The 57,671-nt window shown below is 46.8% G+C and carries 43 protein-coding genes (2 of these 43 running past the window's edge); 28 read left to right on the top strand and 15 right to left on the bottom strand.

Annotation, left to right across the window (positions count from 1 at the left end; genetic code table 11):
• Positions 1–1,229 carry the 3' portion of an MFS transporter gene (locus tag ASG33_RS05655; RefSeq protein WP_056283325.1) on the top strand. It extends 16 nt beyond the left edge of the window, so the window shows 1,229 of its 1,245 coding nt (coding positions 17–1,245); the start codon falls outside the window, past its left edge; the stop codon is at positions 1,227–1,229.
• 229 nt (positions 1,230–1,458) lie between these two features.
• Here ASG33_RS05655 and ASG33_RS05660 read toward each other — a convergent pair whose 3' ends face one another.
• Together ASG33_RS05660 and ASG33_RS05665 are read right to left on the bottom strand one after the other, a co-directional pair.
• On the bottom strand, positions 1,459–3,861 hold the full coding sequence (locus ASG33_RS05660; protein WP_056281237.1) for an ABC transporter permease: 2,403 nt from the start codon (positions 3,859–3,861) through the stop codon (positions 1,459–1,461).
• A gap of 133 nt (positions 3,862–3,994) precedes the next feature.
• Positions 3,995–6,388: an ABC transporter permease gene (locus ASG33_RS05665; RefSeq protein WP_056281239.1), complete on the bottom strand. Its 2,394-nt coding sequence runs from the start codon at positions 6,386–6,388 to the stop codon at positions 3,995–3,997.
• Positions 6,389–6,597: 209 nt separating this feature from the next.
• Here ASG33_RS05665 and ASG33_RS05670 point away from each other — a divergent pair, with 209 nt between their 5' ends.
• On the top strand, positions 6,598–8,082 hold the full coding sequence (locus tag ASG33_RS05670; RefSeq protein ID WP_056281241.1) for a glycine--tRNA ligase: 1,485 nt from the start codon (positions 6,598–6,600) through the stop codon (positions 8,080–8,082).
• A gap of 70 nt (positions 8,083–8,152) precedes the next feature.
• On the opposite strand, the gene ASG33_RS05675 is transcribed toward ASG33_RS05670, so the two are convergent.
• Positions 8,153–8,410, bottom strand: coding sequence for a helix-turn-helix domain-containing protein (locus tag ASG33_RS05675; protein WP_031525871.1), 258 nt, complete (start codon positions 8,408–8,410; stop codon positions 8,153–8,155).
• 703 nt (positions 8,411–9,113) lie between these two features.
• Here ASG33_RS05675 and ASG33_RS05680 point away from each other — a divergent pair.
• From ASG33_RS05680 to ASG33_RS05695, 4 genes are all read left to right on the top strand, one after another.
• The gene (locus ASG33_RS05680) at positions 9,114–9,332 is read left to right on the top strand and encodes a hypothetical protein (RefSeq protein WP_056281243.1); all 219 of its coding nucleotides are present in this window, start codon (positions 9,114–9,116) and stop codon (positions 9,330–9,332) included.
• Positions 9,333–9,417: 85 nt separating this feature from the next.
• On the top strand, positions 9,418–10,632 hold the full coding sequence (locus tag ASG33_RS05685) for an HlyD family secretion protein (protein ID WP_056281245.1): 1,215 nt from the start codon (positions 9,418–9,420) through the stop codon (positions 10,630–10,632).
• 4 nt (positions 10,633–10,636) lie between these two features.
• Complete coding sequence (locus tag ASG33_RS05690; protein WP_229238567.1) at positions 10,637–12,898, top strand: peptidase domain-containing ABC transporter; 2,262 nt, start codon at positions 10,637–10,639, stop codon at positions 12,896–12,898.
• A gap of 99 nt (positions 12,899–12,997) precedes the next feature.
• Positions 12,998–14,470, top strand: a complete 1,473-nt coding sequence (locus ASG33_RS05695) for a nicotinate phosphoribosyltransferase (RefSeq protein WP_056281247.1) — start codon at positions 12,998–13,000, stop codon at positions 14,468–14,470.
• 25 nt (positions 14,471–14,495) lie between these two features.
• On the opposite strand, the gene ASG33_RS05700 is transcribed toward ASG33_RS05695, so the two are convergent.
• The 3 genes from ASG33_RS05700 to ASG33_RS05710 form a co-directional block, all read right to left on the bottom strand.
• Positions 14,496–17,306, bottom strand: coding sequence for a pitrilysin family protein (locus ASG33_RS05700; RefSeq protein ID WP_056281249.1), 2,811 nt, complete (start codon positions 17,304–17,306; stop codon positions 14,496–14,498).
• A gap of 148 nt (positions 17,307–17,454) precedes the next feature.
• Positions 17,455–18,183 (bottom strand): lipocalin family protein, encoded by a 729-nt coding sequence (locus tag ASG33_RS05705; RefSeq protein ID WP_056281252.1) that lies wholly within the window; start codon positions 18,181–18,183, stop codon positions 17,455–17,457.
• 148 nt (positions 18,184–18,331) lie between these two features.
• Entirely contained in the window at positions 18,332–21,304 is a 2,973-nt protein-coding gene (locus tag ASG33_RS05710; protein WP_056281254.1) for a DNA polymerase III subunit alpha, read from the bottom strand.
• A 55-nt stretch (positions 21,305–21,359) separates the two neighbouring features.
• On the opposite strand from ASG33_RS05710, the gene ASG33_RS05715 reads away from it, so the two are divergent.
• Both ASG33_RS05715 and ASG33_RS05720 read left to right on the top strand, forming a co-directional pair.
• Positions 21,360–21,641, top strand: coding sequence for a type II toxin-antitoxin system RelE/ParE family toxin (locus ASG33_RS05715; protein ID WP_056281255.1), 282 nt, complete (start codon positions 21,360–21,362; stop codon positions 21,639–21,641).
• A gap of 9 nt (positions 21,642–21,650) precedes the next feature.
• Entirely contained in the window at positions 21,651–21,950 is a 300-nt protein-coding gene (locus ASG33_RS05720; protein WP_056281257.1) for a HigA family addiction module antitoxin, read from the top strand.
• Between the two features lie 8 nt (positions 21,951–21,958).
• Here ASG33_RS05720 and dinB read toward each other — a convergent pair whose 3' ends face one another.
• Entirely contained in the window at positions 21,959–23,188 is a 1,230-nt protein-coding gene (gene dinB, locus ASG33_RS05725; protein WP_056281260.1) for a DNA polymerase IV, read from the bottom strand.
• 131 nt (positions 23,189–23,319) lie between these two features.
• Here dinB and ASG33_RS05730 point away from each other — a divergent pair, with 131 nt between their 5' ends.
• Positions 23,320–24,081: a LexA family transcriptional regulator gene (locus tag ASG33_RS05730; RefSeq protein ID WP_056281262.1), complete on the top strand. Its 762-nt coding sequence runs from the start codon at positions 23,320–23,322 to the stop codon at positions 24,079–24,081.
• Positions 24,082–24,087: 6 nt separating this feature from the next.
• On the opposite strand, the gene ASG33_RS05735 is transcribed toward ASG33_RS05730, so the two are convergent.
• Positions 24,088–25,869 (bottom strand): ABC transporter ATP-binding protein, encoded by a 1,782-nt coding sequence (locus tag ASG33_RS05735; RefSeq protein WP_056281267.1) that lies wholly within the window; start codon positions 25,867–25,869, stop codon positions 24,088–24,090.
• Between the two features lie 225 nt (positions 25,870–26,094).
• Between ASG33_RS05735 and nusB the strand changes: the two genes are divergently transcribed.
• The 6 genes from nusB (at position 26,095) to coaE (ending at position 29,797) form a co-directional block, all read left to right on the top strand.
• On the top strand, positions 26,095–27,261 hold the full coding sequence (gene nusB / locus ASG33_RS05740; protein WP_056281269.1) for a transcription antitermination factor NusB: 1,167 nt from the start codon (positions 26,095–26,097) through the stop codon (positions 27,259–27,261).
• Positions 27,262–27,355: 94 nt separating this feature from the next.
• On the top strand, positions 27,356–27,658 hold the full coding sequence (locus ASG33_RS05745; RefSeq protein WP_031525854.1) for a YtxH domain-containing protein: 303 nt from the start codon (positions 27,356–27,358) through the stop codon (positions 27,656–27,658).
• 8 nt (positions 27,659–27,666) lie between these two features.
• On the top strand, positions 27,667–28,107 hold the full coding sequence (locus ASG33_RS05750; protein ID WP_056281271.1) for a DUF1573 domain-containing protein: 441 nt from the start codon (positions 27,667–27,669) through the stop codon (positions 28,105–28,107).
• A gap of 62 nt (positions 28,108–28,169) precedes the next feature.
• The gene (gene yajC / locus ASG33_RS05755) at positions 28,170–28,472 is read left to right on the top strand and encodes a preprotein translocase subunit YajC (protein WP_056281273.1); all 303 of its coding nucleotides are present in this window, start codon (positions 28,170–28,172) and stop codon (positions 28,470–28,472) included.
• A 12-nt stretch (positions 28,473–28,484) separates the two neighbouring features.
• Positions 28,485–29,174, top strand: coding sequence for a hypothetical protein (locus tag ASG33_RS05760; RefSeq protein WP_229238568.1), 690 nt, complete (start codon positions 28,485–28,487; stop codon positions 29,172–29,174).
• A gap of 17 nt (positions 29,175–29,191) precedes the next feature.
• On the top strand, positions 29,192–29,797 hold the full coding sequence (coaE, locus tag ASG33_RS05765; RefSeq protein WP_056281275.1) for a dephospho-CoA kinase: 606 nt from the start codon (positions 29,192–29,194) through the stop codon (positions 29,795–29,797).
• Here the strand turns inward: coaE and ASG33_RS05770 are convergent.
• From ASG33_RS05770 to ASG33_RS05780, 4 genes are read right to left on the bottom strand one after another with little or no spacing between them, the layout of a single operon-like run.
• On the bottom strand, positions 29,794–31,551 hold the full coding sequence (locus ASG33_RS05770; protein ID WP_056281278.1) for a DNA polymerase III subunit gamma/tau: 1,758 nt from the start codon (positions 31,549–31,551) through the stop codon (positions 29,794–29,796). The genes coaE and ASG33_RS05770 overlap by 4 nt on opposite strands.
• Before the next feature lie 35 nt (positions 31,552–31,586).
• The gene (locus ASG33_RS05775) at positions 31,587–32,411 is read right to left on the bottom strand and encodes a glycoside hydrolase family 16 protein (protein ID WP_310589177.1); all 825 of its coding nucleotides are present in this window, start codon (positions 32,409–32,411) and stop codon (positions 31,587–31,589) included.
• An 11-nt stretch (positions 32,412–32,422) separates the two neighbouring features.
• Entirely contained in the window at positions 32,423–32,569 is a 147-nt protein-coding gene (locus ASG33_RS25725; RefSeq protein WP_157474584.1) for a hypothetical protein, read from the bottom strand.
• The gene (locus ASG33_RS05780; protein WP_056281281.1) at positions 32,566–33,003 is read right to left on the bottom strand and encodes a DUF6934 family protein; all 438 of its coding nucleotides are present in this window, start codon (positions 33,001–33,003) and stop codon (positions 32,566–32,568) included. The genes ASG33_RS25725 and ASG33_RS05780 overlap by 4 nt, the downstream gene beginning before the upstream one ends.
• A gap of 112 nt (positions 33,004–33,115) precedes the next feature.
• Between ASG33_RS05780 and ASG33_RS05785 the strand changes: the two genes are divergently transcribed.
• The 6 genes from ASG33_RS05785 to ASG33_RS05810 all read left to right on the top strand — a co-directional run bounded on the left by ASG33_RS05785 (position 33,116) and on the right by ASG33_RS05810 (position 42,088).
• Positions 33,116–34,117 (top strand): GSCFA domain-containing protein, encoded by a 1,002-nt coding sequence (locus tag ASG33_RS05785; RefSeq protein WP_056283335.1) that lies wholly within the window; start codon positions 33,116–33,118, stop codon positions 34,115–34,117.
• Between the two features lie 59 nt (positions 34,118–34,176).
• Complete coding sequence (apbC, locus tag ASG33_RS05790) at positions 34,177–35,283, top strand: iron-sulfur cluster carrier protein ApbC (RefSeq protein WP_056281283.1); 1,107 nt, start codon at positions 34,177–34,179, stop codon at positions 35,281–35,283.
• A gap of 69 nt (positions 35,284–35,352) precedes the next feature.
• Positions 35,353–35,610 carry a NifU family protein gene (locus tag ASG33_RS05795; RefSeq protein WP_031525838.1) on the top strand — a complete coding sequence of 86 codons (258 nt, stop codon included), beginning with the start codon at positions 35,353–35,355 and terminating at the stop codon, positions 35,608–35,610.
• A gap of 153 nt (positions 35,611–35,763) precedes the next feature.
• Positions 35,764–37,479: a D-alanine--D-alanine ligase gene (locus tag ASG33_RS05800; RefSeq protein WP_056283338.1), complete on the top strand. Its 1,716-nt coding sequence runs from the start codon at positions 35,764–35,766 to the stop codon at positions 37,477–37,479.
• Between the two features lie 112 nt (positions 37,480–37,591).
• A complete protein-coding gene (locus tag ASG33_RS05805; protein ID WP_056281285.1) occupies positions 37,592–40,294 on the top strand; it encodes an MGH1-like glycoside hydrolase domain-containing protein in 2,703 nt (900 codons plus the stop codon).
• Between the two features lie 30 nt (positions 40,295–40,324).
• Positions 40,325–42,088: a phospho-sugar mutase gene (locus tag ASG33_RS05810; protein ID WP_056281287.1), complete on the top strand. Its 1,764-nt coding sequence runs from the start codon at positions 40,325–40,327 to the stop codon at positions 42,086–42,088.
• Positions 42,089–42,138: 50 nt separating this feature from the next.
• Here the strand turns inward: ASG33_RS05810 and ASG33_RS05815 are convergent, their stop codons facing one another.
• Both ASG33_RS05815 and ASG33_RS05820 read right to left on the bottom strand, forming a co-directional pair.
• On the bottom strand, positions 42,139–42,798 hold the full coding sequence (locus tag ASG33_RS05815; RefSeq protein WP_157474586.1) for a hypothetical protein: 660 nt from the start codon (positions 42,796–42,798) through the stop codon (positions 42,139–42,141).
• The gene (locus tag ASG33_RS05820; RefSeq protein ID WP_056281291.1) at positions 42,795–43,031 is read right to left on the bottom strand and encodes a hypothetical protein; all 237 of its coding nucleotides are present in this window, start codon (positions 43,029–43,031) and stop codon (positions 42,795–42,797) included. The genes ASG33_RS05815 and ASG33_RS05820 overlap by 4 nt, the downstream gene beginning before the upstream one ends.
• A 109-nt stretch (positions 43,032–43,140) precedes the next feature.
• On the opposite strand from ASG33_RS05820, the gene ASG33_RS05825 reads away from it, so the two are divergent.
• The 4 genes from ASG33_RS05825 to ASG33_RS05840 all read left to right on the top strand — a co-directional run bounded on the left by ASG33_RS05825 (position 43,141) and on the right by ASG33_RS05840 (position 49,472).
• Complete coding sequence (locus ASG33_RS05825) at positions 43,141–46,254, top strand: SusC/RagA family TonB-linked outer membrane protein (protein ID WP_056281293.1); 3,114 nt, start codon at positions 43,141–43,143, stop codon at positions 46,252–46,254.
• A 4-nt stretch (positions 46,255–46,258) separates the two neighbouring features.
• Complete coding sequence (locus tag ASG33_RS05830; protein WP_056283342.1) at positions 46,259–47,686, top strand: SusD/RagB family nutrient-binding outer membrane lipoprotein; 1,428 nt, start codon at positions 46,259–46,261, stop codon at positions 47,684–47,686.
• A gap of 60 nt (positions 47,687–47,746) precedes the next feature.
• A complete protein-coding gene (locus tag ASG33_RS05835) occupies positions 47,747–48,190 on the top strand; it encodes a hypothetical protein (protein WP_229238569.1) in 444 nt (147 codons plus the stop codon).
• A gap of 181 nt (positions 48,191–48,371) precedes the next feature.
• Positions 48,372–49,472 carry a carboxypeptidase-like regulatory domain-containing protein gene (locus tag ASG33_RS05840; RefSeq protein WP_056281297.1) on the top strand — a complete coding sequence of 367 codons (1,101 nt, stop codon included), beginning with the start codon at positions 48,372–48,374 and terminating at the stop codon, positions 49,470–49,472.
• Here ASG33_RS05840 and ASG33_RS05845 read toward each other — a convergent pair whose 3' ends face one another.
• Positions 49,473–51,005 (bottom strand): VCBS repeat-containing protein, encoded by a 1,533-nt coding sequence (locus ASG33_RS05845; RefSeq protein ID WP_162242727.1) that lies wholly within the window; start codon positions 51,003–51,005, stop codon positions 49,473–49,475.
• A gap of 232 nt (positions 51,006–51,237) precedes the next feature.
• On the opposite strand from ASG33_RS05845, the gene ASG33_RS05850 reads away from it, so the two are divergent.
• The 3 genes from ASG33_RS05850 to ASG33_RS05860 all read left to right on the top strand — a co-directional run.
• On the top strand, positions 51,238–54,486 hold the full coding sequence (locus ASG33_RS05850) for a TonB-dependent receptor (RefSeq protein WP_056281300.1): 3,249 nt from the start codon (positions 51,238–51,240) through the stop codon (positions 54,484–54,486).
• A gap of 56 nt (positions 54,487–54,542) precedes the next feature.
• Positions 54,543–56,285 (top strand): RagB/SusD family nutrient uptake outer membrane protein, encoded by a 1,743-nt coding sequence (locus tag ASG33_RS05855; RefSeq protein WP_056281302.1) that lies wholly within the window; start codon positions 54,543–54,545, stop codon positions 56,283–56,285.
• Between the two features lie 96 nt (positions 56,286–56,381).
• Positions 56,382–57,671 carry the beginning of a VCBS repeat-containing protein gene (locus ASG33_RS05860; protein ID WP_056281304.1) on the top strand. It continues 2,265 nt past the right edge of the window, so the window shows 1,290 of its 3,555 coding nt (coding positions 1–1,290); its start codon is at positions 56,382–56,384; its stop codon lies off the right edge, out of view.

Consider the following 57,671-nt stretch of genomic DNA (forward strand, 5'->3'; position numbering starts at 1 on the left):
CCCACGATCCTTACGCGGCACTTCGCTATTCTGATTTTCGTTTTTTCATTTCAAACACTTTTCTCTTCTCAGCCACGATCCTCATTCAGGAGGTTATTGTTGGTTATGAATTGTATAAAATGACGCACGATCCGCTGGCATTAGGACTGGTGGGTCTGGCTGAGGTAATCCCGTTTATCATCACGTCACTTTTCGGGGGACATATCGCCGATCAAAAGAACAAGATCACGATTATGCACGTGAGTCTGGTTGTGATTTTACTGGGCTCGGTGATCCTTTATGTTGCTTTTCAGCCGGGAATTTACAATTCTTTAACCCAGGGCGAGCATCTGGCCGTTATCTATTCGGTTTTCGCATTGATCGGTTTTGCAAAAGGCTTTTATTCACCCGCCTCCAATTCTTTAAAACCCTTCCTTGTTCCCCGCACTATCTATCACAATTCATCTACGTGGAGTAGTTCATTCTGGCAGGCGGGATCAATTACGGGACCCGCCATTGCAGGTTTTCTTTACGCATATCTCGGTCTGGCCAACGTATTGCTGATCGTAATTGCCAATTTTGTGATCTGCTGGATTTTGCTGGGTATGATCAAAACGCGGCCCGAGTTTCCGAAGATCACCATACCTATTGTGGAGAGCCTGAAAGAAGGATTCCGCTTTGTTTTCAAAACCAGGATTGTGCTTTACGCGATTTCTCTTGATCTGTTTTCTGTGCTTTTTGGCGGAGTTGTCGCAATCCTGCCTGTTTTCGCGGAGGATATATTGAAAGTCGGGCCAGAGGGATTGGGTTTGCTGCGCGCAGCGCCTTCCATTGGTTCACTGCTGACGATGTTCGCAATGGCTTATTATCCTCCAACCCACAATGCATGGCGGAATATGCTCATTGCGGTAGCTGGTTTTGGAATATTCACGATCGTTTTCGCACTATCGACCAGCTTTTTGCTATCCTGCGCCGCACTTTTCGCGACGGGCGTCTTCGACAGTGTGAGTGTGATTGTTCGGCAAACGATCTTACAGATCTATCCGCCTGATGAAATGCGCGGCCGGGTCGCCGCAGTAAATGGGATGTTTGTAAGCTCCTCCAACGAGCTCGGCGCGTTTGAATCAGGCGTAATGGCGAAAGCTTTCGGGACCGTGCCATCCGTAGTAATCGGCGGCATATTCACGATGGTTGTAGTAACCTGGATCTATTTCCGGTCAAAAGACTTGTTTTCGGTGCGGCTGAGTTGATTGACGATAGCTTTGGTGCAAATGGTTGAAGCAGTTATTGATACTAATTGTCTTAGAGCCTCCATTCCTCCGAAAAGCCCATACTATCAGCTATATTTAGATTTTATGGCTGGTAAATTTAAATGGTGCGTCAGTAATGAAATTCTATTTGAATATTTAAAACACTAGCTTTCCCAAAGCTTGAAGTGGTGAATCTCGAATCCTTCTTGAGACACCTTCGATGATATCGTCACTCCGACCGCAAGCTCTTAACCGGGTTCATTAAGGCCGATTTATAGGTTTGGATGCAGACCAGCAGGATGATAGTTGCAGAGAAAGCAAGCGCTATTACCGAGAACGTGGGCCAGTCTGGCGCGATTCTGTAAGCATAGTTGTTCAGCCAGTTTTTCATTACAAAAAATGCCAGTGGGAATGCTATTGCCGCGCCTGTGAGTGTTACCAGCAGGAATTCCTTCAAGAACAGCATCACTACATTGATCCCCGATGCCCCGAGCACTTTCCTGATTCCGATTTCCCGCGTTCGCCGCGCTACACTTAATGAAACCATGCCGATTATGCCAAGCACAACAATGACCAGCGCCAGCAATGTGGCCAGTTGTGCTGCCCTTTGCAACCGAATCTCCGATTGATAAAGCTTTTGCAGCGTTTGGTCCATGAAAGTATATTCAAAAGGTGCGTCCGGCATCAGCGCAGACCATTTTTGCTGAATTGCCGCCATAGCCGACCCAACATTGCCATTCAACCTGAAACTCAGATACCTGTATGTATTTCCGCCTTTTATGTGGCTAATCGCCAGTGGCTTGATCTGTTGGTGCATGGATTCAAAGTGAAAATCCTGGATAACTCCGGCAATGGTTGCAGGTTGAGGAGAAAAATGGATCCTGACCTGTCTGCCGACAGCATCTTCGGGAGACTTGAACCCCAGCGACTTCACTGCTGAACGGTTGATCACAATGCGGTCTGTCTGAATACCGGCATTTGGCTTCGCAAAGAAATCACCGGCCAGTACTTTGATCCCAAAGGTTGATGCGAATTTTTCATCAGTTGAAAAAAACTGGGTGTGGATCGCCTGTGCGGAGTCCTGTCCTGGCTGGTAAATACCGTATTGAGCGCCCGTGTTCCCGTTTGCTATTTCATAAGATAAACTCACATCCGCTACTTCGGCCATGTTTGCCAGCTCATTTCGGATACCTTCCATTTTAGCCAATCCCTCTGGTGTCCAGTCGCGCGGTACTGCTATTGACACCAATGCATTTTTCTCAAAACCCAGACTTTTGTTGAAGAAATAATCGACCTGCTGGGTGATGATGGCAGCCGCTACAAAAACAAACAATGCGATCGTAAACTGCATGACAAGCAGAGATCTCCGAAAACCCACATGCTCTTTGACAGATTTCAACTTCCCCTTCATCGAATCCACCGACGGGATCGCCGATAATATGAAAGCAGGGTAGGAGCCAGCCAGTAAGCCGATCAGCAATGCACAAAGTACCGGTAAGATTATAACCCAGGGAAAAAGGGAAATGCAGGAGACAAGTTCTTTACCGACAATTTCACCAAAATAGCCCCGTGATAATTCATAAAATCCGATGGATAACAAGCTCGCGAATGCAGCCAGCAGTATGGATTCAGCTAAAAACTGTCCGATGATCTGCGCTTTGATTCCGCCCAATACCTTCCTTACGCCGATTTCCTTCAACCTGGAAGAAGAGCCCGCCACGGAAATGTTGACGAAATTGACAACCGCCATCAGCAGGATAAAAGCCGTTACTGCGGCCAGGATGTAGATCATCTTCTGGACCAGCCCATTGTTGGCCTCGCGATAATAGTCTTTGAGTGGGGTAAGGTATATGTGCAGATTTTCGCGCGCACTGGCAGGTGCATTCGTTTTCAGTATCTGGGAGATGGGTTTTTCAAGTGCTTTCGGTTCAATGCCTTTTTGCAGCTGAATAAACGTTACCATAAATGGAAAATTCCAGTCGCTCTCTGATCCTTTGCGCCCTTCAAGTGAGCTCAGCGGGATGAATATGGAAGATGGATTATTAAGTAAGTGGCTGACTGAGTTGGATTTGAGATCTTTCAAAACAGCTGTTACCTGATACTCCTGCTTGCCTCCGACAAAGTTGTGCAAAGTCAGGTTTTCGCCAACTACATCACTTTTTCCAAAGTATTTAAGTGCTTTTTCTTCGGTAATTACAATGGAATTAGGCTGTTGAAATGCAGTTTTTACATCGCCGTGCAATGCTGGAAAACCGTACATCGAAAGCAGTGTGGTATCTCCTGTTTGTACATCTTCCCGAAAGTGCCTGTCGCCGTGGGACACTGCAACTGTAATGGCATCGTAGCGATAATAGCCGGCTACGAGATTAGGATATTCGTCGCGGAGTGTCTTTCCAAGCGGACCGAATGTAGCAAAGTCGATCCCCATTTCCGGTACCTTCCATTTGCTGCGGACAATGTACTGCTGATCCGCATTCCGGAGATCAGCATTTACCTGCAATTCACCAAGAATGTAACTGCCCACCAGGAAAGTAAACGTAATCCCGACCGCAAGTCCAAAAATGGTCAGAACAGAATAGAATTTACGTTTCAGCAAATTCCGCCAGGCTATCGTAAAGTAGTTGTGCAGCATAATCCCGGTATTTTTATCAGGTATGACAAAAATAGCCGGGATTGCAGGCCGAGATTTTTCTTTAACTTTTTTTAACCAACAAAGAGGACAGAGCAAAGCCGCTAGGTGCTAACAGCCAACCCAACAACCCAATCTACTCCGTCTTCAGACTCTTCACCGGGTTCATCAATGCGGATTTAAATGCCTGGGCACTGACGGTTGCCAGGGCGATCAGAATGGCGACGAGGCCGGCACCTGCGAAGATCCACCAGGAGAGTGGTTCGCGGTATTCGAAGTTTTTAAGCCACTCGCCCATGGCGTAGATCGATACCGGCGTTCCAACCACAATTGCGATCAGAACCAGCTTGACAAAATCTTTGGACAGCAGCAGCACCACACTCTGGATACTCGCACCCAACACTTTGCGGACACCAATTTCCTTCGTTCTCGACTCGGCAGCAAATGCAGCCAGACCAAATAAACCAAGACACGCAATTAAAACCGCCAGCACTGCAAAAGTGAGCATTACGTTTCCCTGGCGCTGTTCAGAAGCATATTGCTGGGCAAAGTTCTCGTCCAGAAAATGAAAGTCCAATGTCGCTTCCGGGTCAAATTCCTTGTAAGCCTGACGCATATAAGCCAATGCTTCTTTGGTCTTTTCAGGCGCAATTCTAACGTAAATATTGTCGCCGTCACCAGGCGCAGGTGCCTGTAAAACCAGCGGTTCGATTTTGTGCTGGAGTGAATAAGTATGGAAATCTGCCACCACGCCTACGATGGTCGCTTCTTTCGTGTTGCCCTCGCCATCTATAAAGTACTTGATCCGCTTACCCACAGGGTTTGTCCAGCCTTGCTTTTTGACCAATGCTTCATTGACCATCGCTGAACCCAGCAGATCAGCCTCAGAATCGGAGTTAAGATTACGGCCAGCTATCAGCTTGATTTCCATTGTCTTGAGAAAATCCCCGTCAACTGCAAACTTCTGAACCATTTGGGTACCCGGGCTCATTTGGCCATTTTCTTTTTCCATAAACATCCCCGCAGATCCCATATAGTTGGTCCCGATTGGGTTACTGGAAGACGCCATACTTTCAATGAACGGACTTTCGGAAAGCTTTTGTTTCACCGCACGGACCTGATTCCTGACTTCATTTTTATCAATGTGAAACACAAGTACCTGGCTTTTGTTAAAGCCCAGGTCTTTATTGTTGACATAGTGCATCTGGCGGTACACCACTGCCGAGCAGGCGATCATTACTACCGTGGCTGCAAACTGAAATACGACCAGCGATTTGCGAAAATAAGCGCTGCTGACCTGACTGCTGATCTGGCCTTTTAATGCATTCACAGGACGAAAAGCAGAAAAGCGAAGTGCGGGATACAAGCCACTTATCAGCCCTACCAGCAGTACAAATGCAATTGCGACCAATGCGCTCATCAGGTCACTGCGGTAGCCGGGTGAAAGCGACTTTTCTGCCAGTTTGTTGAACAGCGGCAGTGATACAATGACCAGAATGAATGCAACCAAACCCGCCAGGATCGTCAAAATCATTGATTCTGTTAAAAATTGCCCGATCAGCTGGCCCCTTTCGGAACCGATAGATTTTCTGACACCCACTTCGCGTATCCGCTTCATTGAGCGGGCGGTGTACAGATTTACATAGTTGATACAGGCGATCAGCAGGATCAATGCGGCGATTGCAGAGAACACGTAAACGGTATTGGCATTTCCATTAGGGCCGATCTCGAAATCCAGGTGCGAGTTCAGGTGAATGGAGGTAAGTGGTTGAAGCTCCATTTGATAGTTCACATTGCCCATCTCTTTTTTCAGGTAGTTCGGGAAAAAGCCTGCCAGCTTTTTCCCGAACTTTTGAACATCGGTACCGTCTTTAAGCAGCAGGTAAGTATACAGTTCAAACTGTTGCCACCCAGTCGAATAGTCTTTCGGTAAAGATCTTAATGCACTGAACCTGAGGTGCGAATTGGTTGGTATATCTTCAATTACTGCCGTTACAACATTGGGATAGTTATTGCTGAACAGTACTGTTTTTCCGACAGCCTGGGAAGCATCCTTGAAAAGCGTCTCTGCCATTGTTTTGGTCAAAACGATTTTTTGCGGCTCCGCCAGTGCGCTTTTTGCATCGCCGTATAAGACAGGAAAGGAAAATACATTGAAAATAGACGGATCGGTAAAGTAAATGTCATTTGCTACGACCTCGTTTTTACCATACTTCATCGCACCGCCGCCTTCCGAGCTAATGCGAACCGTGCCTTCGACTTCGGGGTAATCCGTTTGCAGGGCTGTGGCAAATGGCGCCGAGGTAAGCGGAATGTGGAAGCTGCTTTCGTCCCAGGTAGCCCGCTGTACAACCCGTACAATGCGGTCTGCATTCTTGTGAAAACGGTCGTAGCTCAGTTCATCGGCAACATAAAGCAGCATCAGCCACACTGCTGCCATGCCTATACCAAGTCCGAAAATGTTGAGTCCGCTGAACAGTCTCTGTTTACTGAGGTTGCGAAAACTGATTTTGATATAGTTGAACAGCATGTTGCAAGTAGGTTTGTTTGTATACCTGGTTAAAAACGTATGCCAATTTTGTATATGCATTGATATTCATTGACTTACATCTGATTGTCGCTATATTTTGTCCGGTTTCGAACATTGGGCTTACGTATGTCCGGTCAAAATACCTAATTTTGCCAACTTCCTAGTTTTGGATGCATTAACAGTCTTTTCTCTTTGATTTTTTAACCAGAATGAACCCAACACCCGCTACCTCTTTACAAGATATTGTAGGGCACGCCAAAGAATACGGCTTTGTTTTTCCTTCTTCTGAAATATACGACGGTCTGCAGGCTGTTTACGATTACGGCCAGAACGGCGTCGAACTAAAAAATAACCTGAAAGCCGCATGGTGGAAAGCGATGACGCAGCTGCACGATAATATCGTGGGTATCGACGCGGCTATCTTCATGCACCCGCTTACCTGGAAAGCTTCCGGGCACGTCGACGGGTTTAATGACCCGATGATCGATAACAAGGATTCTAAAAAGAGATACCGTGCTGATCAGTTGCTGGAAGGCAAGGCAGAGCAATATGCTGCCGAGGGTAACGAGGAAAAGTCACAGGCGCTGCTGGAAGAAATGGGGCGGCTGCTGAGCGCCGAAGACCTGAACGGAGTTCGTGAGCTTATCATATCTGAAAATATCAAATGCCCGGTTTCTGGTACTACCAACTGGACGGAAGTTCGCCAGTTCAACCTGATGTTCAGTACGCAGGTGGGCTCGGTAGCGGAAGATTCCAGCCTTATTTACCTTCGCCCGGAGACTGCGCAGGGGATATTCGTGAACTTCCTGAATGTACAGAAAAGCGGTCGGATGAAAATTCCGTTTGGTATCGCGCAGATAGGCAAGGCATTCAGGAATGAGATCGTGGCCCGCCAGTTTACTTTCCGTATGCGGGAATTTGAACAAATGGAAATGCAATTCTTCATCCGCCCTGGCACTGAAATGGCCTGGTACGAATCCTGGAAAGAGGCGCGGATGAAATTCCATAAAGCAATCGGGCTTCCTGCTGAGAAGCTTAAATTCCACGATCACGAAAAGCTGGCGCATTATGCCAATGCTGCAGTTGATATCGAGTTCCAGTTCCCGTTTGGCTTCCGCGAAATCGAAGGTATCCATTCAAGAACAGACTTTGACCTGCGCAACCACCAGGAGCTTTCAAAGAAAAAACAACAGTACTTTGATTCCGACCTGGATGAAAATGGTAAACCTTACGGAAACTACATTCCTTACGTGGTTGAAACTTCCGTTGGTGCTGACCGCTTATTCCTGGCTGCTTTTTGCAATGCTTATACCGTGGAGACAGTAGGAGAGGGAGAGAGCCAAAAAGAGCGGACTTACCTGAAACTGCACCCGGCGCTAGCGCCATTTAAAGTAGCGGTGCTTCCATTGGTGAAGAAGGATGGATTGGCAGAAAAAGCGCAGGCGATCGCTAACTCACTTAAATCTTCATTCAGGACAACTTATGATGATGGAGCGGCGATTGGAAAACGATATACGCGCCAGGATCTCATTGGAACTCCGTTCTGCGTTGCAGTGGATTACCAGACCATGGAGGATGATACCGTTACTATCCGCCATCGTGATTCAATGGAGCAAGAGCGCGTACATATTAGTGAATTGAAAGAGAAAATAGGTTATCAGGTCGCATTAGAGCGGATACTGGAAGCGATCTAAATTTGATTTTCATAGAAAATTGAAAGCGGGCTGACTCTAAATGAGCCAGCCCGCTTCTGTTTGTTGATGGTTACTCTGCGGTGTGCAGGCGCACCAGATCTTCTGCATTCCCTCTGATCAGGTCCACCGAGTCTACTTCAAGAATTTGCGCGATCTGGATCAATCGCTCCAGCGTAATGCGGGTGTAGGCAAGCTCAATTTTACTATAAGCATTTTGAGATATGCCCAACTTCATTGCGAGATATTCCTGTGTGTAATCCCTGTACTCCCTGATTTTCCGGATATTCAGCGCCACGGATCTGATCTTCGCCTCTATCGATTGGTCCATGAAACTTCTTTTTTGTTCGTAAAAATTCAGCTTTACGGATACATACGACCAGCGCCCTGCGAAAAGATCAATAGCCCAAATCCCGTTAAATCATCCGTTTATATACGTTAGGTAATCTTCCAGTCTCTATAACATATATAAATTATTGTAAATACCTGAAATTCAGCCTGTAAGTTTTAAAAGATAGCTTTAAGGAATAAAGCTGAATTTTTTTTGTAAAAAATTTAAACCTGCTCCTGCAAACAGCCAATGCCCTTATGCAGCTTGCTTGAAAGGTACCATCGTTTAAACCACAAATGGGAAGAACAGCAGGGTGGAACTGATTTCACTGAATGTAGACAAATTCGACAATTTACTTCTGCCACTTTTCACCCGAGAACAATACAGCTAAGCAACTGAACCCTGATGTTGCGTAAATCTCGCTTTTATCAAAGTCAAACTCCCATTTACGAGCCACATAGCATTCTGCAAAAAGCGCCTGTTAGATATAATGAACGCGCACAGGATACGACACGAAGAACTTCACAGATCAGTTAGGTTTACACATTTTAGTTGTATTTTATTCAAGTTAGTTGTTTCATTATCAATATGTTAGCTTGATATTGGCACGTATGTTTCAGGATATTCTGCGAACGTGAGTTCAAACAGGGGGAGCTGAAAACCTGAAACAGAGTAGGCTATTTTTCATTTAATTGTATGTATTATGAAATTCCAAGAATTGAATTCCGCAGAAATGAAACAAATCAATGGTGGTCTTTTAGGACTAGGTAGCAGTAGCGATTCTGCATCATCAGGAAGCCTCATCGGATCACTGGGTATCGCATTCAGCAATGAATCGGTAGACGATGATGGTTCATCTGAAAAAACACAGTTCGGCCTAGGTCTTGACCTGGGTGGAATCTTTAACTCTATAACTGAGTAACAAAGTGGATAACATCGAGAAGAGTGGGGGTAGCTAAGCTACCCCCGTTTTTGTTATAAACCAGCCTAAATCGGACTTCACCAACATGGAAAAGGAAATCAATACCGCCCGCAACAAGATTTTCCCTCCCGAAATACTTGAACATACCGCCGACTATCATTTCCACGAGCACAACACAAGGTCGAGCCTCGTTTATCAGCTTTCAATGGCAATTATGATCGTCGCGTTCATTTCGCTCTTTGTTATCACAGTAGATGTAAGTGTAAAAAGTACCGGCATTATCCGCGCCACCGACGATCGCAATGAGATCAAAGCGCTGGTAAGCGGGCGACTGGACTCGGTTTTTGTTTCCGAAAACCAGCGAGTTGTCAAAGGTCAGACACTCCTGAAAATTGAATCTGAGATCCTCAAAGAGCAAAATCAGCTTGTGAAGGCACAAAAGCAAGATTACGACAAGCAGATCGACGACTTAAATGTGCTGCTTCATTTGAGCCGCACCAACAACTGGAGTAAAAAGCCCGGCTTGACTAGCGGGTTGTATAAGCAGGATTTCGCATTGTTCTGGCAAAAGATCACCGATGCAAAAACGACCCTGATGACGGTGGAGAAGGATTTTGCAAGAAATAAAAAGTTGCATGATGTAAAAGCCATTTCGGAAGCAGAGTTTGATCGTGCCCAGCTGCTTTACGCGACGGCAAGCAATAAGATCAAGACCATCATGGAGGAGGAAGAAGCAAGGTGGGAGTCTGAACTTACGCAGTTGCAAATGAAAACGCGTGAGCTGAACTCTCAGGACAAGCAATACCTGCGCGAGAAAGATTTCTATGTGGTAAAAGCGCCGATCAGCGGTACAATCCAGCAGCTCAAAGGTTTGCAGCCAGGAAGTATCGTTTCTTCCAATGAATTTTTGGCAGATATATCACCTGATGAAATGATGGTAGCCGAGATGTACGTGCTGCCGAAAGACATTGGCCTTATACACCCGGGAACCAAAACCCGTTTGCAGGTGGATGCATACGATTACAATCAATGGGGGCTGGTGACAGGGGAGGTAATATCGATTTCAAATGATGTGTATACCAATGGGAAAGAGCCACCATTCTTTAAGGTCCGGTGTAAGCTGGATGCCAATTCCCTCACATTAAAAAACGGGTATGTAGGAAAACTGAAAAAGGGTATGACGCTGCAAGCGCGTTTTCTGGTCACAGAAAGGACACTTTTTCAGCTGCTTTACGACAAAGCCGACGATTGGCTGAATCCAAACCTGATCGCAACAACTGAAACACCACCCCTAAACTAACCTTATGAAATCGAACGGACTTACTACGTTATGGAGCGGCATTCAGGAAGTCGGTAATGCCATTTCCAGGAAAATACCTTTTCTGAACACACGCAGCAGGCTAAAAGATGTCGTGATCAAGCAGCACGATCTTACGGACTGCGGTGCTACCTGCCTTGCTTCTGTATCGGCATTTTACAAACTGGCTATACCGGTTGCTCGCATCCGGCAATATGCTTCCACGGATAAGAAAGGTACCAATGTGCTCGGACTGATTGAAGCCGCTACAAAGCTGGGCTTTGACGCCAAGGGAGTTAGGGCGGAGTTTGACCAACTGCCGCACGTACCCGTGCCTGTGATTGCACACGTGATTATCAAGCAGATACTTCATCATTATGTTGTCGTTTATAATGTTACGTCCACAACGGTGGAAGTAATGGACCCTGCCAGAGGTGAGCTTATACCCATGAGCTACGATGAGTTCAAAAGCATCTGGACCGGCGTTCTGGTATTGCTGCAACCCGGAGATACATTTACCCAGGGCAACGAGAAAATTTCTGTTAAGGAGCGTTTCATGTTCTTGCTGAAACCGCACAGGTCCGTGTTGTTCCAGGTCCTGCTCGGCGCGATCATTTACACGGTGCTGGGCTTGTCCACTTCGATCTTCCTTCAAAAGATTGTAGATAATGTACTTCCGGAAGGTAACCGCAACCTGCTGAACCTGATGGGAGTGATTATGATCGGGATTCTGTTTTTCAGGGTAGTTATCAATCACGCCAAGACGCTCCTCACTATCAAAACCGGACAGCAGATTGACGCGCGCCTGATACTGGGTTATTACAAGCATTTACTCCGGCTTCCGCAACAGTTTTTCGATAACATGCGGGTAGGGGAGATTATCTCGCGGATCAATGATGCGGTGAAGATCAGGGTGTTTATCAATGATGTATTGGTCGGCTTTGCGGTCAATATGTTCATTCTGGTATTCTCATTTGCATTGATGTTCACCTATTACTGGAAGCTTGCGCTCATTCTGCTGGGTGTGGTCCCATTGTACGCGGTGATCTACTATTTCTCCAACAAAATGAATAAGTCTACGCAGCGCAAACTAATGGAAAGCTCGGCGGAATTAGAGGCGCAGCTTGTAGAGTCCATTCATTCCGTAAGTACGATCAAGCGTTTTGGTTTGGAGGATTTTACCAATATGCGCACCGAGACGCGCTTTATCGGAATGTTGAAATCGGTTTATGAATCCAATACCAACTCGCTGTGGATAGGAGATTTCAGCGGCTTTATTTCGAGTGCATTTACCATCATTTTGCTGTGGGCAGGTTCTTTGTTTGTGTTAAACAAAATCATTACACCGGGTGAGCTGCTGTCGTTTTATGCGATTATCGGCTATTTCACCGGGCCTGTTTCAAGTCTGATCGGGATGAACAGGACGATCCAGGACGCCAGTATCGCAGCCGATCGTTTGTTCGAAATCATGGATATCGAGCGTGAATCGATCGAAAATAAAGCGGTACTCACGCCGGATATGATGGGTGATATTCATTTTCGCGATGTTCATTTCCGTTATGGAACCCGCGTCAATGTGTTTGAGGGTTTAAATCTGGTTATACCCAAAAACAAGATCACGGCAGTTGTTGGAGAAAGTGGTTCCGGGAAAACCACTTTGCTCGCGCTTTTGCAAAACATCTACCCGGTTGAAAAAGGGAATATTCTCCTCGGCGGTTTTGATATTAAGTACCTTACCAACGACAGTCTGCGCCAAATGGTAAGTGCTGTGCCGCAGGATGTGCATTTGTTTGCGGGCAATGTGATCAACAATATCGCTGTCGGCGAGTTTGAGCCGGATATGAAAAAAATCGTGTCTATCTGTCAGGAACTGGATATCATGAAGTTTATCGAAAATCTGCCCAATGGCTTTAATACTTACATCGGTGAAAATGGTACGAGCTTATCGGGCGGGCAGCGGCAACGGCTTGCGATTGCACGCGCTTTATACCGCGATCCTGAAATCCTGATCCTTGACGAAGCGACCTCCTCACTGGATTCCAAGTCGGAGCAGCACATTCAGCTTGCAATTCAATCTTTAAGAAAGAAAAACAAAACGATCATCATTATCGCACACCGCCTGAGCACGGTGATGAATGCAGATAAAATCGTGGTTTTGGAGCAGGGAAAGCTGATTGAAGAAGGTAGCCACAAGAAGTTGTTGAGTAAAAAAGGGAAATATTTCGATATGTGGAAGCAGCAATTTCCCATGCTTGAAAGTGTCAACTAATGCGAAAAACTGTATCAAACTGATATTTGAAGAAGAGGCTGGTTAGAAATACCGGCCTTTTTTTTACAAATTGAGCACCTTATATCACCCATACACATTATGATCAATCAGCTATACGACACTTCTCTGAGCCTGCTTACCGACCTTTATCAGCTCACGATGGCTTACGGTTATTGGAAATCGGGCAAGGCCGAGCAGGAAGCAGTTTTCAACTTATACTTTCGAAAACATCCCTTCCAGGGCGGTTTTACGATCAGCTGCGGACTCAATAGTGTAATCGAATATATCAGGGAATACCGGGTAAGCCAGTCCGACCTGGATTATGTCGGTTCCTTAAAAGGAAACGACGGAAACGCATTGTTTGAACCGGGCTTTCTTGAATATCTATCCCAAATGGAGCTGCAATGCAGCATCGATGCTATTCCTGAAGGTACCGTTGTATTTCCAAATGAGCCGTTGATACGCGTGCAGGGACCTATTCTGCAATGTCAGCTACTGGAAACGCCGCTGTTGAACCTGATCAATTTTCAATCTCTTGTTGCTACCAAAGCTGCACGGATGCGGCTCGTGGCCAAGGATGATACCTTACTTGAATTTGGTTTAAGGCGTGCGCAGGGGCCCGACGGTGGGGTAACTGCCAGCCGCGCTGCCTATATCGGCGGCTTTGATGCTACCTCCAATTTGCTCGCTGGCAAGATTTACGACATTCCGGTGAAAGGAACACACGCCCACAGCTGGGTAATGTCCTTCGATTCCGAGCTGGAAGCATTTGAAACCTACTCGCAGCATTTGCCCAACAATGTAACCCTGCTGGTAGATACCTACGACTCGCTTGAAGGTGTACGCAATGCGATCGAGGTTGGTAAAGGGTTGAGAAAGCGCGGCCATGAACTTGGGGCGATAAGGCTGGACTCTGGTGATCTGGCTTATTTAAGTATAGAATCTCGCAAGCTGCTGGACGATGCGGGTTTTGCGCAAACCAGTATCGTTGCCAGCAATGATCTCGACGAGTATATTATGGACAGTCTTAAAATCCAGGGTGCAAAAATCGACATCTGGGGGATTGGTACCAAGCTGGTCACCGCGTACGATCAGCCGGCTTTGGGCGGCGTTTACAAGCTTGCCGCGATCAGGAATAGCAGCGGCGAATGGGACTACAAGCTGAAACTGTCAGAGCAGCTCGTGAAAGTTTCCACGCCGGGCATTCAGCAGGTGCGGCGTTTTCGGGATAGCAAAGGTTTTGTTTCTGATATGATCTTCAATATCGAAAATCCGCTGATAGGAAAATCAACGATGGTTGATCCCTACGATTTTACGAAAAACCGGTCATTTGAAGAGCAGATGCATTTTGAAGATTTGCTGGTGCCCGTTTTTGCAAAAGGCCAGCTCATTTATAGTCAGCCTTCCATTCACGAAACACGGCAGCGGGTAAAGGATCAGCTTGCACATTTTTACAAAGGGATCAAGCGTTTTGTAAATCCGCATACCTACCCGGTCGGGTTAGAAAAGCACCTTTTTGATCTTAAAACAAACATTATCCTGAAATTAAGACAAGGCCAGCCTGCTCAGTAAGTGCGGCAGGCTGGCTTCATCGCTATTATTTCTTCTCAGGCATTAACACCACCTGGATAAAATCGTCATCATTGAAGTACTTACGCGCTGCTTCCTTGGTGCTGGCGACTGTAACTGATTTCAGCAGACGTTCCTGCTGGAAAATTTCGTCCAGATCGTCTCCCAGGAATGTGTTATCGTCAAGGTAGCTGAGCCAGAAGCTGTTTGTTTTAACAGCCGTTTCCGTTTGTCTCCGGGTTTCAGCTACATACTTTTCAATGTCCTTCTGGTCGGCCCCGTTTTCTTTAACCTTCGCAATTTCCTCTTTTGTGCGCTTGACCAGCTTTTCTACATTCTCGGGCGCACATCCGAATCCGACTGTAAACCGGTATCTTCCTTTTGGAAACTTGTCGGTGCTTTCTGAAACACTCACTCCATACACCCCACTTTCTTCCTCGCGCAGCGCCTCGATCAGCTTGATCTGAAGTACCTCCTGCAAAGCTTCTATCTGAATGTTGTTTTCAGGATTGTAGTCGTATTCTCCGCTCGCAACCAGTGTCACGCGGCTTTTTGGCTCCATTCCTTTGTAAACCATCTTCTCTATTTTTCCTTTTGGTGGAAAAATATTCGGGTGATTAAAGTCGTCATTCCTTTCAGTCGAGGGCAGGCTGCCGAGGTACTTTTCAATGTAAGGCTTGATAGAATCCACGCGGAATGCACCTACAAAGGTGAAAACGAAGTCGGAAGCATCAGAAAACCGATCTTTGTAAATGGCTTCTGCACGGTCGAGGTTTACCTTGTCTACACTTTCAGGTTTGAGTGGCTGACGTTTTGGATTATGATTTGTCAAAACCGCATTCAATGAATCCGAATAGACTTTCTCGGGAGTCAGCGTTTTCTGGATATTTTCCAGGTACGCTTTCTGATTTGCCAAAATGCCTTTTACAAGTTCTGCATCTTTGCGCGGTTCCGTGAAATACGCGTAAATAAGCTGTAAAGTAGTCTCCAGGTCTTTCGGGTTCGTTTCACCGCCGATACCCTCGGTAAGCTCACTGATATAGGGTCCGGCGCTGGCCGTTTTTCCTGCTAAAAACTTTTGCAGCTGCGTCTGATTGTAAGGCCCCACGCCGCCTGACTGGATCAGGTAGCTGGTGAAAACGCCCGTCTCCCGCTCCTCAGGAAACAGCGAGTAGCCGCCGCGCGCCGTAGCTTTGATCAGGATTTCGTCATTTTTAAAGTCCGTCGGTTTCAGCAATACCTTCACTCCATTTGAAAGGGTAAGCTCTGTAACGTCCAGCTTATCAAGCTTCTTCTCCGAAGTAACTTTCCCCGCAACGGGCTCTTTACTCAGCAAGGGAGTATCAACAACATCGTCTACATAGGCGGTCACATCCTTTCCGGCATCTTTTAACAATGCCCGGATCTCTGGCTCGGTCGGCAATGCGTCTTTGCTTTTCTCTGCGCCCATTACTACTACTGCCCGGTTTTTGTCGGTAATGTATTTTTTGGCCAACGCATTCACTTCGGCTAGACTTACGCTTTCCAGGTGTTTTTTAACAAACTCAAAATAGGCTGCTGTGCCCATATAAGGCTTTTCCTGCAGAAAGTGGTTGAGGTACTCCTGTACGTGGTTAGCAGATTTGGTCTTGTCACGCTCCTTGTAATACTGTTCGATGCTGTTAAAAAAATCCTTTTTAGCGCGATCCAGCTCAGGCTGCGTAAAGCCAAATTTTTGCACGCGCGCATTCTCTTCGAGCAAGGCGGTTAATGCAGTTTTCATTGACGCCGCATCTTTGGCTAGTGCAACCGAAGTGTAAGAATCGAGGTTGCCCAGGAAATCGCCGTATTCGCTGCCTCCGTAAAGGAAAGGTGGATTAGGCTTCTGAGTTAGCTCCTGCATGCGCTGTCCCATCATGGCATTGTACAGTCCCTGCGCAAAGTTGTTCCGCACATCTTGCAATGTTTTTTCCTTGCTGTTTGGCTGCTTGTAAATCAGCTGGATCAGGTTTTGCGGATATTCCGGGTCAGTAACAATCGCAACCTGCGTAGATCCGTCGAGCGGAATGTCATATTTAGTGCGTTTTTTTGGATTGACCGGCGGCGCAATGGAGCTGAATTTTTGAGTAATGACCGCTTCCACTTTGGCAGGATCAAAGTCACCTACCGCAATCACCGCCATCAGGTCCGGGCGGTACCAGTCTTTGTAAAAAGCTTTGATCGTTTCTGGTTTAAACGACTTCAGAATGCTGTCCTTCCCGATCGGCAGGCGGGCTGCATACCTGGAATTATTGAGGATTACTTTCAGGAATTTATCACGCATTCTCTGCTGCGCGCCCCGGCCCATTCGTGATTCCTCTAATACCACGCCCCGCTCTTTTTCGATTTCCGCCGGGTCGAGCAATGCGCCGTGTGCCCAGTCTTCAAGTACCTGAATGCCCTTTTCAAGCAATCCGGCAGAATCGGTAGGAATGGGCAGCATGTATACCGTTTCGTCAAAACCGGTATATGCATTCAAATCGGCGCCGAACCGCACACCGGTTTTTTGCAGAAAATTGACAAGTTCGTTCTTTGGGAAGTTGGTAGTCCCATTGAAATTCATGTGCTCCATGAAATGGGCAAGTCCCTGCTGCGCATCCGTTTCCAAAACAGACCCGGCCTTTACGGCCAGCCTCAGCTCTGCCCGGTTTTTGGGTTCGCTATTCTTGCGGATATAGTAGGTGATCCCGTTTTTCAGTCTGCCGGTTTTAACGTCCGGATCGAGGGGTATTTTTTGTGAGGCCAGGTCCTGCGCTGAAACCAGCGAAACAAAACCTGATCCCGTGATAGCGAAGCAAAAAGCGAGAAAAGCCTTTTTCATTTTTTTAATTTTAAATTGATTTAAAGTCAGTGAAACGAAATATAACGCTTTTCTATCTGACCGGTTCGCCGACAACAGTTTTTAACTTTCCAGACGAAACTATCAGAAAATCTGAAAGGTATGTTTTGTCTGGAAGGTTGGACGTGCCTTATTGAAGTGTAGGCGGGCACCTGATGCCTTTGAATACAAGTCCGCGCCGGAATTTGAGTTTTGAACGGTCTTTGAAAATCATCGAACCGTCTTTTTCTTCCACTTCCCCGAAGCCTTCAATCCATTGCGGCCCTTTTTTGAGAAACGCTACTTCCCTGGTCGATTCTGTTCCCTCCGATACGAAGGTATATTTTGCATAAATCGTATCCCCGCGCATTACCCCATCGATTTTACCCTGATTCCGGTCTTTTTCAAAAAAGGCATAAAACAGTTCACCGGTGACAATGCTGTCGGCTACATTGACGTGCAGAAATGCCGAATCCTTTCTGGTTTTGTATACAAAGCATTCGTAAAGCTCAAAATCCGAGATCAGTTTATCAGGATTGCCTGTTTTTGCATAAGTAAGCCGTTTTCCGTCATGCTCCACAACGAGGGTACTGTCCCCGGCAGAGATGATTTTCATGGTATCAGTTACGTCGTCAGTGCGTTCGGTAAACTCGTTTTTTCCGCTCAGAATCAGCAGGTCACCCTGTTTTTCCCATTTCTCATAAAGTTTGGATTCGAGATTAATGGACGAAGCCCGCCCATCGTCTTTCAAAGTAAAACCCCTTTTGTGTTGCGGCTGATCGGGTATTTCGGTTACCCAGCTGCCGGTAATGGAGCCGGATTCTTTGGTGCAGGAAGCAATGGCAAGAAACGCACAGAAGATCAGGATATGCTTTAACATCAGGCGGGGTGGTTTGTGGTTGTGCAAAAATGAGCTATTCCAGTGAATAGCAAAACTGTTCTACAACGAAAAACAACTCGCCTGCATTATCCCGCGCCCTTTAAATGCAGATTTTAGAAGTTCTTGCCAGACGTTAATATGCCCTCTGCTACTTTTCCCTTACCACCGAATCCATTCTGCTGATGTCCATCACATCTACCGTCATGAACCCAAACTCTTCCGTTACGATACCCCGAATTTTGTAAACACCCTTCACCGAAAAGTTGACCTTAGTGCCTCTTGGAAAATGAACTGTATCGATAAACTTCCCTTCCTGGTCCAGAAAAGTACCGAAATGCATTGCCTCGCCCCGGGAAGTCCGGGTGTTCTTAACAGCCACCAGATACCCATACTGAATTACTTCCTGATTTACATACCGGTGCAGATCCTTGCTCATAACGCTGGGCGGCAGTGGATGTTTAACGAGCGCAAACGGGCTGCAAAGCGGGTATCCCAGCAACTCTATCTGATCATAGGCATCGTCGATGGGCGACGACTCGAATGAAGGAAGCTCGTAATCCTTGATTTCCGTTTGAAACAATTGCTTCTGCGGGACCTTCACGGGTGTGGTGCTCAGCCGGAAATGTGCTTTCCATAACAGCGTTTTCTTATCAATACCGGTAAACCGGAAAGCGTCAATGCGGATTAGGATCGTGAGCTGTTCAATGGAAATGGCGACCCGGTCCAGAAAATTATTCAGTGACAAAAAAGGTCCGTCCGCCTCGCGCGCCTGGATGATTTTTGCAATCGTTTTTTCTTCGATCTCATTCAGGAACTGCATTCCAATGTAAATATCCTTTCCTTCGATCACAGTCTGTGCGTAACTGTGGTTTACACAGGGTGCAAGCACATTTCCGCCGAGCATTCGTGCCTCGTGGATATACAACTCCTGGCCGTAAAAACCGCCTCCATTGTTGAGCACCGCCACCATGAATTCCAGCGGGAAGTACGTTTTAAGAAAAAGGGTTTGATAGCTTTCCACGGCATAGGATGCAGAATGTCCTTTTGCAAACGCATATCCCGCGAAACTGGCGATCTGGTTCCAGATTCCCTGCGTCATTTCTTCATCGTAACCCTTTTCGCGGCAGTTTTTAAAGTACTTGTTCTTCACCCTGTCAAACTCCTCCCTTCCCCTGAACTTACCACTCATTCCGCGCCGGATCACATCCGCTTCGCCCAGGTCGAGCCCGGCAAAATAATGCGCCACCTTGATCACGTCTTCCTGGTACACCATGATACCATAAGTCTCTTCCATTAACTCAAGCAACTTCGGATGTGCTTCTTCACGACGTTCGGGGTGTCGGTGGCGGAGAATGTACTCGCGCATCATCCCGCTTTTGGCCACGCCCGGTCTGATAATGGAGCTCGCCGCAACCAGGCCGAGGTAATTGTCCACTTCCAGCTTTTTCAGCAACATTCGCATGGCCGGAGACTCTACATAAAAGCAACCAATGCATTGCGCCTGCTTGATCAGGTCGTTGATCTTGGGGTCTGTTTTAAATTTTTTTACATCATCTATATCGAACTCGGGTGCATCCGGGCGGTTGTATCTGATCACTTCCAGTGTCTCTTTGATCTTCGCCAAACCTCTTTGTCCGAGAATGTCATATTTGTTCAGACCGACATCCTCGGCGATCACCATATCAAATTGTGTGGTCGGAAAGCCTTTGGGCGGAATGTCAGTAGCAGAAAAGTAATGGATCGGCCGCTCAGAGATCAATATACCTCCCGCGTGTATGCTGAGGTGGTTTGGCTGATTGTTCTTTTGGAGATAATCCGCGTATCTGATCACCAGCGACCCGTATTGATCGAGTTTTCGGGGATCGTATTTCCCGTTACTTAATGCTTCAATTTCGTAAGCAGGCAAGCCGAATACCTTTCCCAGTTCCCGCACAGCGGCATTATGCTGGAATGTGCTGTAAGTCGCCAGTAGCGAAGCCTGGCCTTTTTTGCCGAAAGTGTCGAAGATATATTGGGTCACATCCTCCCGGTCGCGCCAGGAGAAATCAATGTCAAAGTCGGGCGGATTTTTCCTGTACAAATTCATAAACCGCTCGAAGTAGAGATCAAGCTCGATCGGATCTACATTGGTGATATTCAGCAGATAGGCGATAATGCTGTTTGCGCCGCTCCCGCGTCCGACGTAGTAGTATCCTTTTTCCCGCGCATAGCTGGTAATTGCGTGATTGACGAGAAAAAAGGGGATGAAATTCTGTTTCTCAATCAGCTCCAGCTCCATATTGAACCGGTCGAGTATGACATCATTCACATTCGAGCCGTAGCGGTACCTCAGTCCATCACAGCCGAGCTGGAAAATGCGCTGGTAATCGTCCCTTTTGCTCTGACCAAAGACCTGCAAATTCTGATGTTCACGCTCATCCCCAAATTTGAAATGAACATTACATTCATCCAGCAGCTTTTCGGTATTGTAAATGATCGTTGAGAAATCTTTTTGGTTAAAATGGTAAGTCAGTACTTTACGCGGCACGATCTGCTCGTCTTCGCAGCCGGTTTCCGACGGGAGCAATTTGCTGAGCATTGTATTTCCGTCAACCGCGCGCAGCAGGCGGTGTGCATTGAAATCTTTTTTGTGCCTGAATGTAACTGCTTGCTGAATAACCAGTTTCTCCTTGAATTTTATCAAATGCGAGAACTGGATCTTGTTCAGATCTTTCAGCGAAATGCCAATAAATTCATTCTCTCCGAAATGCTGTTTTCTGGCTGTATTTGCTTTTTCAAAAGGGTATATGAAAGCAGTATCTGTAAGCTGCGGCGCGGTATCTGGAAAGTTGGTCTTCTCGTTCAGGTGTTTGGACAAGAATCCATTCAAAGCCTGAAATCCTGCATTGCTTTTTGCCAGCCCAATATATTGCTGTTCAATCCCATTGCGGAAGTCTATCCCTACAACAGGTTTAATGTCAAACTTCGGTGCCAGCCGCACGAAGTTCAGGCAGCCGGAGGTATTATTAATATCCGTCAGCGCCATGCAATCATAATCATGCTCCCTCCCGAGCCGGAGCAACTCCTCCTCCGGAATCATCCCAAACCGCAGGCTAAAATACGAGTGACAGTTGAGTAGCATTTTGTTGAGAATTTAAACTTTATACTTACCTTGAACGTTACTAACGCGGTACGTTATGATTGTGAGTTTTTCGTCCAAAATCACGGAAAGGATCTGGCTTGGAGAGCGGATAACCTCGCTACCTATGGATATTCAATCCGTTGCGAGACGGAAATTGAGAATGTTAAATAACTCACAGAATCTGGCTGACCTCCGAATTCCGCCGTCAAACCGCCTGGAAAAGTTGTCAGGCAATTTGAAGGACTTTTATAGCATTCGTGTCAATATCCAGTGGCGGATCATATTCAAATGGGTTGATGGAAATGCGCTGGAAGTAGAAATTGTGGATTATCATTAATTATACTCAATGGAAAAGCTTGAAAATGTTCACCCGGGTGAAGTGCTGCAGGAAGAGTTTCTTGCGCCAATGGGAGTCAGCGCTTACAAACTCGCAAAGGATACTTCAATTCCGCAAACAAGAATCAGCGAGATCATCAAAGGGCGCCGCAGGATCACTGCGGATACGGCACTCAGGCTTGCGAAGTACTTTGGCACTTCTCCTAAATTCTGGCTGGGATTGCAGGACGATTTCGATTTGGAAGAAGAGCAGCATTTGATTACCAATGAGTTGAATAACATACAAACCTTGCAGCAAGACGCAGCCTGATATTCAACTCAGGCATTCCTGTGCGCCGGGATAATGGGTGGGTCGCCGTTGAAGGGGTTTCCCATACTTGAAATATTAGGTATGCCCAGCGTGGTTGCCCAGCTGATAATGGAGTTTCCGCGCTCGTCAATCCCGTACTTATCACGTATGTAGTCCATGGCCAGGTACAGGTTCAGCCGCTCTTCGGAATCATCAAACATATTGATCTGGTGATTGCCGGATACCAGGTCGCTAAAATTCACTCCTACCAGTCTTACCATCATTCTGCGGTTATAAAGCTGGTCAAACAACCGCTCTATATGCGGGATCAGCACGTGATCTGCCGAAGAGTAGGGGATTTTAACCTGTTTTGAAAAGGTATTGAAATCGGAATACCGGATCTTGACAGAGATGCACGAAGTCAGCTTGTTGCCTGAGCGAAGCTGGTACGCCAGGTTTTCTCCCATCGCACGGATCATCTCGCGCATTCTTCTGATATCCCCCGTATCTTTCCCAAAAGTGCGCTCATTGGAGATCGACTTGCGTTCGTGAAACGGGATAATCGGCGAGTTGTCCAGCCCATTGGCGCGGTTCCAGAGTAGTACGCCGTTTTTACCCAAAACCTGGCTCATTACCTGCACCGGCATATCCTGAATCGTCTTCACATACCGGATTCCCATATTTTGCAGGATCTTATCCGTCTTTTCTCCCACCATCGGGATCTTCTTGACCGGCATTGGCGCAAGGAAGGACTTCTCCATTCCTGCTTCCACCTTGCGGTGATTGTTGGGCTTTGCCTCCTCTGTCGCCACTTTCGCGACTATCTTACTGGTAGAAAGCCCCAGTGAAATCGGCAGTCCGCTCTCCCGCCTGATGCGCTCTCCCAGGTTGGTAGCAAGCTTGTAGGAGCCAAAGAATTTATCCATTCCCGACAAATCAGCATAAAATTCATCGATACTGGCTTTTTCGAAAACGGGCACTGTTTCACTGATAATCTCAGACACGATCTTCGATTCCTTGGAATAAACACCCGCGTCGCCACGTATGACGATCGCCTCGGGACAAAGCATTCTAGCTGTTTTCATGGGCATACCGGAATGGACGCCAAATGCTCTCGTTTCATAACTGCATGCGGCAACTACCCCGCGATCGCCCACGCCGCCGACCATAACCGGCTTATTTTCAAGCCGGCTGTCATTCTTCCGCTCGACTGAGACGAAGAAGGTGTCAAGATCCAGATGTAATATCGTGCGGTCCACAAATTGGAATTTTTACGTGTTGATGGATTTATTCCAAATATATGGATCATTTCCATCTGAGAAAAGGAAATATTCCAAAATAATATTATTTTTGAAAAGACATAGGTTTCGAGTAACTGATCAACTGACAAATGCCGACCGAAGAAGAATTTAAACGTTTCAAACAAGTAAGAGAAGAGTTGAATCTGACCCAGGCTGCATTCGCGGAAGAGTTGGGCATCAGCGCGACTACGGCCGATATAGAACGAGGCCGCACGCGCATTCCGGGGCAGGTTGTGAAGGAGCTTTTAAAGAAGTATCACATTAATCCGCTCTGGCTTTTTGGTGAAAGCAGCCAGAAATACCTGCATTCAGATAAAGTTTCTGTCACCCCGAAAGTAGTGACAGTCGACAGCGAGGGCAAAGAGAATATCGTACTGGTGAATGCAAAAGCGGCTGCGGGTTACCCGAGCAATATCGGTGACGCGCAATGGTTTGAGCGTTTGCCGGCATTCGGTATTCCGCTTCCCGAGTACCGGAATGCCACGTTTCGCGGCTTTCAGGTGGATGGAGACAGTATGTCGCCTGTGCTGCAATCGGGAGAGTGGATCGTGGGGAAAGCTGTTGATGATATGGATGGCCTGAGCAACCGGCGGATGTACGTCGTTGTGACTGCCGATAGTGTGCTCGTCAAAAAGATCCAGAAAGAAGCGAATTCCGGTTTTGTAAACCTGGTATCCCTGAACCCCGATTACGCACCTATCCGCATAGATCAGAATGAGATCAGGGAAATGTGGCAGGTGAGCAGTAAGCTGACATTCAATCTGGAAGCCGATACTCAGCAGGTGAGCCTGCAAAGTCTCCACCAGGAAATGAAAGAGCTGAAAGCAGAGGTAAAAAGGTTGGTGAAATAATCTCGGCTAGACTTCCTCGGCCATGAGCTGCTTTTCGTACAGCTCTTTATACGCGCCGTTTTTCGCCATTAGTTCTGCGTGCGTACCTTGCTCGATGATCTTTCCTTCGTCCAGTACCACGATCCTGTCCGCCAGCTTCGCTGAGGAAACGCGGTGCGAGATAATGACCGAGGTACGATGGTCCATAATCCGTTTCAGATTATTGAGAATGATATTCTCGGTATTAGTATCAACAGCCGAAAGACAATCGTCGAGCACCAGAATCTTGGGATCGCGTGCAATGGCGCGTGCAATGGACAGCCTTTGTTTTTGACCGCCCGAAAGCGTGATACCCCTTTCACCCAGCACCGTATCGTAGCCCTGCGGAAAGTCGATGATGTTATTATAAAGATCAGCGTCTTTTACGGCTTGTTCAATGCGTTCAAATGGCATATCGAGTGTGCCAAACCGTACATTGTTCTGGATAGAGTCGGAGAAGAGGAATACATCCTGAGGTACATATCCTATTTGCCGGCGATACGCGTGTACATCATAATCTTTCATAGGAGTACCGTCTATCAGTATCTGTCCGCCGGTCGGATCGTAAAGGCGGCAGAGCAAGTGCGCCAGCGTACTTTTTCCTGATCCCGTCGTTCCCAGGATCGCAACCGTTTCGCCGGCTTTAATGTCGAGGTCAAAGTCATATAACGCCTGGATACCTGAATCCGGATAAACAAAGTTCACGTGCTCGAACCGGATCCCGCCGTCCAGCGGCCTCACAAGATTCTTCTCGGAAACCAAAGGCGTTTTTTCATTCAGAAATTCATTGATACGGGCCTGAGAAGTGGCTGCACGCTGGATCTGACTGGTTGTCCAGCCCAGCGCCATTACCGGCCAGGTAAGCATATTGACATACAAAATGAACTCGGTAATGTTCCCGGGCGTAAGCCGGCCATTGATAATCTCCTGTCCGCCTACATAAATGATCAAGATATTACTCAACCCGATCAGCATAATGATCACCGGGTAAAAGAATGCGTCCACTTTGGTGAGCGCGAGAGACTTCACTTTAAATGTTTCGGCCTCTTTTTCGAAATTGTCGTAAGAGTGTTTTTCCTGAACAAAAGACTTGATTACACGTATTCCTGAAAAAGCTTCCTGAACATAAGTCGAAAGGGCCGAGAGTTGCTTCTGGATTTCCTGGGAACGTTTCATGATCAGGCTATTGACCACATACACACTCACAGAGAGTACAGGCAACGGCAGCAAAACGTAGAATGTCAGCTTGGCACTTACAGAAACCATATAGGAAATGACCAGCACGAAAAGAACCAGCAGGTTGATCCCGTACATCAATGCCGGGCCCACGTAAATGCGCACATTACTTACGTCTTCCGAGATCCTCGCCATCAGGTCACCGGTGCTGTGACGGCGGAAGAATGCGGCCGGAAGGGTTTGATAGTGCTGGTAAATGTCGTTTTTAAGTGCAAATTCAATGTGCCGCGACATGACAATAATGGTCTGTCGCACCAGAAATAAGAAGATCCCTTTCAGTAAAGCCATCAAAAGGATCAACAGGCCGTAAAGCAGGATACTGAATGCAAAAATGTCGTACATTTTACTTTGCAGCGACACTCCGTTATAAAGGTAGTAGATATCCAGCGTTTCGATCACCAGATCAAGCGCATAACGCACAAGTTGTGCGGGGATAATGCCAAAAAGGTTGGAGATTACAGTAAAGATGATACCAAGAATAAGGTACCATTTGTATTTCCATAAGTACTTATTGAGGTACTTTAATGATTTCACCGGCTATGCTTTGGGTAAGAAAAATGTAGCTTTGGAATAGGCAACATCCTATTTATTTAAAACGTTGCAAATTTAAGGCAGGTGTTTCATTTTTTCGAATGTGAACAAAATACGCTAATTTCGCGCTAAATTTTAGATGCTCCCGCAGGGTACAAGACCAACCTTGCCTTTATATGAAGAAACGTTCTTTGAATTACTGTACTTTTATACAATTAGTCCCGGCTTATGCTGAATAGGAGATTATTAAGGACCAAGGCTGTTCAGGCACTTTATGCTAGGCAACTGACTGCTGACGCAAACCGCCTGCTGGCGTTGGATCACATTGAGGAGGCTTTCGCGCCTGATCTGAATTCGATGGAATTTCAGGACAAACAAAAATTGTCGGGCATGAAAAAGCTGGCAAGTATTGCTTTGGACGAATTCATCAAAAACGGCAAACTGAGCGAAGATGAGGAATTGCCAGACCGCGTGGTACGTGTGGCAAGAAGCGCCTATGAAGCTTATGACAGGCAAACTAAGTCGGACGGAGAAAAGCTGGTAAGAAGGGTTTTAAATGAAACCGAGCTGATCCACGTCGATTTTGTACGGATACTTTCCATGCTGATCGAACTTTCGCATCAGGCCAAGATCGACAGGGAGAGAAAATATGATGACCCGGAGTCGCCTTTTCCGAAAGACTCAGGACTGAACTCCAATCGGGTAATCCAGCTTCTTGCAGCAGATAAAGGCCTTGAAGAGGAGATCATCCGAAGCGGGATCAACTGGAGTAATGAAATGGGCGTGATCCGTAAAACATACCGGGACGCACTTCGGAAGGATGAGGTTTATGAAGCTTACTGCCGCCAGGCTTCGCACACTCCGGAAGAAGATCAGGCATTGGTGCAGCACGTGCTGCGTCAGGTGATCCTGAAACATGAAGTTCCGCTTGATTACCTTGAACAGCGCGATTTGTACTGGGTGGATCACAGCGAGTTGATCCGGAGCCTTGCTATCAAAACATTGAAATCAGCTGATGATATCAGTACATTCCAGCTGGCGCCGCTCACAAAAGATTGGGAGGAAGACCGCGAGTTTGTCGAAGAATTATGCAAGATCGTAGTTGCCGAAAGTGACCAGTATGATCTGTATCTTGATGATCAGCTTAAAAACTGGGAACTGGAAAGGATCGCATTGGTTGACCTGATCATCCTCAAAACAGCATTGGCAGAGCTCATTCATTTTCCCGGAATACCCGTGAAAGTTACCATCAATGAGTTTATTGAAATTGCAAAAAGGTACAGTACCCCAAAAAGTGGTAAGTTTGTAAACGGCGTCCTCGACGTGCTTTCGGTGAAACTCGCAAAAGAAGGAGTTATCCGGAAAAGCGGCCGCGGACTGATCGATAATAAGTAATGCCGGCTTTGGCTGTGCATTACAATGGAATAATTTTTGGAGCTGTCGGATATAGGAAGCCTATGGCCGACTCAACAGCTAAAACTAGGAAATCATGAGTAAAACCAGTAACAGTCTAATTGCATTTTTGACAGGTTGTGTCACAGGTGCTGCATTGGGAATCCTTTATGCACCCGATAAGGGCGAAGTGCTCAGAACACAATTAACATACCGCCTGTCCAAGTATCGTGAGAAACTTCAGGAGGTAGTTCAGGACCTTATAGACAAGAAAGATCAGCCTGACAATTTTTCACGTTCAGAAGGAGAGCGTGTTGTAAACGATGCGCGCGAGAAGGCTGAAAAGTTACTTGAAGACGTAGACCGCCTGATGGCGCAGATCAAAGGTCAGGCAAGCTGAGCCGCTATATGAAACAAATATTCACTTGCATACTCCTTGCAGTTTCGCTGTCCTTTTTCAATTGTTCAAAAAGCGAAAAAGGGGAAAATGAAAAACAGGCATCTTCAAAAATGCCTGTTTTTGCATTGGTCGACAGTGCATCTTATGATTTTGGGACGATACAGGAAGGCGCAATCGTGGAACACGAGTTCAAGTTCAAAAATGAGGGTGAATATCCCCTTATTCTGAACAATATCTCATCTTCCTGCGGCTGCACCACACCTGAATGGCCGAAAGAGCCTATCGGGCCGAATCAGACATCGAGTATCAAAGTGCGGTTTGACAGTAAAAACAAGAGCGGCCCGCAAGTGAAAACGATCACGGTTTATGCAAATACAGAACCTGCATATTCTGAATTGCGACTTAAAGGAATTGTGAATGCAGCACCTAAGCCGCAAGAATCCAAATAACTCAACTCTATCCATTTAAGACCGGTTTACGGTTTTGAACTTACCTAATCCATTTAATTCAAATGAAGCTTTCTCTTTTAGCACAAGCAGCAACCGACGGTTCTCAAACAATGATTTACCAGGTTGTAATGTGGGTCGGAATCATCGGTGTATTCTATTTTTTCATGATCCGTCCGCAACAGAAAAAACAAAAGGAACAGAAAGAGCTGTTGACTAACCTGAAAAAGGGCGACCAGGTGGTGACGATAGGAGGGATACATGCAAGAATTTATACTGTCGAGGAAGCTACTGTAACGCTTGAACTTGACAAAGGAGTTAAATTAACTGTCGAAAAATCGGCAATTTCACGCACAATAGCAGGATAAACCTAGTTGGCCGTGAATTACGTACCACCAAACCAAAATCGAATCAAAACCTTTATTGGATGCTTGCTGGCTGCGTCTTTCTTCTGGCTGATGAATGTGCTGAACAGGGATAATTATTCCATCAAGCTGAATTACCCGCTGGAAATCGAGTACGATAATGCATCGTATGTTCCCATGCAGCCACTGCCACGCCGGATCTCTGTCAATGTTTCGGGCGACGGTTGGAGATTACTTCAAAAATCATGGCTGAATTTCAATGCCAATCCGGTGGTTTATAAAGTGGTCAATCCTAATGTGAGGAATGTGATCAATTCCACCGCTCTTACCGACCAGGTTGCCGAGCTCTTTCCCGGATTGCATGTGAACTATGTGGTATCCGATACTTTTGAGCTGAGTTTTGAACCCAAAATCAGGAAGATTATCCCGATCAGGGTAGATAGCGCCGGGATTGAGGTCAGGGAAGGTTATGTGATTTCCAGCATTATCAATGTATCTCCTTCTTTGATTTCAGTCGACGGTCCGGTTTCACTGATCAAAACCTATCCTGATACCATCCGGATCTCTGTGCCCACACCTAAGATCCAGAACAACTACGACGAAAACCTGCCCATTCCTTTGCCCGTTTCACCGTTGGTCGATGTGAGTCACCGCGATGTGTTCGTAAGTTTTGAGGTAGCTCAATTTCTGAATGTACCATTGTAAGTAAACCGGCTAAGATCATGTCAGCTCCGCTTCAAATTGGCGTTACAGGTGGAATTGGCTCCGGTAAAAGTGTTGTTTGTGAGCTGTTTAGCTGTCTTGGTATCGCCGTTTATAACGCTGATTCGCGGGCAAAGTGGCTGACAAACTATCACGAAGGTATCAGGCGCGAAGTTACCGGGTTACTTGGTCCGGCTGCTTATAACTCCGAAGGTAAATACGATACTGCATTTGTTGCCTCTGTTGTTTTTAAAGACGAAGCTTTGCTCAGAAAGCTGAATGCGATCATTCACCCGGTTGTGCAGGAAGATACTGCGCACTGGGTCGCCCGTCATTCCGGCGATGCTTATGTGATCAAGGAAGCTGCGATCATGAAAGCAGCAGGTGATGGAAATACGCTCGATTTTGTAATTGTGGTAGAAGCCCCGGCGTCACTTCGGGTTGCGAGGATATTAAAGCGTGACAGCAGGTCGGAGCAGGAGATCAGGGCGATCATAGACCGGCAGGTATCTGACGAAGTCCGAAGTGAAATTGCTGATTTTATTATCACAAATGATGAAAATGCCGCATTGATTCCGCAGGTCGTACAGCTTCACCAACAATTTCTGGCCCGCTCCAAATCTTAAAAATCCACGTCCAGGCCGAGCGCCTGTTTCAGTTCAAGCAGATAAGGATTTTTCTCCGCCATATAATTGAATTTTTCAGCGGGAGTATATGGAAGGCGGTTTACCTCCTGCGGTGCTACCCGCGCATTCACATCTAATTTTGGTGCATTCAACCGACTTTTCAAAAAGCTGAGCAGCTCGTAGCGCACATTCTGGAGTGCTTCAAGTTGGTGAGTGTTCGCCAGCGCAATTTCAATGGAAGAACCTTCCAGTTTAAATTCGCTTCTCAGGGTAAGTTCTTCTGTAGTGGAATTTCCACCTTCCCGGCGTTTTTCAGCAAACTCATACCAAAGTCGTTGAAGTGTTTCAAAGCTTAATTCTTCCTTTCTGATCCCGTTTGTAAATGCGCCACTATCCTGCTGACGGGTTTCGGCGACGGTTTTTGCTGCTGGCTGGTAGCTGACCGGCGGCGTCATAGCCAACGGAATTGTATTTTTCAATTTTGAAGATGTAACCGGCGCAGGTGCAACAGCGGGTGCGGTTACCTGTGCGCTTCCATTACTCTGCGGAACTGAGTTAATCTCGCTGGCTGCCGGGCCGCTTCTTACTGGTTCGGGCTCAGGCTCAACTTTTTTTTTTGCCGTTTCATCAACGGCTGCCAGTGAGTTTAATTGAAGGATATTGGGAATATTGGCGAGCCTCATCAGGCAGAGCTCTGCATGTAATCGCTGGTTCTTGGCAGACTTGTAATTAATGTCGCACTGACCGGTAATGCTCAATGCAGAAAGCAGGAAGCTCATATCCGCCGCCGCCGACTGTTCCAGGTACTTGCGCTCAGCAGAGGCGGAAACTTGAAGCAAGGTCACAGTTGCAGGATCTTTACAAACTAGCAGGTTTCTGAAATGCTCCAAAAGTCCTACAACGAACAAATGCCCATCAAAGCCTTTTCTCAAGATTTCGTCAAATAAAACCAGGGAACGGGCAATGCTGCCGGCGATGAGCGCGTCGGTTATTTTGAAATAATAATCATAATCCAGAATGTGCAGGTTTTCCAGAACGGCGGCATAGGTAAGCCGGTTGTCCGTGGAAAAAGTCACATTAAGGTCAAACATCGAAAGTGCATCGCGCAAGCCACCGTCAGCCTTTTGTCCGATAAGCTCCAAAGCTTCGCTTTCCGTCTCAATACCTTCTTTTTTGGCGATATCGGCCAGGTGGTAAGCAATGTCCTTGGACTGGATGCGGTTAAAGTCGAAGATCTGGCACCGGGACAGGATAGTGGGCAGGATCTTGTGCTTTTCTGTGGTGGCTAAAATGAAAATCGCATAGCTGGGTGGCTCCTCCAACGTTTTCAAAAAAGCATTGAATGCAGCCTGCGAAAGCATGTGCACCTCATCTATGATGTAGATTTTGTACTTGCCGGTTTGAGGCGGATAACGCACCTGGTCGATCAGGTTGCGGATATCTTCAACAGAGTTGTTGGACGCAGCATCAAGTTCATGGATGTTAAATGATGCATTGTTCTGGAAGCTGACGCAGGATTCGCATTCACCGCAAGCTTCTACATCATCTCCAAGGTTTTGACAATTAATCGTTTTTGCCAGAATACGTGCGCAGGTTGTTTTTCCAACTCCTCTTGGTCCGCAAAAAAGAAAGGCCTGCGCAAGGTGATTGGTACGTATCGCGTTTTTTAATGTAGTAGTAATGTGTGATTGCCCAACCACCGAATCAAAGGTAACAGGGCGGTATTTTCTGGCGGAAACAACAAAATTATCCATGATGCAAGATACCTCCGTGCGGTGGATTTTCAAAGTTACTTTTTCTCCGCCAGCGGGTAAACGCGCACGTAATCGACCACCATTTTTTGAGGGAATACACTGTCATCCACGCCCTTTTGCCCGCCCCAGTTACCGCCTGCGGCTATGTTCAAAATGAGGTGAAAAGGCTTGTCAAAGGGCCACTCTGCCCATTGATAGGCGGCTTCTTTCAGGAAAACAAAGTAAGGTTTGTTGTCAACCAGTATCGTAATGGATGCAGGTGTCCATTCGCAGGAATACACGTGAAAGTCCTCCGAAGCCTGGTCTACGATCACGTTGTTACCTTTGTTTGTTTTGGCAACATGATTGAATGCTTTGGTGTGGATGTTACCGTGTACGCGATCCTGGTCAAAGCCGACGTGCTCCATAATATCGATCTCTCCATTGTCCGGCCAGCTCTTGTTTCCGTAGTTATTCTCGCTGTACAGCATCCAAATAGCGGGCCAGGTGCCTGTTCCTTTCGGCAGTTTGACCCTTACTTCAATTTTACCATATAGAAAATCTCCTTTGCCTTTGGACACCAGCCTGGCCGAACTGTACTCCGCTTTACCCGACTTCTCTTTGATCGCGGTAATAACAAGGTTGCCGTCTTCCACTCTGGCATTTTCGATCTTGTCGGTATAGTTCTGTAGTTCATTATTTCCCCAACCGTGATCTCCCAGCGCATAAGACCATTTTGCCGGATCCGGCTGCCCGGGTTGGTTAAATTCGTCTTGCCAGGACGGAGTGGAGGCGAAGGTGTATGTTTGATGTTGCTGAGCAATAGCATCTGGCCTTGAACATCCCAGCAAAGTTGTAATTGCAAGTCCAAAGATTGCCAAACTCGGTAGGCTTATCTGGCGCATTCTTCCTTAGCAAGAGTTTTGATTTTAGATAAATCAACTTTTTTCAGCATAGCATTTACAATTTGTAATTCATGCTTAATCAGTGTTGCAGCCGACAATCTTGTAACTTCGACTTCGTTCTTTTTGTCTCTCATAGCTTATTTGTGATTACGTATAGGTCGTAAGATTGATCTGGTAGAAAGTGCCCAATGCTATCATTGGTTACTCCTAAAATAACATATTTTTCTGATAATTGTTTTAGTTCTCTTGATATTGCAATCCGATAAAGCCTATGCCTTCTCGGATCATTCCCTCTAAAAACAACTACATAGTCTTTTTCGATTTCCAGGAAATCTACAACAATTTTAAAAACGGTGGCCACTACCTTAGCCATATCTTGGTTTCTTGTCTCTGTGTTGTTACTGCATTTCCCAGAATCAAGAATGTCGAACAGAGCAAGATTGAACACGTTTTCACTTTCCGTTTCTGAAAACGTGACGAGTTTTCTAACATTTTTGTCTTCGCCGAGACTTACAAATTCATATTGATACTCTTTTTGAAAGGAGAATTGATAAGAGGGTTCTTCCATAATTAGCTGTGTGTTTTGACATCCTAAACCTAAACCTTTCCAGAATAACAGGCACAAAGCGATTCTCCAGCGGTTTAAAAGTTACCTTTGTATGCCCGGACTCAATGTTGTTATGAAAGAAATCAAATTCAGTACAGAAGTAGAAATTGCCGCTTCCGAATGGAAGATGGACCACCAGTCGAAAGTCCTGACGCTCGGATCCTGCTTTGCGGATGTTCTGGGTCAGCAGCTTGCAGGCTATAAATTCCCGGTGCTTAACAATCCCCTGGGGACGATTTTTAACCCGCTTACCATCGCCAAAACAATTGATTCAGCCATTGAAGAGCGGTATCCGGCTTCTGAGTTGTTCATGAAAACAGAAGATGATATCTGGTTACACCACGATTTTCACTCTTCGCAATGGGCGGGCAGTCAGTCAGAGCTGGAAACCAATATCAAGTCGCATTTAATGGAAGTCGGTGCTTTCCTGAAAGAGGCCGATCTGCTTGTGATCACACTTGGCACTGCGTACGCTTACAGGCACAAGGCCAGCAACATGATCATCGGCAATTGCCACAAGCTCCCTGCAGACCAGTTTATTAAGGAGCTCCTGCATCCTGATCAGATCATCAAGGCAATGGAGCCCCTTGTACAGAAACTGCTGATGTTCCGCAGGAACCTACGCATTGTCCTGACTGTAAGCCCTGTCCGTCATACGAAAGATACTTTGCCGCTTAACCAGGTTAGTAAGTCCATACTGAGGCTCGTTTGTCACCGGCTTTGCGAGAAGTATAAGCACATCAGCTACTTTCCATCGTACGAGATTATGGTGGACGAGCTGCGTGACTACCGTTTTTATGAACCCGATCTGATCCATCCCAGCAAAATCGCGGAAGATTATATATTTAATGCATTTGCAAAGACCTATGTTGCCTCCGATTCGCAGGATTTAATGCGTCAATGGGATAAAATCATGTTGACGCTCAACCACCGTCCACTGCATGGATTCTCGAAAACGCATTTGAAATTTTTGAAAACGCTTTGGAGCAAGCTGAATGAAGTTTCACGAAAAATTGACGTCACAGAAGAGATGAATGAGGTAGAAAGGAGAATTGGAGAATTTCCCGTTTCATAACAAACTCAAAGACCATTTTCTGTGTTGGATAGAATTAGTTAAGGTCCTCAACCATCGTAATGGGAGAATTTACAATCAATAAAGAAAAAGTATTACAGGCGCTAAGTACTGTCGAAGAGCCGGATTTGAAAAAAGACCTGGTGACACTCGGTATGATCCAGGATATTGAGATCGGAGTTAATCAGGTTCATTTTACAGTTGTTTTAACAACCCCCGCCTGCCCCCTCAAGGAACTGATCAGAAGGAATTGCGAGAATGCGATCCACGAACATCTGAGTCCTGATGTTGAGGTAATTATCAAGCTTACAGCGAATGTAACCTCTACGCGGCAAACAGGTCCGCTGATTCCCGGTGTGAAAAATGTGATCGCTATTTCGTCCGGTAAGGGTGGAGTAGGGAAATCTACCGTGACCGCAAACCTGGCCATGGCACTTCACCGTTCGGGTGCGAAGGTAGGGATTATCGATGCTGATATTTTTGGCCCGTCTATCCCGGTGATGTTCGGCGCTGAAAACATGCAGCCGACCATTACTCCGAAAGACGGAAAAAATTACATCAACCCGATCCGGCAATATGGGATTAAAATGATCTCAATCGGATTTTTGACTCCGCCTGACAGCGCAGTTGTGTGGCGCGGACCCATGGCGAGCCAGGCTTTGAAACAATTTTTTGCAGATACTGACTGGGGAGATCTCGACTATCTGCTGATCGACCTGCCGCCAGGTACCAGTGATATCCACCTTACCCTCGTGCAAACAGTGCCGGTAACGGGAGCAGTAGTGGTTACTACCCCGCAAAAGGTAGCGCTGGCAGACGCAATGAAGGGTTTGGCGATGTTCAAACAACCACAGATCAATGTCCCCATTTTAGGGATTGTAGAAAATATGGCGTGGTTTACGCCGGAAGAATTGCCGGATCACCAGTACTTCATTTTTGGAGAAGGTGGCGGGCAGAAGCTGGCAGATAAATTCGATGTGCCGCTGCTGGGCCAGATACCGCTTGTGCAGGGGATAAGAGAGGCAGGAGATGAGGGAAGGCCCGCTGTAATGAATACAAACCCGATTGTTAACGATGCATTCAGGGACACGGCAGAAGCCCTCGCGCAGCAGGTTGCAATCCGCAATGCGAATAAAGATAAGACTGTTCCTGTCGAGATTCAGGTTTGATTTCGGGCCTGATTAGGATTTGATTTTTTGAATATTATCTTGCATCTTAGCAAATACATAATAGAACCAATGGATTCCAAAGAAAAAACATTAGAACTTATTGAGCAGGCACTGGAATCAGTGCGGCCCTATTTGCATGCTGACGGTGGTGATGTGAAACTTGTTGAATTGACTGATGATAACATTGTGAAGCTTGAATTGCAGGGATCTTGCCAAAGCTGCCCAATGAGCGCTATGACGTTTCGTGCGGGTCTTGAAGAGTCAATTCGTAAAGCAGTACCTTACATTAACAAGGTTGTTTCCGTAAACGTACCGGCGCTGGCTTAACTGTCAGATCTATATAAAATCATTGAAAAAGGCAGTTCTCAGCAAAGGGAGCTGCCTTTTGCTGTTTTAAACCTGCCAGTTTTTTCATACAGATTGATTCCTCCCAAATAGTAGCTTATCTTGCGCGTGTTGAATAAAAACCGGGATTATACTATGCGTATCGGAATATTTTTTGGAGGCCCTTCACGAGAAAGAGAGATATCATTTGCAGGTGGAAAAACAGCTTTTGAGTACCTCGACAAGTCACTTTTTGAGCCAATACCTGTATTTGTTGACAGTTTTGGCCGATTTGTCCTGCTTGAAAAGCAACTGATGTATTCCAGTGAAATACGCGAGTTCTATCCACCCAAATCACACCAGAAAGCAGGCTTCAAAACCTATATAGAATCTTTTCCCGAGCTCGCTTCTGAGCCATTGCCGCCTGAGCTGGGTAGGATCATCTCACCCGCAGAATTCAAAAACCATTTCGATTTCGCATTTCTCGCCATGCACGGCCCTGACTGCGAGGATGGCGCCATTCAGGGTTTGCTGGAATGGTATAAAATCCCTTATAGCGGCCCGGGATTGATGGGATCTGCGGTGGGTATTGATAAAATTTTACAAAATGAAATGATTGCGCTGGTCAATGGACAGCAGAAGAAAAGCTGGACACTGACTTACAAGAGCTGGATCCCGGACGAATATCCGTTGTTGTTCCAGGTACTTAAAAAGCATCTCGGCCTGCCGCTGGTGATCAAGGCGCCGCACCAGGGTTCGTCCATCGGCGTGGCGATCGTGAAAGAGGATTCGCTTGAAGAATTTATCTCCGCAGTGAACCAGTGTTTTTTCAGGATTGAGCTCGAAGCTGCTACCTGGAAATCTTTCGGAAGTGCCGAGAAGCAAGCCTGGGGACAGAAGATAGCCAACCTGGATGAGGGCATCGGCTTTCCGGTAGTATTAACAGACAAAACCATTTATCATCCTGCCGAACTGATCGCTGAGCTGGATACCTACTTTGCTGCGGGCAATGCATCGGCAGCATTAAGCAGCTCGAATGCGGAAGACCAGGTGCTCGTAGAGGAATATATCAATGGACAGGAGTTTTCGTGCGGCTGCATTCAATTTGACGACGGAAAGCCACTTGCATTGCCGCCGAGTGAGGTGATCAAAATGGTACAGGTTTTTGATTTTAATGCCAAATACAAGCCCGGCGCCAGCCGTAAGCGCATTCCCGTTGATACTTCACTTGAAAAAAATCAGGAAATCCAGCAGGTAATCGCACAGGTTTTTGAGCAGCTCGGAATCGATGTATGTGTGCGTATCGACGGTTTTCTGACCGAGGACGGACGCATTCTGCTTCATGATCCTAATACGATTCCGGGTATGTCGCCGACCTCTTTTATATTCAAACAAATGGCCGAAATCGGGCTGAATGTAACGCAGGCACTTACTTACCTCGTTCGCCAGTCTATCCGTGAACGGATCAGAACGGGCAAAAACACCTGGGCGCTTCGTGCTTTGCTTGCCGGGCTCGACGAGAAGATCAATGCAAACAATGCGATTGCAAAGCCGGTTGAGTACATCGTTTTCGGTGCTACGGACGAAGAGTATATCAATGCCCGTCTTCGTTTTGGCGCACTGAATGCACAGGGAACTACGCAGCCCGTGCCCGTTTTGAAAGCAAGCGACGGACAAATTTACAAACTTACCACCCCGCTTATGTTCAAAGAATATGTAACGGAAGTAGAGGCACTGCTGAAAGTGGAACGCCACCCGTTACTTTCTGAAACATCTGCCCGTGCAGAGCAGCTAACGCGGTTTTACGCAGGCAACGTTTCCTTCGAGGTATCGTCCTATCCCGACCTGGCAGCGATGCAATTAAATGCCTGATAGGATTGCGGGTTTTCAATTTTCTACCTGTTTTTGGTGTTTTTGGTGACCGGTTTTTTAAATTGGGTAGATTTTACAACGAGATTCATTCCTTTCGATAACATAAATATTAATGGCAAACGGCGCTGAAAAGGTAAGATTAAGCCTTCAAAAGGATAATAAGGGATGGAAGAAATGGGGGCCTTATTTGTCCGAACGCCAGTGGGGAACTGTAAGGGAAGATTACAGCGGAAACGGTGATGCCTGGAATTACATTACCCACGAAATGGCTTTGTCAAAAGCATACAGGTGGGGCGAAGACGGAATTGGCGGGTTTTCTGATAATAAGCAGCATATCTGCCTTTCCTTCGGTTTTTGGAACCATAAAGACAAGATTTTAAAAGAGCGGATATTCGGACTTACCAACAGGGAGTCTAACCACGGTGAAGATGTGAAGGAAATGTACTATTATCTCGATAGTACCCCCACGCATTCTTACACTAAAATGCTCTACAAATACCCGCAGCAGCTTTTTCCTTACGACAAGCTGCGCCAGGAAAACGGCCGACGGGGAAAGCAGGATCCTGAATACGAAATCATGGATACTGGCGTCTTTGAAAATGACGATTACTTTGACATCTTCATCGAGCACGCGAAGGCAGATGAGGAAGATATCATGATGAAAGTCACGGTATTTAACCGCGGCCCGGTAGATGCTCCGATTACCGTGTTACCTACCATTATGTTCCGGAATACGTGGTCGTGGGGTTATGAAGCCTTCAATTACAAACCGATCATGAACGGCATTTCTAACCGTTTGGTAGAAGTGACGCACCGGAAGCACGGGAAATACAACCTTTACCTGGATAATGCCGACGAGCTGCTGTTTTGTGAGAATGAAACAAACTTCAAAAAGCTATACGGTACTGCCAATAACACAGCTTATCCGAAAGACGGGATCAACGATTATATTGTATCGGGAGGCAAAACGAACACAGTTAATCCTAATCACATTGGTACCAAAGCTTCTGCCCGGTTTACCCGCACGGTAAAAGCAGGCAGCAGCGAAGTATTCCGTTTGCGGTTTGTTAACCACACCATTTCTGAGCCTTTCGGTGGTTTTGAAGATCTTTTTGCAAAGCGGATCCGCGAGGCTGACGAGTTTTATGACGACTTGCAGCGTGATGTTTCTGATGCTGATTTAAGGTCCATTCAGCGCCAGGCTTATGCCGGAATGCTTTGGAGCAAGCAGTTTTATTACTACAATGTATACGAGTGGCTGAAAGGTGATCCTGCTCAGCCCGGACCTAATCAGGGACGAAAATGGGGCCGTAACTCGGGCTGGAAGCATTTGTATGCGGCAAATATCATTTCAATGCCCGACAAATGGGAGTACCCGTGGTTTGCAGCCTGGGATCTGGCATTCCATTGCGTGCCGCTTGCGAGGGTAGACGCGGATTTTGCCAAAAGACAGCTCGAAATCCTGCTCCGCGAGTACTATATGCACCCCAACGGGCAGATACCTGCTTATGAATGGAATTTTTCAGATGTGAACCCGCCAGTTCACGGCTGGGCTACCTGGAAAGTGTATGAGATAGACCGTGAGCAGAACAATGGAGTAGGGGATATCCAGTTTCTTGAAAAGATATTTCACAAACTGCTCCTGAACTTTACCTGGTGGGTCAACCAGAAGGATGATACCGGGAACAATATTTTTAGCGGCGGGTTCCTAGGGCTGGATAATATCGGGGTGTTCGACAGATCTACTCCAATGCCTTTTGGCGGAAAGCTGCAACAGGCTGATGCAACGGGCTGGATGGCGATGTACACGCTGAATATGCTTCGGATTTCGGTTGAAGTGGCGCTTGTTCATCCCGTGTACCAGGATATGGCGTCTAAATTCTTCGAGCACTTCCTGCATATTGCGGGTGCAATGGAATCCATTGGCGGGAAGAATTCGTCGATCAGCTTGTGGGATGAGGAAGACCAGTTTTACTATGACGTGATCCACATTCCGAATGGACAGAGTATCCTGCTGAAAGTCAGGTCGATTGTGGGATTGATACCACTTTTTGCAGTCGAAATCCTTGATCCTCAGAACCTGGATAAATTGCCTGTTTTTAAAAGGAGGGTTGAATGGGTACTGGCTAACAGGCCTGACCTGGCAAGATTGATATCGCGCTGGTTTGAGTCTGGCAAAGGTGAAAACCGCTTGCTATCGATCCTGCGCGGCCACCGGATGAAAATGATCATGAAGAGAATGCTCGACGAGAGTGAATTCCTTTCAGATTACGGTGTACGTGCGTTGTCCAAATACCACGAGCAGAACCCTTACAAGTTTTATATCAACGGCGAGGTTTTACAGGTAGATTATACCCCGGCGGAGGCACTTACCGATATTATGGGAGGTAATTCCAACTGGCGCGGACCGATCTGGTTTCCATTGAACTACCTCATTTTTGACTCGCTGATGAAATTCCATGCTTATTATGGCGAGGATTTTATGGTAGAGTATCCTACCAATTCGGGTAACCTGGCGACTATTAAAGAAGCGGCTGTGGCAATTGCCTGTCGGTTGATAGACATTTTCAAGAAGGATACCGAAGGAAACCGGGCAGTTTACGGGCACGATCAGAAGATGCAAAAGGACAACAACTTCAATGATCACGTGCTGTTTTATGAATATTTTCATGGGGACAATGGTCGTGGCTGCGGCGCCAGTCACCAGACCGGATGGACGGGGCTTGTTGCAGAATTGATCCACAAAACCGCGAAAGAAACAGTTAAAGAAGACGCGACCGAAGAAGCCGGCGTCGACAAAAAATCACTGGTATAAGTTTAAAATCAAATCATACTTCAACTACTTATGACTGCAAATCTAGAACCGAGTGTAATGGCCAAAGTAAACAGCTGGCTAAGCGGTGATTACGATATCGATACGAAACAATCCATTCAGCAACTGATAGATGAAGGAAATGATACCGAGCTGACGGATGCATTTTATAAAGACCTTGAATTCGGGACCGGCGGACTTCGTGGATTGATCGGGATTGGGTCAAACAGAATGAACCGCTACACAGTCGGTACTGCCACGCAGGGATTAGCTAACTATCTGAACAAAGCTTTTCCTGGCGAAGAGATCAAAGTGGCGATTGCACACGACAGCCGCATTAAGTCTGACGAATTTGCACGCATTATCGCAGATATTTTCTCAGCAAACGGGATCAGCGTATATCTGTTTGAATCGTTACGCCCTACGCCGGAGCTTTCTTTCGCGATCCGCGAGCTGGGTTGCAAAAGCGGGGTGGTAGTAACAGCTTCTCACAACCCGAAAGAATACAACGGATACAAAGCTTACTGGGACGATGGTTCTCAGGTAGTTGCGCCGCATGATACCAATATCATCGGGGAAGTGAATGCAATCCAGTCGATTGACGAAGTTAAGTTCGACGGAGATGCTTCCAAAATCACGAAAATCGGTACTGAAATCGATGAAAAATATATTAACCATATTCTTTCATTGTCCATTTCGAAAGACGCGCTGGCCCGTCAGAAAGATCTGAAAATTGTCTATACTCCGTTGCACGGAACTGGTGTTACATTGGTTCCGAACTTACTCGCAAAAATGGGTTTTGAGGCAGTGACGGTGATTGAAGAACAAGCTGAGCCAAAAGGTAACGGGCAGTTTCCTACTGTCGTTTACCCAAACCCGGAGGAAAGCGAAGCGATGTCCAAGGCAGTTGAAAAAGCAAAAGAGATCGACGCTGATCTTGTAATGGGAACTGACCCGGATGCCGACAGGGTAGGTATCGCAGTGAAGAACCACCACGGCGAAATCCAGCTTTTGAATGGAAACCAGACAGCGAGCGTATTGATCTATTATCTCTTGAATGCGTGGAAAGATGCAGGTAAGCTGACAGGTACACAGTTCGTCTGCAAAACGATCGTGACCACTGATTTGATCGACAAAATGGCGGCGGCTTTCGACGTCAACTGTTATAATACCCTGACCGGATTCAAGTATATCGCCCAGGTAATCAGGGAAAAAGAGGGTGTAGAGCAGTTTATCGGCGGTGGCGAAGAGAGTTATGGTTACCTGATCGGTGACGCTGTGCGTGATAAAGATGCGATCGCTTCCTGTGCAATGATCGCCGAGCTGACTGCTTACGCGAAAGACAAAGGTCTGAGCCTTTTTGATATGTTAATGGAAATCTACAAGCAATTCGGTTTCTACTACGAAGGGCTGATCTCATTGACTAAAAAGGGAAAAACCGGTGCCGATGAAATTCAACAGATGATGGCCGATTTCAGGGCAAATCCACCAAAAACAATCGCAGGCTCGCCGGTAATCAGAATGGACGATTACAAAGCATTGACTACAACAGATTTCGCAAGCGGAACTACCAGCTCCATTCCTTCCGGTGAAATGGGAATTGAGCCTTCAAACGTATTGCAGTTCTTCACTGAGGACGGTACCAAATTCACCTGCCGCCCCTCAGGTACAGAGCCAAAGATCAAGTTCTACGTGGGAGTACGCGCCGCTTTGGAAAGAAATGAAGATTTCGACAGCGTTTATGCTTCTTTGAAAGAGAAAGTGAAAGCGATCGGTGAAGAGCTGAATTTGAAGTAGCTTTTATTAGTAAGTATATAAATGAAGGCGGCCCATTTGAGCCGCCTTCATTATTTTTTATAAACAAAGAGCATTTTCATGGGAGAACCATCAATGACGGTCACCTTCTCAACCTGATTGATGGGAAATGCATTCAATTCCTGGAACGTGGCGCGCTCGGTATTTATATAGAGTTCATGCTCTTTGTAGGTATCTGCTATCCTTAGTTTGTCGTCAGTCGATTTTCCAATGCCTTTGGATAAAAAGAGTTTCTCTGCTGACTTACCTGTCAATGCATCCTTCAAAAAAGTCGTGGTGGAGAAGGCCCCTATCTTCCTTGTTGCTTTGTGTTCAAAGTAAGCGACTTCGTTTTGTTTTTTGAGAACCAATGCTTTTTCAAAATCGTCTGTAAGTTCATTGCTAAGTGGCGATGGAGGGAGCTGTCCCATTCCGATTCCTCCCTGACGAATATAACCTGAGTAACCTTTGGTAGGACTGAATTCATCTTCACCTTCGCGGGAGCCAGAGCCAGATGAGCCTCCGCGGCTGCTTCTTGTCAGGATGGAGACGGAAGTAATGAAGTGCTGAAAGGGATCATATTGTATTTTATTAATGGCAAGTTCAGCGCCAAACTTGTGAACTGCATTCCGGACATTGTTGATATCATCCCAGCTCATTAGTGGAGTAATCGCCCAGTATAATGTACCATTTACGATCAAAACTCCTTTCACTTTTGCCGACTGCTCCTGGCTGATCTGAGTGGTATCCGGTACTTTCCGAAAGGCTTGTGGTTCAGGGTCAGTGTTTTTTTGTGACGGATCAGGTTCGTCCTTGTGCGGTGTTGACAGAGCAATGCCCGGTTGAGTTTCGAGAATGTCTCAAACTGGATCAGCCAGCGGTAGCCCAGCGTAAGTACAGCAAGATTGATTTTGAACGGGTTTGAATAGACACTCCAGCAAAGCACTTTGTCCTCGCTATGTGACCGCAGGATTATTTCGGATAATTGCCATTGATACTTTTCGTAGAAAGAATATTAAATTACATTGTAAGTCACAACAAACTTAACTAACAGAATGAATAAACTACTACACAGCAGGTTAGGTGTGCTCCTGCTCTTTTGGCTTGTTCCGTTGATTGCCGTACATGCGCAAACCGGGACTGTAACAGGAAAGGTGCGCGACCAGGAGGGGAGTGAGATCCCGGGAGTCAGCGTCAGTGTGAAAGGAAGTTCGCAAGGTACTTCCACCAATGAGCATGGAGATTATACGATCCAGATTGCGCAGGGAAGTACGCTGGTTTTCAGCTTTATCGGCTTCAAGCGCACAGAGATTGTTGCAGGCGGACAGCAGGTTGTCAATGTAACCTTGCAATCAGAAGCTTCGATTTTGAATGAAGTTGTTGTCACTGCACTTGGGCAGACGCAGGAAAAACGCGCGATCGGGTACTCGGTACAATCCATTAAGTCAGACGAGATCCGGAACTCGGGAAACCCTAATATGATCGGTGCATTGCAGGGAAAGGTAGCCGGGGCCGTGATCACAGGGTCGGGTGGTGCCCCGGGAGCCGGGGTGAATATTATCCTGAGAGGTATCACTTCGCTGAGCGGCAGCGCCGATAACCAGCCCCTGTTTGTCATAGACGGGATTATCATCAGCAATGCAACTACTGCCGGCAACCCGCTTCCCAGTGCAGGCTCAGCCTCTCCCGGTGCGTCAGAGCAATTTGCCAATACCAACCGCGCCGCCGACATTAACCCCGATGATATTGAAAGTATGTCGGTGTTGAAAGGTCCCGCAGCGACTGCCCTTTACGGACTGCGTGCGTCCAATGGCGCTATTATTATCACAACAAAGAGAGGGAAATCGGGTAAGATGAATGTTTCCGTCTCTCTCTCCGGCGGTATGGATGTGCTGGGCAAATCGCCGGATATTCAGACGCGTTTCATTCAGGGCAGGTTCGGGGAATTTATCTCGCCTACGGAGGTGAGGCAACGTACACCTTACCAATCGTTCGGGCCTTCCATTATCGGTAATAGCACCGACAATATTTATGACAATTTCAGGGGATTCTACCAGACCGGTTATCGCACCAACAACAACGTCTCCATTACCAAAGGCGGGGAAAAGGGGAACATTTACTTTTCGGTAGGCAATACTTATCAGCAGGGGATCGTGCCTACTACTGATTTTTCGCGAACATCGGGGAAATTGGCCGGAACATATAACCTGGCCAAAAACTTCTCGGTTTCAGGGTCTTTCAACTACATCCGGTCGGGCGGGAAGCGGCCACCGGCGGGGGATAAGTCCATTTTCAGTGCTTTGGCTTACTGGCCTAATACCTACGATGTCAATGATTACCTTAATGCGAATGGTTCTTACAAAAACCTGTTGCCAGGTTTTACAGATAATCCGAGGTACCTGGTGGAAAAAAGCCCGAGGATCGATAAAGTGGACCGCTATATCGCCGATATAACCCTTGATTATAAAATAGCGGACTGGCTGACAGCGAAGTACCAGCTTACGTTCGACGCATTTAACGAGCGCAGGTTCCGGCAGGTAGACAGTACTTTCGACGTCGGGACAGCCGTGAAAGGTTTTTTGATCAAAGAATACATCAATTACCGCGAGATCAACTCCAACTTTTATGTGACTGCATCCAAACAGTTTAATGAGAACTGGAACGGTTCGTTGATGGTCGGGAATTCAGTTGTGGACAGCAGGCGGCCCAACAGCTACTATGAACGCGGAGAAGGTTGGAGAACTCCATTCACGGACGAAATCAGCAGCTACCGGAACCAGCAAGTGCGACCTTACTCTCCGCTCCAATACCGCATTGTCAGCTTTTTTGCGGATGCAAAGCTGAGCTATAAGGAAATGCTTTACCTGAATGCAACGGGCCGGAATGATATTGTTTCCACGCTGCCTACTGCCAGTAATTCGTTCTTTTACCCCTCATTCAGTGCCGGTTACATCTTCACTGAAAATCTTCCCAAAAACAATTTCCTGACTTATGGTAAGCTGCGTGCATCCTGGGCTCAGGTTGGGAAAGGTACCGATCCTTACGTCATTGGCGCGTATTATGAGATCGCGGATAATTTTCCATTCAATAATGCGGTGCCCGGATATGTGCGGCGGTCTACAACTGCGTCGGATAATCTTAAACCGGAGCGTACAACATCCATTGAATTTGGTACTGAACTAAGGTTTTTCAAAAACAGGCTGATGCTTGATGCGACCTATTTTACAATGGACAGCAAGGACCAGATTGTGCGGGCGCCGGTTTCGAATGTATCGGGATACTCATTTTATTATACCAACATTGGTTTGATCAGGAACAAGGGCGTGGAACTGCTGGTATCCTATAAACCTGTGCAGACTTCCCGTTTTACCTGGGATATGTCCCTCAATTTTACCAAAATGTCGGGCAGGGTAATCGATATGCCTGATGAACTGGAAGAGATTTCGTACTTCGATAATGGAAGCCGGGGGGTATTGAAGGTGCGCGAGGGGAGCAAAGTGGGTGATCTGTGGGGGCTCGACTACATGCGTGCACCAGACGGCCAGAAGCTGATCCAGGCAAACGGATTTCCATTGACGAGCCTGGTAACGACGCCCTACGGCAATGCATTGCCAGACTGGACAGCCGGGTTGACCAACACATTCAACTACAAAGGCCTGGGCTTGTCTTTCCTGCTGGAATGGCGGCAGGGCGGCAATGTGGTTGATCTGGGTGAACGAAATGCATTCCGTGCAGGGTCGATCAAAATCACGGAGCGAAGGTACGAACAGGTGGTGTTCAAGGGAGTTGTTGAGCAAAAAGGTGCGGACGGACAAGTTACTTATGTGCCGAATACAAAAGCAGTAGTACTCGACGACGCATTTTACAATCCTTCCACTGCCCGCTACATGGGCAATGCAGCCGATTTTAATATTCAGGACGGATCGTGGTTCAGGCTCAGGACAGTCAGCCTTAATTATGCATTGCCCAAGAACCTGATTGCGAATACCGTTTTCAAAGGGGGTGTCCGGTTCAGTTTTACCGGGACAAATCTTTACCTCAATACACCTTTTCGCGGCTATGATCCGGAGGCGCTTACGTTTGGTTCAGGCACAAACCTGATCGGTTTTGTGGGCAGGAACAATCCTGCTACGAAGAGTTTTCAGCTTGGCGTAAATGTTAACTTCTGATCCTATGAAATCTTTGAAACAAATATTGACAATGTGCGCCGCTATGCTGTTTCTGGCAGGCTGCGATCAATTTCTGGACATTAATGTAGATCCGACCCTGAAAGCGGAAGCAAGTTTGCAGGAATTATTGCCAACTGCTCAATTTTATACCGGCGAGGCGAGTTTCCAGCAGGCTTATGTGGCCTGCCAGTATGCGCAGCAGCTCGGCAATGCGATCGGAGCAAACGGGATTGATACCTATGCTGAAACGGATAATACGCTGGGATGGACGAATACCTATTTGTACGTTGTGCCGCAATTGAATGCGATTATTCAAAAGGGTACCAGCGAAAATGCGCCGGCTTATGTGGGTATTGCCAAAGTTTTAATGGCATACAATCTCGGACTTGCTACTGTGAGCTGGGAGAATGTCCCTTTTTCCCAGGCTGACCAGAAAAACTTTACGCCGGCTTATGATACCCAGCAGCAAATTTACGAAAGCATGCAGCGGCTGCTCGATGAAGCTGTTACTGAGCTGGGCAAGACCGGCGGCGCTAAACCTGTCGCTGACGACCTTATTTATGGGGGCGATGTTTCCAAATGGACAAAGCTGGCATATTCGTTGAAAGCCAGGTATGCCATGCATTTATCGAAAAAGAACCCTCAAGCAGCTGCGCAGGCGGCACTGGATGCATTGGAAAAAGGAATGACAGGCAACGAAGATGATTTTCAGCTGCAATACAATTCCAAAAACCTGAACCCGTGGTACAGTCGCGTTGCGATCCCGAATACTACGAGCAATTTGTCGGTTACCTTCACGAATACCTTTGTGGATCTGATGAATGGAGAAAAGCAGGGCGTCGTTGATCCGCGGTTGCCGAAAGTGATTTCGCTGAAAGGCAGTCAGACCGTTTACGCAGGTGTGGTACCTGGTTCAGGCAGCGGCTCAACGGTGGACCTTACTGCCGCATCCTGGCACTCGGGCATTAACTCGCCGCTGGTAATGATGCCTTACGCCGAGCTGGCCGCGATCGAGGCGGAGGCGCGTTTTCTGCTCAATGGAGGTACCGAAATTTCGGCTGGTACTACCGCAAGCGGCTACGGTGCTTACCTGGAAATGATCACGGCCAATATGCGGAAAGTGGGCGTTTCCAATGCAGATATCGCCACCTACATCGCCTCGTCGCCGGTGAATGCAGGGGCAGGGAAGCTTACTTTGAAGCACATTATTACAGAGAAGTTTAAGGCGATGCTGCTGATCGGCGATATCTGGACTGATATCAGGAAGTACAATTACCTGGATTTTCCAATGCCCACAAATGTCAATCCCGATTTGCAGGGAAACCGCATTCAGCGGATGCGCTACCCGGATTCGGAGATTACCCGCAATTCAAAGTCGGTAGAGGCTAATCAGAAAGATCCGGCGGTGCCCATGTGGCTTTTTACCAAATAATTTTTTCACCCACAACTGAAAACGATTATGAAGAAATATATCAGATTAGTCTGTGCGCCAATGTTTGTCCTCCTATTCCTGAGTTCCTGCTACAAAGAGCCGGACCTGTTTGACGATTTATTGGTAAGTAACGGGAAAGTCGCTCAGATTGCTGTTTTGTGGCTTGGTGATACAAAAGTGTACTCGGCGGCGGGCGTGTTGCAGCCCGGTATCACGGTAGATTCTGCCACGACGGTCAATGTCAACATCGAATACACCTCGGAGATCGGAGTGCGGGAATTCAAGGTATATAGCGCAGCTACCACCACCGGCACGCAGACACTTCTTGCCACATTGCCAGCGGGGATTCAGAAATACGATACTGAGCTGCGGAATTATGTTGTTAAGGTACCTGTAAAGGCACCCCAGTCCAGAAATGCGACCGTAGTGCTGTTTGCGGAAGTGATCGCAGAGAATGGTCTCCCTTCATCTCAGCGGAACGTTACGCTTAAAACTACTCCCTGATTTGGCCATGTTAAGTCCGTTGCGTGCGATCTGATTTCCTGATTGTGCGCGACGGACTTTTTTTATCAACATACATAACCATTGGTTTTAAACACTTCACTTTATCTTTGGCAAAAAAGCAAGTTTATTAATGCGGCCCACTCCCCGGTTCAGATATTTGATTTTTTGTAAACAGGCTGGAATGCTGCTCTTGCTGCTTCTTTTAGCGGGTCATATTTCTCTCGCACAGCAGCCGGCCACTGTTACGCTGGTGGGCAAGGTCACGGATGAGAAAACGGGAAAGCCGCTTCCTTTTGCCAACGTTTTTATCAACAATTCGTCCATTGGGACCAATGCGGATGAGAATGGAAACTACAAACTGCCTAATCTCCAGATCGGCAACCTCGAACTGGCGGTGTCGTTTCTCGGCTACGAAACGATCAAGCAAACCTTGCGCTTCGAGCAGCCTGGTACCAAAACGGTGCTGTTTAAGTTGAAGGAGGGAATGGAGCTGCAAGGCGTTACCGTTTATGCCCGGAAAGACAAAAAGCGTGAAAAACATCTGAAAGTTATTACCAGAGAGCTGCTGGGAAACAACCAGTTCAGCAAGCTTTGCAAAATTATCAACCCCGAAGTACTCCGCATTTCCCTGGACGATAATGGTCACCTCAGCGCACAAACAACCAATGCGCTGATCATCGAGAATCAGGCACTTGGTTACCGCATTCACCAGGATCTGGATGATTTCGACTACTTCGCCGGTAAGGTGTACTATGGCGGAAGCACGCGCTTTGAACTCCTGGTACCCAAAGATGAGGCTCAGAAAATGCGCTGGCGCGAAAACCAGAAGGTTGCTTATCGTGGCTCACTCAAACACCTGATCGCAAGTATGGTGTCAGACAGCCTGCGCGAAGAGGGATTTCAGGTGTACCAGGTTATTCCCGATTCACTGCGCCGTTTCAATACAGTGCGAAGTGCGCCGGGTTACAATACCATCAAAAACCATTTGAACAACCGGATCGAGCAGGTGAGAGGAATGCGGCTTGTGCGTCCGGGAGAGCTCTCGACGGAGCGGCTGATCGTTTCAAAAACGACATTGGAAGTGTTTAACATGCAAAAACGTGGTCGCTCTCCCTATTCGGATATGCCCTTTTCCTACACGCAGATCTCCATGCCGCAGGGATATATGGTGGTAACCCCGCAAGGCTGGGTGGTGATGCCAATGGGATTTGAGATTGCAGGTGATCTCGGCAATGACCGCTTTGCCAATCTGCTTCCCGCTGACTGGAAGCGGGAGGATTAGCTACCGGGGAATGTTCGCGACGCTGATGTTTTCCAGAATAATGAAGGGAAGTCTGGTGTTCCAGTCGGGCTGCACGCGATCCTGGTTCAGAAAGCCCCGCGAAAAGTTTCCCAGTGCAATATCAATGTCGCCATCACTGTCCCAGTCTGCCGCGTCCATACAAATCCATCGCCCCAGCTGATCAACCGGAAGCCGCTTTGGCGTGAAAACACCGCTTTTTTGATCCTGACTAAAAATCAAAAATTTCTCAAATGATTTGTTTTTGAGATCTGCGAAGAATGCAATCGTAGCAATATCCAGCTTTCCGTCCTTATCAAAATCTGCTGCAATCGCTTTTGTACAGCCGTTTATGGGATAAAAGAAGGTTTGTTTAAAAGTGAAATTTCCCGTATTCGTGAAAATGTACAAACCGTGGTAAGGTTTGAGAATGCGGGAATAATCGCTGTTGTCGCCAGCTGTGTAGATGATGTCTTCCAGCCCGTCCTGATTTACATCGGCTAGCTGAAAACTGCTTGACCCGAACACCGGAGGAAAGCGCAGGATGTTCTTTTCTGTGAACCCGCCTTTCCGGTCGTTTGTAAAAAGCCAGATCCCTTCGTCGCCGTGTGCGAAGAGTGCGACTATGTCCGGCCAGCCATCGTTGTTGATATCACGTATATTGGTGTACGTTGCTCCTGGCATTTCCCGGATTACCTGTTTTGTGAAATTCCCGTCGCTTAATTGTTTAAGCAGGTACAATCCTCCCTGGTTATGCCCGAATGCGCAGATCGTATAATCAGTAAGTCCGTCCCGATTGCTGTCGATCGGCCGGGTTTCAATGGGGCGGATCAATCCTTTTGACAAAAATTGCAGCTTCGGTCCGGGATGTTTTTCAAGCAAAATTACCTGCCCTTTCGTCTCGTCCGATGCGCTCATCCCGCCCATGCAGGTGAGCAGATTCAATGCTCCTTTTTCTGCGGGAATATGCATGTCGACCGGAGGCGAGGCGAGTTTGCTGAGCAGACTTTTACGAAGCTTTGCATTGTAAGAAAATATCGCCGGCTCCATGGCAGCGCCTGAAAAAACGGAGTGCGTCGCGGTATCGATCCTGACCAGCATAGTACTCGCCACAGCCGAATCTTCGGCCGGCTTCCTGATAGAAAACAGTCCATTTTTCATTATTTCTGGCTGTTTTTGAGCGATTTGCGTGAGTGAATCTGGCGCAAGTGTTTCGTAAAATGCCAGGATTTTCTGCCAGTCGGGTGAGGAAAGTGCCGACGATTTACTGTGCAGGTACATGTTTCCTTCCAGTACCTCGATGCCAAGTTTTTCGGCCATTGCCGGGAGTACTGCGTCGCGCCAGGTCGCTTTGTTAAGCAGCCCGGGGTCGGGGAGCTGATGGCAGTTTGTGCAGTACACTTTGGCCAGCTCGCGCCCTTCTTCCACGTGCTTTTTTTCGCCTGCAGACTTGCACCCGGCGAAGGCGATTGTCAATGCGGACAGCACCAGTCCGGCTACCCTGATCCTCAGAAAAGACACCGGTAGGATTTTCATCTTTTGAAGTGCAACTATCAGCGGCATAGCTAAAATCGTACAACAGTTACTCATAACGTGAACCGCTTAAACAGGCTGTAAATGCACTTTTGAACATAGGGTATGACATTATTTTATCTTTTTATAATACTAAAATATATTCGAATGAAAATATTAGTGGCAAACAGACAATTAATTGTCCGAATAATAATAGATTTGATTGCTTAATAAATTATTAACCTAATAGAAAACTATGAAAAGAATTTACAAGAACTCCCGCTGGAGTGTCTTATTCTCCTTCATGCTCAGTTTCGCGGCGCTCGTCGCAGTTGCTCAGGATCGAAAAATTACAGGAAAGGTTACTGACGTGGCAGGAACGGGAATTCCGGGCGCGACAGTAGTAGTGAAAGGAACGCAAAGCGGTACCAACACCAATGCAGATGGTGAGTTTTCACTGACTGTCAATTCTCCTGACGCTACGCTCATTGTAAGTTTTGTGGGTTACAAAACCCAGGAAGTGGTGGTTGGGAATCAGAGTTCATTGTCTATCAGAATGGACGACGATGTATCTGCGCTTGAAGAGGTGATTGTTACCGGTTACACCGTCGACAGCCGCCGCGAGACAACTGGTGCGGTATCGACAGTAAAGTCAAAAGACTTGACGGCTACGCCATCGGGTAACGTTGAGCAGCAGCTGCAGGGACGTGTTGCCGGGGTAACAGTAATTACAAACGGCCAGCCGGGAACTACAAGCCAGATCCGCGTGCGTGGTTTTGGTGCATTCGGTGGTAACGAACCACTGTATGTGGTGGACGGGGTACCTACAAATTCAACTGACTTCCTTAACCCAGATGACATTGAATCAACTACGGTATTGAAAGATGCGGCGGCGGCTTCCATTTACGGAGCACGTGCAGCGAACGGTGTAATCGTTTACACAACCAAAAAAGGTACCAAGAAAGCTAAAAAGCTCTCTATCACTTACGATGGTCTGTTTGGTTTTACAACACCAGGAAAAGGCCAGCCGATGCTGAACCCGCAGGAACAGGCTGACTGGACCTGGCAGGCGATCAGAAACGATGCATTTCAGGGTGACTCGCTGCCAAAATTCAACAGCGTGGCACAAGGCCAGTATGGAACAGGCGATACCCCGGTTTTACCGGATTATATTAACGTAGGCGGAGCTACCGGCGTGAGAGGTACATTGGACCTGGAAGCAGAGCGTAAGAAATACAACATTAATCCTGCTGCCGGTACGATCTATCAGGTAGTTCGTGCAAACAAGCAGGGTACTGACTGGTATGATGCGGTTACAAGAAATGCGCCATTGCAGCGTCACACCCTGGGTTTCTCAGGCGGCGGTGAGAATAGCCGTGTTTATGCAGGTTTCAGTGCGCAGGATCAAAAAGGTATTCTGCTCAATAACAGCTTCAAACGCTACGCATTCCGCATTAACACTGAATTTGATGTGTTGAAAAATGTTCGGATCGGGCAGAATGCACAGTTTACTTATCTGCAGGTACTTGGTCTTGGTGGAGGAAATGGTGGTCAGGGTGTTGCGGCTGATGAAAATGACATTCTTTCAGCTTTCCGTATGCCTTCCATTATCCCTGTCTATGATGAGTTCGGTGGATATGCCGGTACAGCTGCCAAAGGATTTAACAACCCTAGAAACCCGGTTGCCGCACGTGATGGTTTGAAAGACAACAATGCATTTGCAGGAAATGGCTTCGGTAACTTCTATGCAGAGGTTGACATTATCCAGGGACTTACATTCAGATCCAGCATTGGTGCTCAGTACAGCAATTATGCCAACCGCGGATTTAACAGGTTGCAGTACGAGAACTCGGAAAATAACTCTGCATTCGGTTACAATGAAGGATCCGGCCACCGTTTTGCGTGGACATTTACCAATACCCTGAACTTCAAAAAGCAATTCGGACTACATAACCTGGATTTGTTGCTTGGTCAGGAAGCATTGAACAGCGGCGCAGGTAAAAACCAGAACTCTTCCGGCTTGAACCCATTCTCTACGGACATCAACTACATTAATATGAACAATGTAGGTTCGCGGATCGTAGGAAGTGACTTTTACAAAGGCGTAAACTTCTATTCATTGTTCGCCAGAGCTAACTACACTTTCAATGACAAGTATATCGTAACAGGAGTTGTGCGTCGCGATGGTTCTTCACGCTTCGGATCTAACAACCGTTACGGGGTATTCCCTGCATTCTCTGCAGCATGGAGACTTTCTTCCGAGAACTTCATGAAGGGAATTCCATTTATTACAGAACTTAAAGTTAGAGGTGGTTATGGTTTGATGGGTAACTCTAACAACGTAGACCCTAACAACCAGTACAGCTTGTACGGTGCAAGCCTGGGCCAATCTTCTTACGATTTAAATGGTACCAATTCCAGCGCATTGGAAGGTTACTACCGTACACGTATCGGAAACCGGGATGCGAAATGGGAAACCAGTATCACCAAGAACATCGGTATCGACGGAACATTCCTGAAAGGCAAACTGGACATTATCGTGGATTTCTGGCAAAAAGATACCAAAGACCTGTTGTTCCAGGTTCCGGTAACTGCAACTGCCGGATACGACGCAGCTGTTCCTTCGGTTAACGTAGGTAAAATGTCTAACAAAGGGATTGACTTGCAGGTGATTACCCGCGGCCGCATTACCAATGATCTGGGCTACGAGTTCAACTTTACTGCCGGTGTTTTGAAAAACAACATCGAATCACTTGCTCCTGGAATCGAATATTTGACTGTTAACCCTGATTTTCGTGGAATTAAGCCGATCAGAAATCAGATTGGTTACTCCATATCTTCATTCTACGGTTACAAAGTGGTAGGCTTGTTTAAAGACGATGCAGAGGTGGATGCAGCTGCTACTCAGGAAGGAGCAGCCCCAGGCCGCTTCCGTTATGAGGATATCAATGGCGACGGTGCGATCACAACTGACGACCGTGCTTACCTCGGCAGCCCGGTTCCAAAATTCACAGGTGGTGTCAATCTGAAGTTTACTTTCAAAGGTTTCGATGTTGAGACTTATCTGTATACCTCGATCGGTAACAAGATCTTCAACGTTTCAAAATGGTTTACAGACTTCTATCCTTCATTTACCGGTGCTGCTGTAAGTGCCCGCGTGAAAGATTCATGGTTGCCTAACCATACAAACACTGAAACGCCGATCTTCGAAAGCACTTCCAACTTCAGTACCAACACACAGTCCAACTCATTCTATGTGGAAGACGGAAGTTTCTTCAGAATGCAAAACCTGACATTGGGCTACACGCTGCCAGGAAACCTGCTGAGCAAGATCCGCATGCAGAAGGTGAGAATATTCGCTTCTACCAACAACCTGTTTACCGTAACCAAATACAAAGGTCTGGATCCAGGTGTGGGCGGAAGTGCAGATACCAACTTCGGTATCGACCTGGGTAACTATCCTATTACAAGAAGCTACACAGTTGGGATCAATCTTGGTTTTTAATAAAGGCAAAATCTGGTTGATAACAGTTTAGAACATCGATTAAAATTTCTAAGAAAATGGAAAAAATAATATCAAAGAGTGGCCTTCTGGTTTTAATCACGCTAATGCTGATCGGCTACTCGTGTAAGGAAAGCTTTTTGGAAATACCGGCAACCGGCCAGCTTGATGAGGGCCAGCTTTCTACCAAAAAAGGGATAGAAGGTGTGCTGGTTTCTGTTTACGGACAATTGAACGGCCGTGCAAACAGGATGGCGAGCGCGAGTAACTGGGTTTGGGGAAGTATCCGTGGTGGCGATGCCAACAAAGGAACTGACCCGGGTGATTTCAGTGATATCAACCCGATCCAGCGTTTCGAATATCTGTCCACGCAAGGTGTAATTGTTGATAAATGGAAAGGTAATTACGAAGGAGTAGCGCGTGCTAACCTGGTGATGCGACTGCTGGGTACCAATCCCGCAGACGTAACTGACGAAGACAAGAAGAGAATTGGCGGAGAAGCGAGATTCCTGCGCGCCCACTACTACTTCGAGCTGAAAAGAGGTTTTAACAACACACCTTATGTAGACGAAACAGTAGATTACGGTACAGGTATCGAGAAAGTCCCCAATACAGCCGATTTGTATCCAAAGATTGAGGCTGACTTGAAATTTGCTTACGAAAACCTGCCTGAAACGCAGACAGCTGCCGGCCGGATCAACAAATGGGGTGCGGCTGCTTACCTTGCGAAAGTGTATATGTACCAGAAGAAGTTTGCAGACGCAAAAACTTTGTACGACCTGATTATCGCTAACGGAAAAACCACAAACGGTAAGAAGTACGCGCTGGTACCACGCTTTCAAGATGCATTCAAGGCTGCAAACGACAATAACTCAGAGTCGGTATTCGCAATTCAGGCGGCAGCAAACACAGGTAGTGTAAACAACGCAAACCCTGATTTTGACCTTAACTGGCCTTACAACACAGGTCCAAACGGTCCTGGTAACTGCTGCGGGTTTTTCTCGCCAAGCTTTGAGCTGGTTAACTCTTTCCGTACCAACGCAAGCGGTCTTCCATTGCTGGATGGATCTTACAACGTAGGTGCGAATGAAGTGAAATCGGATATGGGCTTGAAAAGTAATGCAGCATTCACGCCGGATGCTGGCCCGCTTGATCCACGTTTAGACCACTCAGTTGGTCGCCGCGGAATTCCTTACCTCGACTGGATCAATCACCCGGGAGCTGACTGGATCCGTAACCAGGCAAACGCAGGACCTTATTCACCTAAAAAGTATGCTTATTACAAATCGGACGTAGGTTCACTGCAGGATAACAGCTCCTGGACGCCGGGTTATACAGCTATCAACGTGAATATCATTCGTTTTGCAGATGTACTTTTAATGGCTGCGGAAGCTGAAATCGAAGTTGGTTCACTTGAAAAAGCACGTGAATACACCAACATGGTGCGCGAAAGAGCTTCGCTTCCTTCAAGCTTTGTTAAAACCAAAGAAGGTGCGAATGCGGCAAACTATGTAATCGGTCTGTACAAAACGCCGTGGGCATCCAAAGATGAAGCGCGCAAGGCAGTTCGCTTTGAACGCAAACTTGAATTGTCAGGTGAAGGTCACCGCTTCTACGACCTGGTTCGCTGGGGAACAGCTGCTACCGAAATCAATGCTTACCTGACTTACGAAAGCAAAAAGCTGAGCGGTGCATTGGGTGGAGCGAAATTTACGCCTAACAAGAATGAGTATCTTCCGGTACCACAAGAGCAGATTGACCTTGTAGGAAAAGACGTACTTGTCCAGAATCCAGGCTACTAACAGTTTTTAACAAACAAACAAAAGGAGATGGTATTCATTTGCCATCTCCTTTATTAATTTAGGACAATCCTTCTTCATTTTACCACATTGAAATTAATGACGGCAAAGTATTCCATCCTGTCTGTTTTATTAGCTGTGTTCCTGATATCCTGCAAAAAGGATCTTAAAACGTTTACCGAACTGGACACTGACGAAACAGGGATTAACTTTTCGAACCGGATCACGGAAAACGATACCATGAACATCCTCGCATTTGAGTATGTGTACAATGGCGGCGGCGTTGCACTCGGGGATTTTAACAATGACAGCCTGCCGGATGTTTATTTCACAGGGAACACCGCGCAAAACAAGCTTTATCTGAATAAAGGGGATTTCAAGTTTGAAGATGTAACGGAAAAGGCCGGAGTAGCGCCAAAGAATAAATGGTCTACCGGGGTAGCGCTCATTGATATCAATAATGATAACCTGCTCGATATTTACGTTTGTGCATCGGTTCGCGATGTGCCAAGCGAGCGTGAAAATATGCTTTACGTCAACCAGGGGCTTGATGCGAACAGGGTGCCTGTTTTCAAGGAAATGGGCAAAGAATATGGAATTGCTGACACTACACACACGACCAATGCAGCCTTTTTCGACTATGATAACGACGGAGACCTGGATCTTTTTCTGGTCGTTAATGAGATGGACGACAACAACTTTCCGAACAGATACCACAAGAAAATCGCCGATGGATCTTCGCGGAGAACGGACAGACTTTACAGGAATGACTGGAATGCGGAATTGAAGCATCCGGTTTTTACAAACGTTTCAAAGGAAGCGGGCATTCTTATCGAAGGGTATGGTTTGGGGGTGAATGTAACAGATGTTAATCAGGACGGGTGGAAAGATATATACGTGACCAACGATTACCTGACGAATGATTTGCTGTATATCAACAATGGTAACGGGACTTTTACGGACAAAGCAGGTTCTTATTTCAAGCATACCTCGCATTCGGCGATGGGAAATGATGTGGCGGATATCAATAATGACGGGCTGGTAGATGTGATTGCGGTGGATATGATGCCTGCTACAAACAAGCGCAAAAAGATGATGACGCCAGCGAACAGCTACGTCACTTACCAGAATAATGAGCTTTTCGGATACCAGTACCAGGTTGCCCGGAATACATTGCAGCTGAACCTCGGTGCAGCCGGTAACAGTAAGGATCCCGTTTTTAGTGAAGTGGGCTTGCTGAGCGGGATTGCTGAAACCGATTGGAGCTGGGCACCGATGGTTACCGATTTTGACAATGACGGATTGCGGGATATGATCATTACCAATGGATTTCCGCGTGATATCACTGATCTGGACTTTATTGCTTACCGGAATGAGGTGTCGAGCATT

The organism is Dyadobacter sp. Leaf189 (assembly GCF_001424405.1).
In the GTDB taxonomy this organism is placed as follows: Bacteria; Bacteroidota; Bacteroidia; order Cytophagales; family Spirosomataceae; genus Dyadobacter.

Bases quoted from the DNA above. Each gene is read 5' to 3' on its own strand.
- ASG33_RS25725 (WP_157474584.1), bottom strand. From the start codon at position 32,569: ATGAGAGACAAAAAGAACGAAGTCGAAGTTACAAGATTGTCGGCTGCA.
- ASG33_RS05780 (WP_056281281.1), bottom strand. From the start codon at position 33,003: ATGGAAGAACCCTCTTATCAATTCTCCTTTCAAAAAGAGTATCAATAT.
- ASG33_RS05680 (WP_056281243.1), top strand. From the start codon at position 9,114: ATGAAATTCCAAGAATTGAATTCCGCAGAAATGAAACAAATCAATGGT.
- ASG33_RS05705 (WP_056281252.1), bottom strand. From the start codon at position 18,183: ATGTTAAAGCATATCCTGATCTTCTGTGCGTTTCTTGCCATTGCTTCC.
- ASG33_RS05800 (WP_056283338.1), top strand. From the start codon at position 35,764: ATGCGTATCGGAATATTTTTTGGAGGCCCTTCACGAGAAAGAGAGATA.
- ASG33_RS05730 (WP_056281262.1), top strand. From the start codon at position 23,320: ATGCCGACCGAAGAAGAATTTAAACGTTTCAAACAAGTAAGAGAAGAG.
- ASG33_RS05805 (WP_056281285.1), top strand. From the start codon at position 37,592: ATGGCAAACGGCGCTGAAAAGGTAAGATTAAGCCTTCAAAAGGATAAT.
- yajC (WP_056281273.1), top strand. From the start codon at position 28,170: ATGAAGCTTTCTCTTTTAGCACAAGCAGCAACCGACGGTTCTCAAACA.
- ASG33_RS05660 (WP_056281237.1), bottom strand. From the start codon at position 3,861: ATGCTGCACAACTACTTTACGATAGCCTGGCGGAATTTGCTGAAACGT.
- ASG33_RS05830 (WP_056283342.1), top strand. From the start codon at position 46,259: ATGAAATCTTTGAAACAAATATTGACAATGTGCGCCGCTATGCTGTTT.
- ASG33_RS05700 (WP_056281249.1), bottom strand. From the start codon at position 17,306: ATGAAAAAGGCTTTTCTCGCTTTTTGCTTCGCTATCACGGGATCAGGT.
- ASG33_RS05690 (WP_229238567.1), top strand. From the start codon at position 10,637: ATGAAATCGAACGGACTTACTACGTTATGGAGCGGCATTCAGGAAGTC.
- ASG33_RS05835 (WP_229238569.1), top strand. From the start codon at position 47,747: ATGTTTGTCCTCCTATTCCTGAGTTCCTGCTACAAAGAGCCGGACCTG.
- ASG33_RS05850 (WP_056281300.1), top strand. From the start codon at position 51,238: ATGAAAAGAATTTACAAGAACTCCCGCTGGAGTGTCTTATTCTCCTTC.
- ASG33_RS05810 (WP_056281287.1), top strand. From the start codon at position 40,325: ATGACTGCAAATCTAGAACCGAGTGTAATGGCCAAAGTAAACAGCTGG.
- ASG33_RS05845 (WP_162242727.1), bottom strand. From the start codon at position 51,005: ATGAAAATCCTACCGGTGTCTTTTCTGAGGATCAGGGTAGCCGGACTG.
- ASG33_RS05675 (WP_031525871.1), bottom strand. From the start codon at position 8,410: ATGGACCAATCGATAGAGGCGAAGATCAGATCCGTGGCGCTGAATATC.
- ASG33_RS05720 (WP_056281257.1), top strand. From the start codon at position 21,651: ATGGAAAAGCTTGAAAATGTTCACCCGGGTGAAGTGCTGCAGGAAGAG.
- nusB (WP_056281269.1), top strand. From the start codon at position 26,095: ATGCTGAATAGGAGATTATTAAGGACCAAGGCTGTTCAGGCACTTTAT.
- ASG33_RS05695 (WP_056281247.1), top strand. From the start codon at position 12,998: ATGATCAATCAGCTATACGACACTTCTCTGAGCCTGCTTACCGACCTT.
- ASG33_RS05665 (WP_056281239.1), bottom strand. From the start codon at position 6,388: ATGCTGTTCAACTATATCAAAATCAGTTTTCGCAACCTCAGTAAACAG.
- apbC (WP_056281283.1), top strand. From the start codon at position 34,177: ATGGGAGAATTTACAATCAATAAAGAAAAAGTATTACAGGCGCTAAGT.
- ASG33_RS05840 (WP_056281297.1), top strand. From the start codon at position 48,372: ATGCTGCTCTTGCTGCTTCTTTTAGCGGGTCATATTTCTCTCGCACAG.
- ASG33_RS05685 (WP_056281245.1), top strand. From the start codon at position 9,418: ATGGAAAAGGAAATCAATACCGCCCGCAACAAGATTTTCCCTCCCGAA.
- ASG33_RS05785 (WP_056283335.1), top strand. From the start codon at position 33,116: ATGAAAGAAATCAAATTCAGTACAGAAGTAGAAATTGCCGCTTCCGAA.
- ASG33_RS05750 (WP_056281271.1), top strand. From the start codon at position 27,667: ATGAAACAAATATTCACTTGCATACTCCTTGCAGTTTCGCTGTCCTTT.
- ASG33_RS05825 (WP_056281293.1), top strand. From the start codon at position 43,141: ATGAATAAACTACTACACAGCAGGTTAGGTGTGCTCCTGCTCTTTTGG.
- ASG33_RS05670 (WP_056281241.1), top strand. From the start codon at position 6,598: ATGAACCCAACACCCGCTACCTCTTTACAAGATATTGTAGGGCACGCC.
- ASG33_RS05770 (WP_056281278.1), bottom strand. From the start codon at position 31,551: ATGGATAATTTTGTTGTTTCCGCCAGAAAATACCGCCCTGTTACCTTT.
- ASG33_RS05855 (WP_056281302.1), top strand. From the start codon at position 54,543: ATGGAAAAAATAATATCAAAGAGTGGCCTTCTGGTTTTAATCACGCTA.
- ASG33_RS05710 (WP_056281254.1), bottom strand. From the start codon at position 21,304: ATGCTACTCAACTGTCACTCGTATTTTAGCCTGCGGTTTGGGATGATT.
- coaE (WP_056281275.1), top strand. From the start codon at position 29,192: ATGTCAGCTCCGCTTCAAATTGGCGTTACAGGTGGAATTGGCTCCGGT.
- ASG33_RS05745 (WP_031525854.1), top strand. From the start codon at position 27,356: ATGAGTAAAACCAGTAACAGTCTAATTGCATTTTTGACAGGTTGTGTC.
- ASG33_RS05715 (WP_056281255.1), top strand. From the start codon at position 21,360: ATGATTGTGAGTTTTTCGTCCAAAATCACGGAAAGGATCTGGCTTGGA.
- ASG33_RS05795 (WP_031525838.1), top strand. From the start codon at position 35,353: ATGGATTCCAAAGAAAAAACATTAGAACTTATTGAGCAGGCACTGGAA.